Origin of the sequence: Mycolicibacterium austroafricanum (assembly GCF_902705885.1) — a bacterium.
Lineage (GTDB): Bacteria > Actinomycetota > Actinomycetes > Mycobacteriales > Mycobacteriaceae > Mycobacterium > Mycobacterium vanbaalenii_A.
On record NZ_CACSIP010000046.1, the window covers coordinates 1 to 47,787 of the forward strand.

Consider the following 47,787-nt stretch of genomic DNA (forward strand, 5'->3'; position numbering starts at 1 on the left):
ACCGTCAGGTAGGTCATGGTGTCCGGGGCCGGGCGGATCCACACCCCACGATCAGCGGCGGCTTTGGCGGAGCGGGCCACCACCGCCGCCGCATCCAGGCGGGCAGCGATCTTCTTGGCTTCGGCTTCGACCTGGTGATTCCCCCAGCCGGACAGTTTCGCGGCATCGGCGCACAGCTCGGCGTCCAACTCCCGGCGATGCTCCACGCTCAAACACGCCGATTGTTTGACGATCAGGGTGGCCCGCCATTCCGAGAGCACCCCGGATTCCAGCGCGGCCAGGGTGTGGGGCATCTCGTGCACCAACGCCTGAGCGAACCCGAGATGCCGGTTCCCGCACGACGGGGCCTCCCGGCGGGCCAGCGCCACCTCCGAGGCCAACCCGTTGCCGCGGCGCCGCGCCGGCACCCCAGCAGCCTGCTCGGCAGCGCGGCGTTTGGCCGCCCACAACGCCGTCGCCCGCGCTTGGGCCGCCGCCGCCACCGACTTCAACCGCTCGAAGCGCTGCACCGCAGCCCGCAACTCAGCCTCACCGGCCCCGGGGTCGATATCGAACACACTATCGAACATGAACCCAAACTAAACCACCCCACCGACAGGTCGCGAAGCTACAGGTCCAGCGCCTCGTAGGTCCGTCGGACGAACTTCGGTTGCGCGCTCTGAAGTTTCGCCAGCGAGGTGTTGCCGGCGATCGCCGCGGCGGCATCAACGGTCAGGTTGGGCAGATTCTGGATGAGATACACCAGGATGACGTCCGCTGACGGATCGGCCTGCCACCAGGTTCCATAGGCCCCCGGCCAGGAGAAGCTGCCGAGACCGCCCGGCCCGAACAGCTGCCGGGACCTCGCGGTATCGGTCACCACCGACAGGTTCAGACCGAAGCCGCGGCCGATCCAGAACGGCGCGCCCAGGAAGTCCTGGCGCTTCTGCTCGTCGGTGAGCCGGTCGGTCCGCATCAGCCGCACCGATTCCTCCGACAGCACCCGGACGCCGTCGAAGGTGCCACCGGCAAGCAACATCCGGGCGAAGCGCAGATAGTCGTCGGCGGTGGACCAGAGGCCCGCACCACCGAGGCAGAACGGCGGATCGACGATGGGTGCAGGTCCCATCACGTCGTGACGCAACGTGTTGTCACTGTCGAGGCTGTACATGGTGGCGGCCCTGCGGCGTCCGGTGGGCCCGACACTGAAACCGGTGTCCGACATCCCCAACGGCCCCAGGATCCGCTCGGTGAGCACGTCGCTCAACGGTTTCCCCTCGATCCGCGACAGTGCGATACCCAGGACATCGGTGGCGTGGCTGTAGGTGAGCCGCTCGCCCGGCTGATGGGCCAGGGGCAGCACCGCGAGCTCCGTCAGCCACCGATCCTGATCCTGGCGGGTCGGCAGCCTGCGGTAGGCGTCCGCGAGCGGTCCGAGGACCGAGAACATGTACGCCAGCCCGCTGCGATGCGTCATCAGGTCCTCGACCGTGATGTGCCGCTGGGCCGGCACGGTGTGGTCCAGCGGTCCGCGGGGTTCCGCCAGCACGCGCATGTCCGCGAGCTCGGGCAGCCACGTCGCCACCCGATCGGTCAGCGCGAGCTTTCCCTGCTCGATCAGCGACATCGCCGCAGCCACCGTCACCGGCTTGGTCATCGAGGCGATCCGGAAGATGGTGTCGCGCTGCATCGGCAGTCGTGCGTCGACGTCCCGGTAGCCCAGCTCGTTGACCTGCACCACCTCGCCGGCGTGCCAGACCAGCGTGACAGCGCCTGCCAGCAGGCCCGCGTCGATCGCTTCGACGATGGAGGCGCTGTTGCGCTCGAGGTTCATCGCGTCAGATTAAGTCAGGCGCGCAGCTCCGGAGGTATGTGGCCTTGTCGCCCACCCGGTCGGCGGGTGCTAGGCTGCCCGCAGTTTTCGACATCCTTTAACGATCCGTCCCGTGAGGCGGAGAAGGAGGTCCGGCTCCCTGTGGGCTCGCCAGATCAGACCGGCTCTTCTGACCGGGAGTTGATGTCCGCAGCGGACGTCAGCCGAACCGTCGCCCGCATCGCTCACCAGATCATCGAGAAGACCGCACTCGACGGGTCTGACGGCCCCCGCGTCATCCTGCTCGGTATCCCCACCCGCGGCGTCACCCTGGCCACCCGGCTCGCACGCAACATCGCTGAGTTCAGCGGAGTCGACGTCGCCCACGGAGCTCTGGACACCACGCTGTACCGCGACGACCTGATGAGCAAGCCTCCCCGGGCGCTGGCGACCACCTCGATTCCCGAAGGCGGCATCGACGGTGCGCTGGTGGTCCTCGTTGACGACGTGCTGTACACGGGTCGGTCGGTGCGATCGGCGCTCGACGCGCTGCGCGACCTGGGCCGCCCCCGGGCGGTGCAGTTGGCGGTGCTGGTGGACCGCGGTCACCGCGAACTTCCGATCCGGGCCGACTACGTCGGGAAGAACGTGCCCACATCTCGCGCCGAGAACGTCAAAGTCCGTCTCACCGAGAACGACGGCCACGACGGCGTCCGGATCGCACCCTATGGAGGTCCAGAGCGGTGAAACACCTTCTGGCGGCGGCCGACCTCAGCCGCGACGACGCAACCGCGATTCTCGACAACGCCGACCGGTTCCGCGAGGCGCTGCTCGGACGCGAGGTCAAGAAGCTGCCCACCTTGCGGGGACGCACCATCATCACGATGTTCTACGAGAACTCCACCCGCACCCGGGTGTCGTTCGAGGTGGCCGGAAAGTGGATGAGCGCCGACGTCATCAACGTCAGCGCCTCGGGATCGTCTGCGGCCAAAGGGGAGTCGCTGCGGGACACCGCGCTGACGCTGCGGGCCGCGGGGGCCGATGCACTGATCCTGCGGCATCCCGCCTCCGGCGCCGCGCAGCAGTTGGCCGCGTGGACACTCGACGAGGACGGCGGCCCATCTGTCATCAACGCAGGCGACGGCACCCACGAACACCCCACCCAGGCGTTGCTCGACGCGTTGACCATCCGGCAACGGCTGGGCACCGTAGACGGCAAGCGGGTGGTGATCGTCGGCGACGTTCTGCACAGCCGGGTGGCCCGATCCAACGTCGCTCTGCTGCACACCCTCGGCGCGGAGGTGGTGCTCGTCGCACCACCGACGTTGCTGCCGCTCGGTGTCGAGGACTGGCCGGTGACGGTATCGCACGAGCTGGATGCCGAACTCCCGCTGGCTGATGCGATGCTGATGCTGCGGGTGCAGGCCGAGCGGATGAACGGCGGCTTCTTCCCGTCGTCGCGGGAGTACTCGGTGCGCTACGGGCTGTCCGAGAAGCGGCAGGCCCAGCTGGCCGAACACGCCGTGGTCCTGCATCCGGGTCCGATGCTGCGCGGTATGGAGATCGCGCACTCGGTGGCCGACTCGTCCCAATCGGCGGTGTTGCAACAGGTTTCGAACGGTGTACACATCCGGATGGCGGTGCTGTTCCACCTGCTCGTCGGCGCGGAAGAGGAAGCGATCAGCGCATGACAGTCCTGCTCAGAGGCGTGCGCCCGTACGGTGAGGGCGACGGTGTCGACGTGCTCGTCGACAACGGACAGATCGAGGCCATCGGCACCGGGTTGGCCGCCCCCGACGGCGCCGAGGTCATCGAGCTCGACGGCCAGATCCTGCTGCCGGGCTTCGTCGACCTTCACACCCATCTACGCGAACCCGGCCGCGAATACGCCGAGGACATCGAAACCGGCTCTGCCGCCGCCGCTCTCGGCGGGTATACGGCCGTCTTCGCGATGGCCAACACCGATCCGGTCGCCGATTCCGCGGTGGTGACCGACCATGTGTGGCACCGCGGCCAGCAGGTCGGCCTGGTCGACGTACACCCGGTCGGTGCGGTGACCGTCGGCCTGGAGGGCAAGCAGCTGACCGAGATGGGTCTGATGTCCGCCGGCGTCGGGCGGGTCAGGATGTTCTCCGACGACGGACTGTGTGTGGACGATCCGTTGGTGATGCGCCGCGCGCTGGAGTATGCGACCGGGCTCGGAGTGCTGATCGCCCAGCATGCCGAGGAACCCCGCCTCACCCGCGGATCGGTCGCCCACGAGGGCCCGAACGCCGCCCGGCTCGGCCTGGCGGGCTGGCCGCGGGCCGCCGAGGAGTCGATCGTCGTCCGCGACGCGCTGCTGGCCCGGGACGCCGGGGCGCGGGTGCACATCTGCCATGCGTCGACTGCCGGCACCGTCGAGCTCGTGAGATGGGCCAAAGAACAAGGCATCTCGATCACCGCCGAGGTCACCCCGCACCATCTGCTCCTCGACGACACCCGGCTCTACACCTACGACGGCCGCAACCGGGTGAACCCGCCGCTGCGTGAGGCCAGCGACGCCGTCGCGCTGCGACAAGCGCTGGCTGACGGCGTGATCGACTGTGTGGCAACCGATCACGCACCGCACGCTGCACACGAGAAATGCTGTGAGTTCGCCAATGCCCGCCCCGGCATGTTGGGGCTGCAGACGGCGTTGTCGGTGGTGGTCGAGACGATGGTGGCGCCGGGTCTGCTGACGTGGCGCGACGTCGCCCGCGTGATGAGTGAGGGCCCGGCGCGCATCGTCGGGCTGCCCGATCAGGGAAGACCGTTGGAGGTGGGGGAGCCGGCGAACCTCACGGTGGTCGACCCCGGGGCGAAGTGGACGGTCCGGGGCCCGGCGCTGGCCAGCCGCTCCGACAACACGCCGTACGAGGACATGGAGTTGCCCGGGGTGGTGACGGTGACGATGCTGCGTGGCAAGCTCACAGCGCGCGACGGAAAGAGCCCGGCGTGAACACCCAGACACTGGTGGCGTCGCTGGTGATGGCCGGAGTGGTGGCACTCGTGATCGCGGTGCTGATCCAGGCGATGATCCGCGGGTGGCGCCGCCGGGTCGAGCGCCAGGCGCTGATCGTGGGCACGCTCCCGGCGCTGCCCGACACCGTCGGGCCGGCGCTCATCGCGGGCACCAAGGGCCTCTACGTCGGAAGCACGCTGACTCCGCACTGGAACGACAGGGTCGCCGCCGGGGATCTCGGGTTCCGGGCGAAGTCCGTCCTCAGCCGCTACCCGGAAGGAATCATGTTGCAGCGCACCGGCGCCGGCCCCATCTGGATACCCGACGAGTCGATCGTCGAGATCCGCACCGCGAAGTATCTGGCGGGTAAGGCGCTCACCCACAACGGCATCCTGGCGATCCGCTGGCGGCTGCCGTCGGGTGTCGAGATCGACACCGGTTTCCGCGCCGACGACCGGCGCGACTACACGAAATGGCTTCCGGAGGAGGTCGCATGACCGCACGCAGAGCATTCCTCGTGCTCGAGGACGGCCGGATCTTCACCGGCACCGAGTTCGGCGCTACCGGCCAGACGCTGGGTGAGGCCGTGTTCTCCACCGGAATGTCGGGCTACCAGGAGACGCTGACCGACCCCAGCTACCACCGCCAGATCGTGGTGGCGACCGCGCCGCAGATCGGCAACACCGGTTGGAACCTCGAAGACGGCGAAAGCCGCGGCGACAAGATCTGGGTGGCCGGTTACGCGGTGCGTGATCCCTCACCGCGGGCCTCGAACTGGCGCGCGACCGGAACGCTCGAGGACGAACTGGTGCGCCAAGGCATCGTCGGTATCGCGGGCATCGACACCCGCGCAGTGGTGCGTCACCTGCGCAGTCGCGGGTCGATGAAGGCGGGGGTGTTCAGCGGCGCCGCGCTCGCCGATGCCGACGAGTTGCTGGCCCGGGTGCGAGGTCAGGCCGCGATGCTCGGCGCCGACCTGGCCGGCGAGGTCAGCACCGACGGCAGCTACGTCGTCGAACCCGAAGGGCCGCACCGGTTCACCGTTGCCGCTCTCGATCTCGGCATCAAGACCAACACCCCCCGAAATCTCACCAAGCGCGGTGTCCGCACCCACGTGCTGCCGTCGTCGGCGAGCTTCAGTGAGATCGCCGCGCTGCGCCCGGACGGGGTGTTCCTGTCCAACGGCCCAGGCGACCCGGCCACCGCAGACCACGTGGTGGCGGTGACGGAGGAAGTTCTCGGCGCGGGTATCCCGTTGTTCGGCATCTGCTTCGGTAACCAGATCCTGGGCCGCGCGCTGGGTCGTTCCACCTACAAGATGACCTTCGGCCACCGGGGGATCAACATCCCGGTGATGGACCACGCGACCGGTCGGGTGGCGATCACCGCCCAGAACCACGGCTTCGCTCTCGAGGGCGAGGCCGGCGAGGAGTTCGACACGCAGTTCGGACGCGCGATGGTCAGCCACACCTGCGCCAACGACGGTGTGGTGGAGGGAATCAAACTGGTCAGCGGGCGGGCGTTCTCGGTGCAGTACCACCCCGAGGCGGCCGCCGGCCCGCGAGACGCGGAGTACCTGTTCGATCAGTTCGTCGACCTGATGGCCGGGGAGAAATGACGGCCGAGCCTCGCCGGAACGGTATTCCAGCAGGCGCCGTTTCGCAGGTTCGCTGCTGGAATACCGTTCCGGCGATCAGTAGGAGTAGCTAGATGCCGCGTCGCACAGATCTCAACCACGTCCTGGTGATCGGGTCCGGCCCGATCATCATCGGACAGGCCTGTGAGTTCGACTACTCGGGCACCCAGGCCTGTCGGGTGCTGCGGGCCGAAGGGCTGCAGGTCAGCCTCGTCAACTCCAACCCCGCGACGATCATGACGGATCCGGAGTTCGCCGATCACACCTATGTCGAGCCCATCACCGCCGATTTCGTCGAGCGGGTGATCGCCCAGCAGGCCGAGCGCGGCAACAAGATCGACGCGCTGCTGGCCACGCTCGGCGGGCAGACCGCGCTCAACACCGCTGTCAAGCTCTACGAGAACGGCGCCCTCGACAAATATGGCGTCGAGCTGATCGGCGCCGACTTCGAGGCCATCCAGCGTGGTGAGGACCGGCAGAAGTTCAAGGACATCGTCAGCAAGGTCGGGGGCGAATCTGCCCGCAGCCGCGTCTGTTTCACGATGGACGAGGTTCGTGAGACCGTCAAGGACCTCGGGTTGCCGGTGGTGGTCCGGCCGAGCTTCACGATGGGTGGCCTCGGGTCGGGTATGGCGTACTCGGCGGAAGACGTCGACCGGATGGCGGGGGAGGGTCTGACCGCGTCCCCGTCGGCGAACGTCTTGATCGAGGAGTCGATCTACGGGTGGAAGGAGTACGAACTCGAGCTGATGCGCGACGGCCGCGACAACGTCGTGGTGGTGTGCTCGATCGAGAACGTCGACCCGATGGGTGTGCACACCGGCGACTCGGTGACCGTCGCCCCGGCGATGACGCTGACCGACCGTGAGTACCAGACGATGCGCACGCTGGGCATCGACATCCTGCGTGAGGTCGGGGTGGACACCGGCGGCTGCAACATCCAGTTCGCGGTCAACCCCGCCGACGGCCGGCTGATCGTCATCGAGATGAACCCCCGGGTATCGCGCTCGAGTGCACTGGCGTCCAAGGCCACCGGGTTCCCGATCGCCAAGATCGCCGCCAAGTTGGCGATCGGCTACACGCTCGACGAGATCGTCAACGACATCACCAAGGAGACCCCGGCCTGCTTCGAGCCGACGCTCGACTACGTCGTGGTCAAGGCGCCGCGGTTCGCCTTCGAGAAGTTCCCCGGAGCCGACACCACGCTGACCACCACGATGAAATCGGTCGGCGAGGCGATGTCGTTGGGCCGCAACTTCATCGAGGCACTCGGCAAGGTGATGCGCTCGCTGGAGACGAAGCGGACCGGCTTCTGGACAGGCCCCGACCCCGAGGGCAGCCTCGCCGAGGTGCTCAAGCGATTGCAGACTCCCACCGACGGCCGGCTCTACGACATCGAGTACGCGCTGCGGCTCGGCGGCACCGTCGAGGAAGTGGCGAAGGCTTCCGGGGTCGACCCGTGGTTCGTCGAGCAGATCGCCGGCCTGATCGAGCTGCGCGCCGAGGTGATCGACGCGCCGGTCCTGGAAGCGGAGCTGCTGCGCCGCTGCAAGCACCACGGGCTGTCTGATCGCCAGATCGCCGCGCTGCGACCGGAACTGGCCGGGGAGATGGGTGTGCGGTCGCTGCGGCAGCGGCTGGGGATCCACCCGGTGTTCAAGACCGTGGACACCTGTGCGGCGGAGTTCGAGGCCAAGACGCCCTACCACTACAGCAGCTACGAACTGGACCCCGCCGCCGAGACCGAGGTCGCATCTCAGGTCGAGCGGCCGAAGGTGCTCATCCTCGGGTCCGGCCCCAACCGCATCGGGCAGGGCATCGAGTTCGACTACAGCTGCGTGCATGCCGCGACCACGCTCAGCCGTGCCGGCTTCGAAACGGTGATGATCAACTGCAACCCCGAGACGGTGTCCACCGACTACGACACCGCCGACCGGCTCTACTTCGAACCGTTGACGTTCGAGGATGTCCTGGAGATCTACCACGCCGAGCAGAGATCCGGGATCGGTGACGACGGACGGGGCCCCGGCGTGGTCGGCGTCATCGTGCAGCTCGGCGGGCAGACGCCGCTGGGGCTGGCAGAACGGCTGGAGAAGGCGGGGGTGCCGATCGTGGGCACCCGGCCGGAAGCCATCGATCTGGCCGAAGACCGTGGTCGTTTCGGCGAGGTGCTCACCAATGCCGGCCTGCCCGCGCCGAAGTTCGGCATGGCGACCAGCTTCGACCAGGCCCGAAAGATCGCCGCCGACATCGGCTACCCGGTGCTGGTCCGCCCGTCCTACGTTCTCGGCGGTCGCGGCATGGAGATCGTCTACGACGAGGAGACCCTCGAGGGTTACATCACCCGGGCCACCGAACTGTCTCCCGAGCACCCGGTGCTGGTCGACCGCTTCCTGGAGGACGCGATCGAAATCGACGTGGACGCCCTGTGCGACGGCAGCGAGGTCTACATCGGTGGTGTCATGGAGCACATCGAGGAGGCCGGCATCCACTCCGGTGACTCGGCGTGTGCGCTGCCGCCGGTGACGCTGGGCCGCAGTGACATCGAGGCGGTGCGGCGCGCGACCGAGGCCATCGCGTTCGGTGTCGGGGTGGTGGGCCTGCTCAACGTGCAGTACGCGCTCAAGGACGACGTGCTCTACGTGCTGGAAGCCAACCCCCGGGCCAGTCGTACCGTGCCGTTCGTATCCAAAGCTACGGCAGTGCCACTCGCAAAAGCCTGTGCCCGGGTGATGCTCGGCGCCACCATCGCCCAGTTGCGCGAGGAAGGCGTGCTGGCCCGCACCGGCGACGGCGGCACCACCCCGCGTAACGCCCCGGTCGCGGTCAAGGAAGCCGTTTTGCCGTTCCACCGGTTCCGCAAGGCCGACGGCAGCCAGATCGACTCGCTGCTGGGTCCGGAGATGAAGTCCACCGGTGAGGTGATGGGCATCGACCGCGACTTCGGCAGCGCCTTCGCCAAGAGCCAGACCGCGGCGTACGGGTCGCTGCCGACCAGTGGCACGGTGTTCGTCTCGGTGGCCAACCGCGACAAGCGTTCGCTGGTGTTCCCCGTCAAGCGTCTCGCCGATCTCGGCTTCCGGGTGCTGGCCACCGCTGGTACTGCGGAAATGTTGCGGCGCAACGGTATTCCGTGCGATGAGGTGCGCAAGCACTTCGAAGAACCCAACGCGGACCGGCCCGCTCTCTCGGCGGTCGACGCGATCCGCGCCGGCGAGGTCGACATGGTGATCAACACCCCGTACGGCAACTCCGGGCCCCGCATCGACGGCTACGAGATCCGCTCGGCCGCGGTGTCGATGAACATCCCGTGCGTGACCACCGTGCAGGGTGCGTCGGCCGCGGTGCAGGGCATCGAGGCCGGCATCCGGGGCGACATCGGTGTGATGTCGCTGCAGGAACTGCACAGCACGTTGGGGTCCTGACGATGGGCGGGTTCGGTGACCGCCTGTCTGCTGCGATGGCGCGCCGAGGTCCGTTGTGCCTGGGGATCGACCCGCACCCGGAATTGCTGAGTGCGTGGGGGCTCGGAGCCGACGCCGAGAGCCTGGCGCGGTTCAGCGACATCTGTGTCGCCGCGTTCGAGGGCTTTGCCATCGTCAAACCGCAGGTGGCGTTCTTCGAGGCCTACGGATCGGCCGGCTACAGCGTTCTCGAGCACACCATCGCCGCTCTGCGGCAGCGCGGCGTGCTGGTGCTCGCCGACGCCAAACGCGGCGACATCGGCACCACCATGGCCGCCTACGCGCAGGCCTGGGCCGGCGACTCGCCGCTGGCGGCCGACGCGGTCACCGTCTCGCCCTATCTGGGCTTCGGTTCGCTGCAGCCGCTGCTGGACAAGGCGCTCGAGCGGGACCGCGGGGTGTTCGTGCTGGCCGCGACGTCGAACCCGGAGGGCGCGTCGGTGCAGCGCGCCCGGGAGCTCGGGGCGGCGGGTCGCACGGTGGCCCAGTCCGTCGTCGACGCCGCGGCGGCTGTCAACGGTGCTGGGCGACTCGGCTCGGTCGGTGTGGTCGTCGGAGCGACGGTGACCGAGCCGCCTGAGGTCGGGGAGCTCCACGGACCGGTGCTGGTGCCCGGGGTGGGCGCCCAGGGGGGCCGGCCGGACGCGCTCGCGGGTTTCGCGGGGGCGCTGCCGGGACAGCTGCTGCCCGCGGTGTCCCGGCAGGTGTTGCGGGCCGGGCCGGATGTCTCCGCACTGCGGGCGGCTGCGGAGCGGATGCGCGACGCCGTCGCCTACCTGGGCCCCTGAGTGGCGGGCACCCCGCGACACGCCCGAGACGTGGTGACCAGCGAAAATTTCTCTACCCGACGGCCGCCGGCGGGTGCTGAGCCGGCCCGCAACGGTCCTGGCGAACCACACTTGGTGTCCAAATGCCGCCGATACCCACGATATGCAGGGATTTCAGCCGAATTCGCGGGTGTCCGGTGGCTCCAGCGATGCCCGGACCCGAGGTGGCCGACTTCGCGCGAGCGCCCTACACGCTGGGCTTTTGGTCTGGCTACCGGGGGGTGGGGTTAGCTTTCGTCAGCCCGCGTGGGTACGGTCGTGCACGCTGGCTGGTTCTCGGACCAGCCGAGACAAAACAGATGATGGTGAGAGACGGAGGAACCCGTGGCCCTTCCCCAGTTGACCGACGAACAGCGCGCGGCAGCGTTGGAGAAGGCTGCTGCCGCTCGTCGAGCGCGTGCCGAACTCAAGGACCGGCTCAAGCGCGGCGGCACCAACCTCAAGCAGGTTCTCAAGGACGCCGAGACCGATGAGGTCTTGGGCAAGATGAAGGTCTCCGCACTGCTGGAGGCCCTGCCCAAGGTCGGCAAGGTCAAGGCTCAGGAGATCATGACCGAGCTTGAGATCGCACCGACCCGCCGGTTGCGCGGCCTGGGCGATCGCCAGCGCAAGGCCCTGCTGGAAAAGTTCGACTTCACGTCCTAGGCGAACAGTGAACGCCGGCCGAGGGGCCGGACGGTGCCGATGAGTGCTCGCACGAAGAACTTCGCGCGATGACACGCGTTGTCGTGCTGTCCGGTCCCTCCGCCGTCGGGAAGTCCACCGTGGTGCGCTGCCTTCGCGAGCGGCTTCCCGACCTGTACTTCAGCGTCTCGGTCACCACCAGGGCGCCGCGTCCCGGCGAGGTGGACGGGGTGGACTACTCGTTTGTGACCGACGAGGAGTTCCAGCATCTCGTCGACCAGGACGCCCTGCTGGAATGGGCGGAGATCCACGGCGGGCTGCACCGCTCCGGAACGCCGGCGGCCCCGGTCCGGGCTGCCGCGGCGGCCGGCCGGCCGGNCCTGATCGAGGTGGATCTGGCCGGGGCCCGCGCCGTCAAACGGGCGATGCCGGAGGCCACCACGGTGTTCCTGGCGCCGCCCAGTTGGGAGGCGTTGGAGAACCGGTTGTCCAAGCGCGGAACGGAAACGCCGGAAGTGCGGGCCCGCAGATTGCAGACCGCCAGGACAGAGCTGGCCGCCCAGGGTGACTTCGACGAGGTCGTCGTCAACAGTCAATTGGAATCTGCCTGCTCGGAATTGGTATCCTTGCTGGTGGCCCACACGCCGGTGCCGCGCGACCACACCTGATCGCCGCCGGCACACGTCAGATCTGCATCAACTCAGAACCGCCAGGAGACCTTCTTCGTGAGCACCCCGCACGCCGACACGCGGCTGGCAGCCGTGGACATCGATCCGTCCGCCGCCAGCGCCTACGACACGCCGCTGGGCATTACCAACCCGCCCATCGACGAGTTGCTGGACCGCGCGTCGAGCAAGTACGCGCTGGTGATCTACGCCGCCAAACGCGCACGTCAGATCAACGATTACTACAACCAGCTCGGTGACGGGATCCTCGAGTACGTCGGCCCGCTGGTCGAGCCCGGCCTGCAGGAGAAGCCGCTGTCGATCGCGATGCGCGAGATTCACGGTGACCTGCTGGAGCACACCGAGGGCGGCGAGTAGGCGGGACACCGCCGGTGCAGCGCAAGCGGATCATCGTCGGCGTCGCCGGCGGGATCGCCGCTTACAAAGCGGCCACGGTCGTCCGTCAGCTCACCGAGGCCGGACACTCGGTCCGAGTCGTTCCGACCGATTCCGCGTTGCGTTTCATCGGCGCGGCCACGTTCGAGGCGCTGTCGGGTAACCCCGTGCACACCGGCGTCTTCGAAGACGTCCATGAGGTTCCCCATGTCCGCATCGGACAGTCGGCCGACCTGGTCGTCGTCGCGCCGGCCACTGCGGACCTGCTGGCCCGGGCCAGCGCGGGACGCGCCGACGATCTGTTGACCGCCACGCTGCTGACGGTCCGGTGCCCGGTGCTGTTCGCACCTGCGATGCACACCGAGATGTGGTTCCACCCGGCGACTTGCGAAAATGTGGCGACGCTGCGGAGGCGCGGGGCGATGGTCATGGAGCCGGCTTCGGGCCGGCTGACGGGAGCCGACACCGGTGCGGGCCGACTGCCCGAGGCCGAGGAGATCAGCACGCTCGCGCATCTGCTCCTCGACCGGGGGGACGCGCTGCCCTATGACCTGGCCGGCGTCAAGGTTCTGGTGACCGCCGGTGGCACCCGGGAACCGATCGATCCGGTCCGCTTCATCGGTAACCGCAGTTCGGGCAAGCAGGGTTACGCGATGGCCCGGGTGATGGCCCAGCGCGGCGCCGACGTGACGCTGATCGCCGGTAACACGGCCGGTCTCATCGATCCGGCCGGCGTGGACGTGGTCCATGTCGGTTCGGCGGCCCAGCTGCGCGACGCCGTCTCCAAGCGAGCCCCTGAGGTGAACGTCCTGGTGATGGCCGCCGCCGTCGCGGACTTCCGGCCGGCCCATCTGGCGACCAGCAAGATCAAGAAGGGCCCGGATGCCGCGGGCGACCCGACGATCGAGCTGGTCCGCAACGACGACGTCCTGGCCGGCGCGGTGCGCGCCCGCACCGACGGCCAGTTGCCCCACATGCGAGCCATCGTCGGGTTCGCCGCGGAGACGGGCGACGAGAACGGTGACGTGCTGTTCCACGCCCGTGCGAAACTCAAGCGCAAGGACTGCGACCTGCTCGTGGTCAACGCAGTCGGCGACAACCGCGCCTTCGAGGTCGACCACAACGACGGCTGGTTGCTCTCGGCGGACGGCACCGAGTCGGCGTTGGAGCACGGTTCGAAGACATTGATCGCCAGCCGTATTGTGGACGCGATCGCGGCGTTCCTGCGCACCGGCAGGGGGTAGGCCGGGCACGAGGTTGCACCACGTGCTTGGGTGCAGGAGGCAACGCGATGGAGCGATGGAGCTGCAAGGGCGGACCGTCGCCACGACATACAGACATACAAGAAGGGATCGACCGTGAGTGAAGCTCGGCTGTTTACCAGTGAGTCGGTGACCGAGGGGCACCCCGACAAGATCTGCGACGCCATCAGCGACTCGGTGCTGGACGCATTGCTCGCCGACGACCCCAGATCGCGCGTCGCGGTCGAGACGTTGGTGACGACCGGACAGGTGCACGTTGTCGGTGAGGTGACGACGACCGCCAAGAACGCCTTCGCCGACATCACCAACACGGTGCGTGAGCGGGTCCTCGAGATCGGTTACGACAACTCCGACAAGGGCTTCGACGGACTGACCTGCGGGGTGAACATCGGTATCGGCGCACAGTCGCCCGACATCGCCCAGGGTGTCGACACTGCGCACGAGACGCGCGTCGGAGGCGCCGCCGATCCGTTGGACGCGCAGGGCGCCGGCGATCAGGGCCTGATGTTCGGCTACGCGATCGCCGACACCCCCGAGCTGATGCCGCTGCCGATCGCGCTGGCTCACCGCTTGTCCCGCAAGCTGACCGAGGTCCGCAAGAACGGCACGCTCGACTACCTGCGGCCCGACGGCAAGACGCAGGTCACCGTGCAATACGACGGCACGAGGCCGGTGCGCCTGGACACCGTGGTGCTGTCCACCCAGCACGCCGACGGCGTCGACCTGGACGGCCAGCTCACCCCGGACATCCAGCAGCACGTCATCGACACCGTGCTCACCGAATTGGGGCACGACACGCTGGACACGTCGGCACCGCGCATCCTGGTCAACCCGACCGGCAAGTTCGTCCTCGGCGGACCCATGGGCGACGCAGGGCTGACCGGCCGCAAGATCATCGTCGACACCTATGGCGGCTGGGCCCGGCACGGCGGCGGCGCCTTCTCCGGCAAGGATCCGTCCAAGGTCGACCGTTCGGCCGCGTATGCGATGCGCTGGGTGGCCAAGAACGTGGTCGCAGCGGGTCTGGCCCAGCGCGTCGAGGTCCAGATCGCCTATGCGATCGGTAAGGCGGCGCCGGTGGGTCTGTTCGTGGAGACCTTCGGGTCGGAGACCGTCGATCCGGTGAAGATCGAGAAGGCCATCGGTGAGGTCTTCGACCTGCGGCCCGGCGCGATCATCCGCGACCTGGACCTGCTGCGTCCGATCTACGCGCCGACGGCGGCGTACGGCCACTTCGGCCGCACCGACATCGAGCTGCCGTGGGAGCAGTTGGACAAGGTCGACGACCTCAAGAGCGCGGTCTAGGCCGAGGACAACACAAACCCGACAAGGCGCCCTCCCGGGCGTCAGTATCCTGCTGGGAAATGGCGCAAGATCAACCGGTCGGCACGACACGCATCAGCCGTGGCCTGAAGATGGCTCTCCGCGGGAGGCGCGACCCTGCGCCGCTCGCGGGTCAGCGCAGCCGTAACCAGAACACGATGGGTGACCTGCACACCCGCAAGGTCCTCGACCTCACCATCCGGCTGGCCGAGGTGATGTTGTCGTCCGGCTCGGGTACCGCGGACGTGGTGGCCACCGCACAGGATGTCGCACGGGCCTATCGGCTCACCGACTGCGTCGTCGACATCTTCGTCACCACCGTCTTCGTGTCGGCGTTGCCGACCGCTGACAGTCCGCCGATCACCATCGTGCGGTCTGTGAACGCCCGCTCGACCGACTACACCCGGGTGGCCGAACTCGACCGGCTGGTCGGGCGGATCACCTCGGGCGGCGTGACGGTCGACGAGGCCCACGAGGCGATGGACGAGCTGTCCGAGCGGCCACACCCCTATCCGCGTTGGGTGGCGACCGCCGGGTGGGCCGGTTTTGCTCTCGGCATCGCGATGTTGTTCGGGGGCAGCTGGCTCACCTGCCTGCTGGCCGCGCTCACGGCGGCGGCAATCGACCGTGCGGGTCGGTTGTTGAACAGGATCGGGACCCCGTTCTTCTTCCAGCACGTGGTCGGCGCGATGATCGCGACCCTGGTCGCGGTGGCGGCCTACTACTTCGCCGGACAAGGGCCGACCGCGCTGGTCGCCACCGGGATCGTGATGTTGCTGGCCGGAATGACGCTGGTCGGCGCGATGCAGGACGCGGTGACCGGCTACATGCTCACCGCGGTCACCCGGCTCACCGAGGCGATGTTCCTGACCGCGGGAATCGTCGTGGGCATCCTGGCCGGCCTGCAGGTCGCGGAGCTACTCGGCGTGGTCATCGAACTGCACGTCGACGCCACCGAGACGTTCATCATGCCGAACCGGCCGCTGCCCATCGCCCTCGCGGTGATCGGTGCGGGGCTCGCGGGGGCGTGTCTGACCGTGGCGAGCTACGCCCCGTGGCGGTCGGTGGTCACCGCCGGGTTGACGGCCGCCCTCGCCGAACTGGTGCTGATCGGTCTGGGCACCGCCGGGTTCGGTCAGGTGGTCGCCAGCGGCATCGCCGCGGTGGGTGTCGGCATCATCGCCACGCTGATCTCGATCCGCCGGCAGTCGCCGGCGCTGGTGACCGCGACCGCAGGCATCATGCCGATGCTCCCCGGCCTCGCCGTCTTCCGGGCGGTGTTCTACCTCGCTGTCGACGAGGAGTTCACCGACGGGATGAGACAGCTGATCGCGGCGGCCGCGGTGGCGCTGGCCCTGGGTTCAGGGGTGGTGCTCGGTGAGTTCATCGGCTCACCGCTGCGGTACCGGGCGGGCCGGATCGGCGAGTTCCTGCGTGTCGAAGGCCCGCCCGGGTTGCGCCGGGCCGTCGGCGCCGTGGTCGCGCTCCAGCCGGCCGATTCGGCCGCGCCGACACGATCGGGCAGCCAGCATGCGTCCAGCGTTGCGCTGGAGCCGGCGCTTGGCGACGACACCGACACCGGGACCGCTGACGGCGGCGAGTCGGACAGCCGGCAACTCTAGGACACGAACCGGTAGTCGTCGATCGGGACGAAAGCCAGGATCAGCTGGTGATGGTGCGTGCAATGACGTTGCCCGCGAACTCGATATCGTCATCTCCGACATCCAAGTGGGTCACCGCGCGCAACATCCCTGGCCGTGGTACGGCTGAGACCAGGACACCCTCGGCTGCGAGTTGGCTGCGAAGCGCTTCTGAAGTCCGACCGATGGCGTGGGTGTCCAGCAGAACCACATTGGTTTCGACACGACCACTCACCATGCCGGTGCCCTGCAGGATATCGGCGAGCCGCTGCGCCCGGTGGTGATCATCCGCCAGGCGCCGCACGTGATGATCCAGTGCGTACAGACCCGCCGCCGCTAGCACTCCTGATTGGCGCATCGCGCCACCGAGGCGCTGTTTGACGCGCCGTGCATCGCTAACGGCGGCGGCGGGGAGTGCCAGTAGTGCCCCCAGCGGGCATCCCAGCCCCTTCGACAGGCAGAGGGTCACGGAATCCGAGCCTGCTGCGATTCGAGCAGGAGGCACATCGCGGTACAACGCCGCGTTGAGCAGTCGGGCACCGTCCAGGTGGACGCGTATTCCACGGTGGGCTGCAGTCGCGAGCATCTGGTCCAACCGCTCGAGTGGCCATACCCGGCCGCCGGCATTGCTATGACTGTTCTCCACTGAAACGACTGCGGTGCGAGGTGTCTCGACTCCACCCTCGGCAATAGCGGCCGTCAGTTGAATGTCGTCGAATGTACCGTCAACAGTGCTGATCGGCTGGAGCATGAGGCCGGCGAGCGCGGCGGGGCCTCCGGCCTCACTTTTGATCAGGTGCGCATCGGCCGAAGCGACGACGGAGTCACCTGGTCGCGCCCACAATTGTAGGGCGATCTGGTTTGCCATAGTCGCCGACGGTACGAACACCGCGGCCTGCTTGCCCAGCAGGTCGGCGACGCGGCCTTCCAGCTCGGCCGTCGTCGGGTCCTCGCCTTTCTGCTCGTCCCCGACCACTGCGCTCGCAATTGCGGCACGCATGCCGTCGGTAGGTTGAGTCACCGTGTCGGTGCGTAGGTCGATCACCGGGAAGTCGCCACCGTGTCGGAAAGGCCGTGTACCCGCCGGTACGGTCTGATGACCTCTACGGCGAAGAGTTCGAGTTGCTCGAACCACTCCTCGACAGTATCGACACAGAATGTTGTACAGGCCAGATGGTCGGCGCCCATCTTCGCGAGCCGTTCGACACGCTCGTAGACAGCGTCATAGCCGCCGATGAGGTTGTTGTGCAAAGATTTCGCCGGATCGCGGCCGTCGAATGCCAGCGATCGACGATGCTGCACCATGCCTGTTGACACGTAACGGCGTTCAGTCGCCTCGTGGTTGCGGCCGATCAGGCACGACAGCTGCGGCGCCACAGTCAGCGAAGTGGGATCACGGCCGGCGGCCTCAGCGCGTTCGCGAAGCGTTCGAATCCACTCGGCCAACTCGTCGAACGGTCGCCAACCCGGGATCCATCCGGTCCCATATCGGATGGCGCGATCGATACCGCGAAGCTGATGGCCACCCACCAGAACCTGAACCTCGCCGTCATACCCCTTGGGCGCTAGCTCGAGTGACTCCACCGCGTAGTGCTGGCCGTGATGACTGACCGTCGGTTCGCGCATCAAACGGCGCAGGAGGGTTAGGCCCTCCTCGAGCATCTCCCCACGGTGCGCGCCCACGAGGTCGGGCCGCGCGGCCGCATACTCCTCGGGGTAAGCACCGATTCCCACGCCGAGTAACAGTCGGCCTCTACTGAGCTGGTCGAGGGTCGCCGCCTGGCGGGCCAGTGTGACGATATCGCGCATCGGCAACACCAGCACCGCGGTGCCGACTTGCACCCGCTGTGTGACCGCTGCCGCGGCGGTGAGAACGGTAAGCACTTCGTAGAAGTTCGGCGTTGACCCGTGCTTTTGACGGACATAGTTCTGTGGGGCGTAGTGGTCGTTTCCCCATACTGAGTCGTAGCCGAGCTCTTCTGCCCGGCGCGCGGCCTCGATGAAGTGCCGTGGCTCGAAGAACGGGATCGGGTTGATCAGGCCCTCCATCCCGGTTGGCATTCCAACTCCGAATTTCATCTTCGTGACACCTCCGATTGTTGTTGCGCCATCGCCGCGAGTCCGGCGACATCGTCGACCTGGTGCGCGGTGATGCCTTCGTTGATCTTGCTTCCCAGTGATTTCAGCCCAGTCGACGACGCCACGAGGACGACCTCATCGGGTCGCCGCCGAGTGCCGTCACGAATATCGCGTCTCAGCGCCGCCAGTCCGGCGGCTGCAGCGGTCTCGAGCAGCACGCCCTCGGTCAATACAGCGAGGCGGGCCGCATCGGCAAGTTCATCTTCGCTGACAGTGTGGACCGCGCCGCCGCTGTCCCGGATCGCCTGCAACGCCTGAAAGGTGCTCTGCGCAGCAGAGATCGAAGTCGCTGACGTCGGGTGTTCGATCTCGGCGAGTGGCACGGTGTCGGTCCCCGATGCGAGGGCCGCAGTGACGCTGCCGTATATCTCACCCCCGCAATGTTCGGGGACCCTTGTCGTTAGGCTCATCTCGGCCAGCTCGGCGAACGCTCGCCGGCATGCCGCCACTGCGTCGCCGTAGCAGATCGGAAAGTAAATCGCGTCGGGCACACTGCGGCCCAGCTGTTCCCATATCTCGTAGGCAATCGGCTTGTATCCGTCGATTGCGTAGGGATTGTTGCCGACGGGTGGGTCGGAGTAGTTCGACATCGGGTACCACCCGTACCGCTCGACCGCATCACCAACCAGGCGCCATCGGTCGCGCTTGGTGTCGGCTATCGCGATGTGCGCTCCGTAGCCGGCCACGAAACCGGCCATCAATGGGTCCACCCCCCGCGCAAACACGACCACGGCAGTCAGTCCGGCTCGTCGCGCATGTGCCGCGGTCGCCGCGGCCGCATTCCCCGTTGAGGCTGTCACCAGCACGCCGATGCCGAGTGACCGTGCGTGGTGTGCCGCGATCGCCGCCGCCCGGTCCTTGAATGACCAGGTCAATCCGCGGGACTCATCCTTGATCCAGAGCCGATCCAGCCCAATCGCCGCCGCCAGGCGTGGCGCGGGCAGCAACGGAGCCGGAGCGGTGGCCGCGGCGGCCGAGTCGTCGGGTTCGATTGGCAACAGTGCGCGATAGCGCGCGGTTCCGCGCAGCGGTCCGGTCAGATCAGCGATGAAGCGTTCCCTCGCGGCCGTCAGGTCGTAGTCAGTTCTCAGGTTGGCTGCGACGCCGACTGCCCGGCATCGTTCACAGCCGCGGCCGTGTGGCGCCGGGTCGCCCTCGGCTCCACAGCGGATGCAGACGAGTGGCAAGCCCCCGGAGATCACAGTGTCTCGAAGGTTCTGGGCAGCCGGCTGAGCGCCCGCCAGCCCCCGTCGGTCACCACCACCATGTCCTCGATCTGGACTCCGCCGAAACCGAACTCGTAATAGGGGGTTTCGACGCAGAGCACCATTCCCTCCTGGATGACGTGCGGGTCTCCGGGCGCCAGTAGCGGCGCATCGTAGCCGCCGACGAGTCCGATGCCGTGCCCGACGTGAGTGCGGTCATAGTGCGGGATGCCGGCGCGTCGCGTTTCGGCCACAGCCGCCGCGAACACGTCGGCGGTGCGGACCCCGGGGCGCAGCAGCTCCAGCGCCGCCGATTGACCGGCGATCACGGCGTTGGCGTAGCGCCGCGACTTATCCGACGGTTCGCCGAGGGTAAAACATCGCGACAGATCGGATTGATACCCGGCGTAGATGGCCCCGACGTCGAAGCGAAGGATATCCCCGGGTGTCAACACTGAGTCGGGCAGGTTCGCGTTCCCGAAAACCGTCGCAGTGCCCACGGACACCGAATCGACTCGAAGTAGCCCGCCTTCTCTCGCGACCGCCACCCGGTACTCGGTGGCCAACTCGGCCTGGGTGACACCGGGTGTGGCGATCGCCACAGTGGCCAGGATCGCTGACTCAGCGATCCTGGCGGCTTCCTGCAGCCTGGCCACCTCCAGTTCGGTCTTGCGCATTCGCAGTCGGGGCAGCACCGCCGACGCCTCGCACACTTCGTGGTCCCTCAGCGCTTCGGTCAGGGTGGGCTCGTTCGCCGGTGCCACGTCCAGACCGATCTTGGCGCCCTGCAGGCCGAGGTCGGTCGCAGCTGTGGCGATCATCGCGGTTCTGTCGAGTTCGGGTCTGCGATTGCGGTGGGCGGAGGCGACAAGAAGCTGGACCTCATCGAGGTGCGCGCCGGTTTCTTCTTCCCGGAAGAAGTCCCCCCAGGCGTGGTGTGCGAGCCCGGGCGCCAGGTCTTCGATGAGGTAGTCGAGCTCGGCCGCCGGCGCCAGCAGGATCGGCCGCGCCGGGTCGTCGCGGCGCACCACCGCGACGCTACGACCGGGCTTGCCGAACCTGGTCAGATAGCGCACATTCGCCGCAGTTGTCGCCACCAGGGCGTCCAGTCCGGCCTCGGAGAGGGCGGCGGCAAGGCGGTTGGGGTCGTAGAGAAGCCCGGTCACTGCGTCGTCTCCGGGCCACCGAACCGGCCCCGCAGGTCGGTGAGGGTCTCAGCCAACAGCGCGAGTGCCTCGCGCAATGACTGGCCGGGTGCTCGCAACAACCAAAATCCGATATCGGTAACTTCCACCGCGTCGAGCACGGCGGCCACCCTGTCCACCAATTGGTCCGGGGTTCCTGCCCAGCAGAAAGTGTCGATCATGCTGTCGGGCACAAGATCTGCCACAGTCTCCAGTGCGTCATAGTTGCGTGTCGCGATGATCTCCTCGAGTTCTTCGGGAACCGAAAGTCCGGCGTCGGCGACGAACCGGCGGTCAGGGAAACTCATCCACAGCAGCTTGGCCACCATCAGCCGGCATCCTTCGCGGGCGCGTTCGGCGTCGGTGTGGACACAGGTGTCCACGCGTGCCATGGTGCGCAGCACGGCCTTGTCCCGGCCGTGTGCCGCAGCACCGCGCGTGACGTGGGAGAGCGACCGAGCCAGCCCAGCCGGACGTGCCTGGCTGGCGATCATCACGCCGTCCGCAGCGCCTCCGGCCATTTCCAGCATGCGCCGACCCCGACTCGCGATCCATAACGGGACATGTTGGGCAGGAAAAATTTTCAAGTTCGCCGCACGTAGTGTGAAGGCTGAGGTCTGTCGGGTCACCGTTTCTCCGGCGAGCAGGCCCGCGATCGACTCGTAGGCGGCGCGGGTGGTGTCGGTCACTGCGGAACGGGTCAAGCCCATCATCGGCAGCCCCGATCCGCCGGCGCCGATCGCCAATGTGACGCGCCCGTCGGCAAGCTCGTTGACGGTGGCGAGCGTTTGGGCGGTGAGGGCGGGATTGGCCGCGTAACCGTCGGCGACCGCGCCGCCGAGAGTGATCGAAGTAGTCCGCGTCGCCGACACCGTCATCCGCACGAACATGTCGCGAAAGAACCGCTCGTTGGAATGCCAGAACGCGTCAAAACCCATCCGTTCGGCTTCGGCGGCCAGGTCGCCCCAGTCGCTCATGTGGACGTCGGCAACCGAATGTGAGGGAAACCCGAGATGGAAGCCGGTCATCGGGCACTCGCAGCCTTTGTCCGCCAACGGAAGACCCGGCGGGACACGGTGCGGAACACCAATAGTTCAACCAGGACCATGACCACGGTGAAGCCCAGCGTCCAGGCGATCACCGCTGCGGGACGGTTGTAGGAGAAGTAGTACTCGATGCGCTCGCCGATACCGGATCCGGCGGACAGCGCCTCGACCAGCACCACCAGCTTCCAGCCCATCGCGAAACCGAATCGAGCCGCTGACAATAGTGCCGGCGCCAGCTGGGGCAGTATCACGTGCCGAAATCGCGCGGCGGATCCGAGCCGGTAGACCGCCGCCATCTGGAACAACCCCGGGTCCAAGGCCTTGCTGCCGTCGTAGACGAACGTAACCATGAACGGGGTGACGGCCAGAGTGAGCGCGACCAGAGTGGCCAGCTCACCCAGTCCCAGCCATAGCGTCGAGAACAGAATTGTCACCGGGCCCGGTAGGGCCAGCCCGATGAACACGACGGGGTGGGCCAATGCTTCGACATAGCGGTTGCGGGCCATCGTCACTCCGATGGAAAGCGCGATTGCGAACCCGGTGGCCCAGGCGATCAGGATGCGACGCAGGGTGATCAGCATCGATTCGTAGAAGTCCGGTGATTCCACCGCCGCTGCGAACTCCCCGACGACCGAGGCTGGGGAGGGCAGATGGGGCAGCAGACGTCCCGCGCACAGCCACCAGATCAGTAGTCCGATGCCGACGGCCACCAACTCTGGCGGCGGTCGCCGGAACCCGGCGGGTGGCGCCGTGCGGTCGGAGGTCTCGGTGCGATGCAGCACGCTGGTCACGCCGCACTCCCGGCGTTGTCGTCTGTGGTCCAGTACTGCAGCACAGAGTCGATCATGTGGCCCTCCACCTGGGCGATGGCCGCAGACTCGTAGCGGCGCGGGCGGGGGATGTCGATCGTGACCCGTTCGAGCACCCGTCCCGGGCCCGGCGCCATGACGTAGACGTGGTCGGCCAGGAACACCGCCTCGCGGATGGAGTGCGTGATGAAGATGAACGTCTGGCCGGCCTTCGCCCACAGTTCGAGCAGTTTGCCCCGCAGCGAGCGGCCGGTGACTTCGTCCAGCGCCGAGAACGGCTCGTCCAGCAGCACGCATGCGGGTTCGATGGCAAGTGCGCGGGCGATCGCGACACGTTGTCGTTGGCCGCCGGAGAGGCTCCCGGGCCAGCTCTCGGCGAACTGCCCGATCTCACACAGGTCGAGGTATCGGTCGGCGCGTTCTCGCCACTCTATGCGGGGGACATCGGCTGCTTTCAGCGCCAACTCAATGTTCTTTCGGACGCTCCGCCAGGGCAGCAGTCGGGGATCCTGGAAGAGATAACCCAATCGCGGCCTTGGGACCCGCTGGTCAACGCCGTCGACCACCAGCGGTATGCCGTCGACGGTCACGGTGCCCACGGTGGGCGTGGCGAGGCCCGAAAGAATGTTCAGCAGTGTCGATTTCCCGCAACCGCTGGGCCCGACGATGCAGGCGAACTCGCCGTGCGCGACGCGCAGGCTGACGTCAGACAGGGCGGGTACGGCATTGCCGGGGTAGGCGTACGACAGGTCGGTGATGGTGAGGAAATCAGTCATGGAACTGAAAGACTCTCCTTTTCAGGGCTTGTGATAGTGCCGGCCCTCATATCGAGGTGGCGGCCGGTTGGGCGCGCAGGAATCGCCCAGAAGGCGCACGCCAACGGAAGACCCGTCGTTCGACCGGGCGCAAGATCAGATATTCGACCGTGGTGATCATCACGATGAAAAACAGCGTCCAGACGATGAGCCGGTCGAGCTCGAAGTACCCGTAGGCGCGCTTGTACTCTGCGCCGACGCCGATCTGTTGCGAGAACAATTCGGCGATGACGACGATCTTCCAGCCCAGGGCGTGGACATTTCGGAATGCGCTGAAAAGATACGGCGCCATCTCAGGCAGGGCGAGGTGGCGGATCCGGTCGAGCGGCCCGAAGCCGTAGATCTGCGACATTTCGGTCAGCCTGGGGTCCAACGCTTTCACGCCTTCGTTGAGGCTGACCACCACGAAGGGGAACACCACGATCGCCACCGACATGCAGACACCGAACTCGGCGAGACCGAACACCATCAGGCTCAGCAATGCCACCACCATGCTGGGAGCGGTGATGGTGACGTAGACGGCGGGACCGAAGAACCTGTTCCACCAGGAGCTGATCTGCATCAGCAGCGCAACCACCACGGCAGCGGTGTAGCCCATCGTCAACCCCAGTATGAGTCGGCGCAGCGTCGCCCACAGGTCCTCGTAGGTGGTCGCCTCGCCTAGCAACAGGCCGGCGGTCTGCACTGTCTGAGTTGGTGATGGGAGGAAATCGGTTGCTTCCCAGAACAACTGCCAGGCCGTGACCAGCAGCGCGGCCGCTGACAGCATCAGCAATACCCGCGGCGCTGGCCGCAGCTGTCGATCGGCAGAAGTCATCGGCAGTTACTCTTCGGAACCGGGCAGTCGGGTGACGGCACCCTGCGGCGCCGAGGTGAGTCCGCCCAGGCCCGCCGCCGCGGCCTTCTCGATGAACATCTCCGCCGCGGCGACATCCTCCTCGGTCCAGCGTTTGGTGAAGTACTCGCTGGTCTCGATGAGTTCCTCGAACCCTGCTGCGACGTCTTCGCTTTCGATGCCGATGAGATCGCCGAGCTCACCGGTGGTGACTCGGGTGGGGTCTGAGGCGATCCAGTCGTAGGCGTCGTTCCAAGCGTTCTGGACTCCCGCGGCGAGCTCGGGATTCTCGTCAATCCAGCTGTCGCGGGCCATTGCGGTGAGGTTCCACGACCGGCCGCCCGCCGCTGTCTCCCATTCCTGCCAGCCTGGGCCCCACACCGAACGCATGCCGTATTCCTTGGCCGCGATAATGGTGTTCGGCTCGGCGGTGAAGACAGCTTCGAGGTCGCCGCGATCGAGCAGTCGCAGGAGGGCGGCCTCCTGTGTGAGCTGCAGGTCGTACTGCTCTTCGATGTCGAGGTCGGAGAACTCTTCGAGCATCACCAGCGCCGCGGTCATGCCGCCTGAGTCGAGGCCGTCGTGCCCGACGCGCATGCCGATCAGATCCTGCTCGGTTTGGTACGGGGAGTCACCGCGCACGACAAGGGCGACGTCCTGCACCGCCATCGGGAAGTACGTGGTGACGTCATTGCCCTGGCTGCGCAACAGCGCAGCGGTGAGTGGGTCCCCGTCGAACGAGACATCGGCGTCGCCCTGGAGGAAGAACTGCGCCGAGGCGTCGCTGGACACTTCGAAGTTCTCCGCCGTGAAGCCGTTGGCCTCGTCGAACCCCTGGTCCTTGATGATCTTGAGTGCCATCGAGCTCAAGCCGCCCTCGAGGCCTTGCAGCCGGACGACGGGAGCGCCCTGGTCGGGCTGCGCCGGTTCGCTCGAACTGCAGGAGGAGAGGGCGAGCCCAGCCGCAACGCCGGTGGCGAGGGCGATCGTGAGACGGCGACTGAGTTGGCGAGATGTCATGGTGTGTGCCTCCGAGAGGTAGGACATGAGGTCTCATATATGAAACCTCATACTTGAGGTATGAGGTGTTTCTGTGCGGTAAATTGTTTTCACGCCCATGCACACGCTTCGAGAGGGAGTCCGCGGTGTCATCGTCCTCACTGCCGAAATCCGTCGTGAACAAGACGCTGGGCGTTCCGGCGCTCGGCCCGAGTCCAATTCGCACCGCTTACACCACGGTGACCGACCGTCTACGTAAGGCGATCATCTCGGGCGAGCTGCCCGGCGGGACACGGCTGGTTCAGACCGAACTCGCGCAGAGCCTGTCGGTCAGCGTGACCCCGGTTCGAGAGGCATTGCGCAATTTGATGTCTGAGGGCTTGGTCGACTACAGCCCCTTTCACGGCGCCACCGTGCACGGCACGTCACGCGCTGAGTTGGAGGACATCTACGAGTTGAGATCAGTGCTCATCCCGCTGGCGGTACGAGAAGGCATCAACAACATCACAGCTGAAGAGCTGGACATTGCCGAGGAATTGGCCCGCCGAATGGAATCCGAGGCCGACCCGATTGCGTGGGTCGAGCTAAATAGGGAGTTCCACAAGGTGTTCTATGTTGCCAGCCAACGGCCCAAGGTCTACGAGTTGTTGGTTACGCTCGCCGATTTATCGTCGCTTTACGTCGGGCTGTCGATCAGTGGCGACGCTGAGCGCAGAGCTCGCGGGGACGACGATCACGCCGAGATCATCAGGACCTACCGCGCGGGGGATGTGAAAGCCGCGACCGAGATCACTCTGGTGCACAATCTGGACACCCTCGAGGTGGCCCGGGCGATGCTGGACGAAGCGTCTGGTGGACGACCCGAAAGAGCTGCGGGAACCTAGGACACGAACCGGTAGTCGTCGATCGGGAAGCGGCGGCTGCGCCAGTAGGCCTCCAGCGTGCTCGTGGGCCGCAGCGGAACATCGCCATGCTGGTCGAAGTAGTAGCTGTTGGCCAGCCGGCAGCTGTCCTGCCAGAAGATCTGCCGGTGCCGTTTGCGCATCATCTCGGCGAAGTAGCGGTCGTTGGCCTCCCGGCGCACCTCGACCCGGGTGGCCCGGCGGGCGCGGGCCGCGTCGAGGCACCTGACGATGTGATGGGTCTGTGCCTCGATCAGCGCGAAGTACGACGACCCGACGTAGCCGTACGGGCCGAAGACGGTGAAGAAGTTCGGGAAACCCGGGACGCTCACCCCTTCGTAGGCCTGCAGGCGGTGTTCGTCCCAGAACCGGGCCAGCGAGCGTCCCTCCGCGCCGGTCACCGGGAAGGTGGGCGCCGAAGGTTTGTCGTCGAGCGCCGAGAACACCTTGAATCCAGTCGCCAGGATGAGCACATCGGCCTCGTGCAGGTTCCCGTCGGCGGTGGCGATACCCGACCCGGTGATCTTGTCGATGGGCTCGGTCACGAGGTCGACGTTGTCGCGGTTGAACGTCGACAGGTAGGTGTTGTGGAAACCCGGACGCTTGCAGCCCACCGCGTAGCGGGGCGTCAGCTTGTCCCGGACGACCGGGTCGGCGACCTGCTTGCGAAGGTAGGCCTTGCCCACGGTCTCCATCCGCTGCGCCAGTGGGTTCACGGTGAAGTACTGCGCGGCCAGCGGGAACGTCAACTCCACGTACGCCTGGCTGAGCAACCGCTGCACGGTTCTGCCCAGCGGCAACCGCATCATCCGTCGCGCCGTCGCGGACAACGGGACGTCGAACTTCGGGAAACACCAGATCGGCGTGCGTTGAAAGACCGTGAGGCGGTCGACGATCGGCGCGATCTCGGGGATCACCTGTACCGCGGAAGCGCCCGTGCCGATGACGGCCACGCGTTTGCCGGCCAGCTCCTGATCGTGATCCCAGCGCGCGGTGTGCACGGTCGCCCCGGCGAACGAGTCGACGCCGGGGATGTCAGGCGAGTTGGGGACCGTCAACACCCCGCCGGCATTGACGAGAAATCGGGCGGTGACGGTTTCGGGCGCGCCGTCCCCGGTCAGTCGCATCCGCCAGAAACCTTGTGAGTCATCGTATTCCGCGCTCACGACCTTGGTGCCGAATCGGATCCTGGGCCGCAGTCCGTACTTGTCCACACAGTGTGCCGCGTAGGACTGCAGCTCGTCGCCGGGGGCGTAGGTGCGCGACCACGACGTGCTCTGCTCGAAGGAGAACTGGTAGGAAAACGACGGAATGTCCACGGCGATACCGGGATAGGTGTTCCAGTACCAGGTGCCGCCGGGTTCGTCTCCGGCTTCGACGATGAGGTAGTCGCGCATCCCCGAACGGTCGAGCCTGATCGCCGTCCCGATGCCGGAGAACCCGGCACCGACGATCAGGATCTCGTGGTCGGGGGTCATGGTGTCACATTAGCGCGGCCCGCAGGGCACCGAGTCCCCGTTCGGCCGACGCCGTCGCGGCCGGCACGACGCCGGCATAGGCGATGTAACCGTGCACCAGTGACTCCGCGTTGTGCACCTCGACGGCAACCCCGGCCGCGGAGAGCAGTTCGGCGTACCGGATCCCGTCGTCGCGCAGTGGATCGTGGCCCGCGACCGCGATGTAGGCCGCTGCCAGTCCCGACAGGTCGCCACGGGCCGGCACCAGGGTGGCCGGCGGTTCGGCCAGGTCGGCGTCGCCGACGTACCAGCGGGTGAAGCCCTTGCACGCGGCCAGGGACAGGATGGGCGCATCGGCGTTCTCGGTGAACGACGGCAGCGCGGTGTCGAAAGTCGTGGACGGATACCAGAGCAGTTGAAACCGCAACGGGTCACCCGTATCTCGGGCCAGTTGTGCGACCACGGCGGCGAGGTTCCCCCCAGCCGAGTCACCGGCCACGGCCACCCGGGCCGGGTCGGCGCCGATCTGTCCGGCGTGCGAGAACACCCACTGGGTGACCGCCCACACGTCCTCGACGGCGGCGGGGTACGGGTGTTCGGGTGCCAGCCGGTAGTCGACCGACACCACCACCGCCTCGGCGGCGGCCGCGTGCAGCCGCGCAGTTCCGTCGTAGGTGTCCAGATCACCCACCGACCAGCCCCCGCCGTGGATGAAGACCACCGCAGGTAGCACCGTCTTGTCCGACGGTGGGCGGTAGACGCGTACCGCGATCGGGCCGGCGGGGCCGTCGACGCTGCGGTCCTCGGCCGTCACCTCCGGATGCAGCGGGGTGCGGGGGAGCTCACCGAAGCGCCGTCGGGCCTCCTGCGGCCCGCCGTCGGTCGTCAGCTGGAACGGAACAGCCTCGAGCACCTTCTGCAGGACGTCGTCGACGGACATGGGGACACCGTACGCAGACGGCCGCCGCCGGGTGAGGTAGGACCCCACGACGGTGCCCGCTGCCGGACAATGGAGCAGCGGGAACAGAATTTTCAGAGGAGAGGGACTGCGGTGAGGATGCTGCGACGCCATCGTGGGTCGGCCGATGGACGGGCTGCGGGGCGACCGATCTCGCTTGCACCGCTGACGGTTCTGGAGCTCAGTCCTCCGGAACTGGTCACCTGCGCCGCCGAAGCGGGTTATGACGGCGTCGGGTTGCGGCTCATCCGCGCGACCGCGGAGGAGCCGGAGCGACCGACCATCGGGCAGACACCGATGATCCGGGAAACGCGCCGGCGCCTCGACGACTCGGGGCTGTTCGTGCTCGACATCGAAGTCCTGCGGCTGCGCCCCGACACCAGGGTGCGCGACGACTTCGGCGCCTTCCTGGAAACCGGGGCATACCTCGGCGCCACGCAGGCCTTGGTGACGGGCAACGATCCCGACCATTCGCGGCTGGCCGACAATCTCGCCGAGCTGGCCGATCTCGCCCGTGACTTCGGTGTGGTCCCGAACCTGGAGCCCATGCCGTGGACCCAGGTTCGCGACCTCGACGAGGCGACGACGATCCTGCACCGCTGTTCCGGCAACGGGGTGGGGGTGCTCGTCGACGCCATTCACTACGACCGCGCGCTGGCCACCACCGCCGATCTCGGGGCGCTGCCCCCGCAATGGGTGCACTACGTCCAGATCTGCGACGGGGCCCTCCCGCGGCCGACATCGGTGGACGAGTTGCGCTACCAGGGCCGCAATGCCCGCCTGCTCCCGGGAGAAGGCGCCATCGACATCGTGTCCATGCTGCAGGCGCTGCCGTGTGTCCCGGTCAGCGTCGAGGCGCCGGTCCGGTGGCGGGCGCCCGCGGGAGTGCGGGCCCGCGCGGCACTTCGGGCGGCCCGTGATGTCGTCTCGCGGGCGGACGCCGGTCGATTACGTTTGTCGGCGTGACCTCGCGCCTGGTCGATTGCCCGGTGCAGCAGCGCCGTGGGCCGGTGCGCACCGCTGTCGGCGTCGTCGGGCTGGTTGCTGCGGTGTGTGCCGGCATCGGGGTGGCGGCGCACTTCTTCGGTCCGGTCTCCACACTGGTGACACTGCTGGCCTCGTTCAGCCCGCTGTTCGCGATGCTCGCGGTGGTGTCCGCGCTGTTGCTGGCCGTTGCCCGGCATCGGGTTGCGGCCATCGCGGCGCTGCTCATGGCGGCCGTCGGGGTGGCCGCCCAACTACCGCTCTACGTCGGCTCGCAGCCACCGGAGACGACTCAGGGACCGCAGTTGCGGTTGCTGCAGGCCAACATCCGGCTCGGTGAAGCCGATCCGCACGCGCTGGCCGGACGGGTGCGTCTCGGCGGTGTCGACGTCCTGACCGTCGCGGAACTGACCGAAGCCGCCGTCGACAGGTTGGCGGCGGCAGGCCTGGAGCGCACGTTGCCGTTCACCTATCTGCGGCCACGCGAAGGCGGTGGGGGAGAGGGCATCTACTCACGACATCCACTGTCGGAATCCCGCGTGCTGCCCGGTCTGCGGCACACCAACCTGCGCGCCACCGTCGACCTCCCCGGTGCCGAACCCGTCGCCGTTTACGCCCTGCATCCGTTGCCGCCCTATCCCGAGCCCGCCTGGCGCTGGGCGGTGGAACTCGACCGGATCGGTGCGATTCTCGCCGCCGAACGGCTACCGTTGCTCGTCGGTGCCGATTTCAACTCGACCTACGACCACGAGCGGTTCCGCAATCTTCTCCGCGCAGCTGGGCGGGACGGCGCACCGCTGCTCGACGCGGCCGAGTATCTGGGATCTGGCATCGTCGCCACCTATCCGGCGGACCGGGGTTTCCCGGCGGTGCTGGCGATCGACCGGATCCTGACCCGCGGCGGTACACCGCTGTCTTTCGAGCGTGTCGACCTTCCGGGGTCCGACCACCACGGTGTGCTGGCGGATGTGTTGCTGGCCGCTGCGGATCAGAGCTGAACCCGCGCCTCGGTGATCAGATCGACGACGCGGCCGACGTGGGGTTCGCGGACCACCGAGTCGTGGTCGCAGTCGATCCGCCGCACCGTGAGGTCCCCGGTGAGCACCAGCGGCCACACCCGTGCGTCGTCGAGATTGAAACTGCTGAGCACCAACAGGGTTCGGCCGTCATAGGGGCGCGGTCGGTGCAGCCGGCCCACCCGCACACCGACTTCGCGCAGCGCTTCGGTCTTCTGTTCGGGGGTCTTCTCCACCATGCCCGCCGCCGGCAGCAGGAGCCGTCGCCGCCACAGTTTTGTCCGATCGACCGCCGATTCCTCCAGCAGCGTGGAGCCGACCGCGCCCGGCAGGACCTTGCGCGCGTGACGCACCGTTCTCGTCGGGAGGAACGGATCGAGCATCGCGACCAGAGCGGCGTCGTGGCCCATCGCCTCCAGCCGCCGGGCCACATCGATGGCGATGTAGGCGCCGAGTGAGTGACCGATAAGGGTGTACGGACCCTGCGGTTGCAGCTCCAGCAGATCGCGGAGGTGCCGTCGCGCGGCTCGGGCGACGGTCCAGTCGGGGAGACCGCGGTTCTCCAGACCGTGGGCCTGGAATGCGACGACGCCGGCGCCTGTGCGGACGCGATGGGCGAACGGGGCGAACGACAGCGCGGACGCGCCCGCACCCGCAAAGCAGAACAGGGTCTCGGAGGTGGCCGTCTGAGGTCGCAACAGCACGGTCGTCGAGGCGACCCGATTCGTGGGGTCTGCCGGCAGGCCGGTGCGGCGGGCCGCGACGATCCGGGTGAACTGGGCCACCGTCGGAGCGCCGGCGAGATCCGCCGTGGCGAGGTGCACGCGGTGGCGCCGTGCGAGGTGTCCGATCATCTGCTGGACGTTGAGCGAGTCCCCACCGAGGGCGTAGAAGTTCTCGTTGCGCCCGACTTCGTCGAGCCGCAACACGTCAGCCCACACGGAGGCGATCTGAGTCTCCAGCCCCGGCGTGGGAGGTTCGATCGTTCCGCGGCTCGGGACAGGCAGGGCGAGGCGGTCGACCTTGCCGCGCTCGTTTCGCGGAAGCGCTTCGAGCATCACGATGTTGGCGGGCACCATCCATGCGGGCAGGCGGGTGTGCAGTTGCACGCGGACGTCTGCGACGGCGGGGCTGCGTTCCCCCGGCACAGGGGTGACATACGCGGTCAGAGACCGGGTTTCGGCCACCACATCCGCGACCACCAGCGCTTCGCGTATTCCCGGGCATTCCAGCAACGCCGCCTCCACCTCGGCCGGTTCGACCAGATAGCCGCGGATCTTCACCGCGGCATCCATCCTCCCGAGAATCATCAGGACGCCATCGGCGGTGATCCTGGCGCGGTCATTGGTGACGAACGTGCGACTGCCGTCCGGGTTCTCGACGAACTCCGTGGTGGCGTTGCCCGGCTCGAGGTAGCCGGCGGCCAGGAACGGCGAGGTGACGGTCAGCCGTCCGTGCTCGTCGACGTCGAGGTGTTTGTGCGGCGCCGCCACGCCGGCGGGGATGACACCCACCGGAATGTCGTCGGTGGGCCAGATGTCGTGATGCGCGATCCCGAGCGTTTCCGACGAGCCGGCCCAGTTCGTCAGCACCGCATTCGGCGCCAGAGCGCGGGCACGCCGGATGACGTTGCTGTACAACGGCTCTCCGGTGGTGACGATTCGCCGGACCCCATCCAGCACCCGGGCGCCTGCAGTCTCGGTCAGTGACTGCAGGAACGACGGCGTGCACATCACGATATCGGCGTCGGCAAGTTTGGCCAGCGCGGCGTCGGGAGCGCAGTTGCGCGGTTCGATGACGATGACCTCGGCACCGGAGAGCAGTGATCCGATGAGCACGTTGAGGCCGGCGGCGAAGCTCACCGGCATGCAGAGCGCCACCTTGCGGCCCTCGGTGATCCCGAATCGGTCGCGGTGCAACACCCAGTCGCACAGCCAGGTTCCGTTGACGTGCAGCACCGCTTTGGGTTCGCCCGACGAACCGGAGGTGAACTGGATGCTGGTGACCGTTTGGACGTCCGGCAGCGGTGCCGGCTGCCGGCTTTCGGCCCGGCTTTCCGGCGGATCCTGCAGGTCGTCGGCGACGACGGTGTCGAGGTGGTAGCCGTGCTCGGCGAGTGCGCCGATGATGTGTGCGACGCGGTCCCGGGGCAGGCCGGTGTCTAGGGGTACCAACGGCGCGCCGGCAGCGAAGCTCCCGAGGATCACCGCCGCGGTATCCGGGTCGAGGTCGCGGATCAGCGCCACCGGTGCACCCGGGCTCGGGCGGTTGAGCAGTGCAGCAGTCCACTTCGCGGCCGCATGGCCGAGGTCTCCATAACTGGCGGAGCCATTTTCGGTGCGTAGGGCGACGTGTCCGGCGCGTTGTTCGGCGACCTCGGCGAACCGTTCGCTGACCGAGCGGTGTTCGATCGGACCGTCGGCGCCGGGGGCAGGTCGCGCAGGCGGTGTCGTTCCGGCGCTCCCGAGTGCCCGACCGGGTGTGCTGACGGCGCCGCGGAGGAGCACGAGCGTCGGGACGACGAGGATGAGCGTGCACATCATCTCAGCCGCCAGGTAGGTGTAGCCGACGGCGTTGATGCCCCAGTGGGGAAGGGTCACGATGACGCCGGCCACCACGACGATTCCCAGCAGTACCTGTGCGGTCACCGCGAGGCGGAGCCTGCGTCGCAACCTGGCCAGCGCCGTGTAGATCGTCATCAGCGCCACCGAGGGCAGCGTGAAGGCCATGATGCGGATGAGCGCCGTGCCGTGCTCGGCGTAGTCCGGACCCAGGATGCTGAGGATGAGGGGCGCGGCGACGAGCAGTGCCACGCACCCGGCCACCGCGGCGCCGCCACAGAGCAGGACGAATCGTATTGTGCACGAACGCAGATCCGCTCCCGGTGTGGAGGCAGTCGCGACGAACGGCGCGGCGGTGGCACCGATCAGGATCCCGAGCGTGTTGACCACCAGCCAGCACATCGAGAAGTAGGCGTTCATCTCGGTGCCCAGCTGCGCTACGACGATCAGCGGCACCAGCAGCGGCACCGTGACGTGGACGGCGTTGATGGCATAGGAACTCGCGAAGAACTGGAACAGATCCCGCCGCGGGGGCAGATCGGGGGCGCCTTCGCGGCGCGCTGTCTCACGTCTGATGACGACGACCGCGATGATCGCGGTGATGACCGCGGCGGGCGCCACCCAGGACCAGACGATGGCGGTGCCGGTGGCCAGCGGGATCGACGCGGCCACCGCGACCAGCTTTGCCGTGGACTGCCCGATGTTCTTGGTCGCGATGGTGCGCGGCCGCCCCAGGCCGATCAGAATCTGGTCTTGCAGGGCGTAGAACGCCAGCACCGCGACGAACAGCGGGAACAGAAGCGCTTCAACCCAATTCGAGAACAGCTGGGAGCGGGGTCCGACAGCGACGAACACCGTGCCGAACAGCAGTGCGGTACATGCGGCGAACCCGATTCCTCGGCGCACCAGATGCTGGGTATCGGCGCCCGCCAGGGGCAGGAAGCGCTCGTAGAGGCTGCCGAGGCTGAAGTTGGCGAGGATCGCGATGAGTGAGGCCGACGAGATGATCGCCGAGGCCCGGCCGACCTCGGCCGTGTCGTAGCCGCGCGCGGCCACGGTCCAGAAGACGAACCCGAGGATCCCGGTGGCGGCACTCGAGGTCATGACGGCGGCGATGTCGATTCCGAGTGCGCCGCCCTGTAATCGCCGCAGGGGTGGATCCACCGCGGCGTCCGTGTCGGTGCCGCCGAGGGCGGTGGCACGGCCTGTGGTCGGCATGTCGCTGAGTTCCTAGGAGAGGGTCGGGCCCGCCGAGAGCGCGGTGGAATGGGGTCGTCGGTGACCGCTCGGATGACGATACTCATCAGACCCAGATTTGGTTAGGCTACCCATAGTTGTGATGCTGGTCATAACCTGCGATGTAGGCAACATAGCCTGCCCTAACTTCGCTAGGGTCTCCTCTGATCACCCCCAGGGCGCATTTGTAGCAAAGTGCAGCCACTACGCCTCATGACGTCGCACGCGCGTCTGAAACCTCTAGACAAGGAGTTTGTGACTTGACGGAGATTGTGCCCGACTCCGGTGTGCGCAATAGAAGCGATATCAGCAAATTCTTTCACGACATCGACGGCGATGCGGTGGGCACCTCGTTCAGGCAGGATTCGGCCGCGGACCGGGCCGAGCGGCCGACGGTGAGCGTGGTGCTGCCCACCCGCAACGAGGCCCTCAACCTGCCCTACGTCGCCGATCGGATGCCGCCCGTCGACGAGATCGTGGTGATCGACGGCGGGTCGGTGGACGGCACCGCCGAGGTCGCGCGCAGGCTGTGGCCCAACGCCACGGTGATCGAGCAGACCCGGGCCGGCAAAGGCAACGCGTTGGCCTGTGGGTTCCGTGCCGCCGCCGGCGACATCGTGGTCATGATCGACGGGGACGGCTCGACCGACCCGGCGGAGATCCCGTTGTTCGTGGAGGCGCTCATCGCCGGTGCCGACCTCGCCAAAGGCAGCCGGTTCTCCCAGGGTGGGGGAAGCGACGACATCACACAGTTTCGCCGGGCCGGTAACAAGGGGCTGAACTGGCTGGTGAATCGGCTGTTCCACACCGAGTTCAGCGATCTGTGTTACGGCTACAACGCCTTCTGGCGACGGAACCTGGACTGCCTGGACCTGCCCGCGATCGAACTCGCGGACCCACAGTGGGGCGACGGGTTCGAGATCGAGACCGTGATCAACGTTCGCGCGGCACGCAGCGGCTGGCTGATCCGCGAGGTGAGCAGCTTCGAGGGCAAGCGGCTTTACGGGCGTAGCAATCTCAACGCCGTCACCGACGGAATCCGGGTGCTGCGCACCATCAATCGTGAGCGACGCCAGCGCCACGCGGTGCGTGCGGGTGCCGTCGCCGGAAGGTCACGGTGACCGTCCAACACGCCACGCTCGATGATTCGGTCAGCACCGCGGTCTCGGTCAGTGTGGTGATCTGCTGCTACACCGTGGAGCGCCGGCAGAATCTGGACGCCGCCGCCGACGCGGCGCTGACCCAACTCCGCCCCGGTGACGAGATCATCGTCGTCGTCGACGGCAACGATCTCCTGTACCACGATCTGCTGTCGGCCCGCGGTCGAGAGATGACGGTCCTGGAGAACGTGTTTCGCCGCGGTTTGTCCGGTGCGCGAAACACCGGTCTGCAGCGAGCCTCTGGAGATGTGGTGGTGTTCCTCGATGACGACGCCGTGCTGCATCCCGCGGCGCTGGACGGGGTCAGGTCGGCCTTCGCCGACGCCGCCGTCACCGCGTTGGGCGGGGCGGTCCACCCGAACTGGCACTCAGGTGGTGAACCCCGCTGGTTCCCGCCGGAATTCGGATGGGTAGTCGGATGTGACTACCGCGGCCTGCCGTCCGACGGCGCGGCGATCCGCAACCCGATCGGAGCGGCGATGGCGGTTCGGCGTGCCGAACTGACCGGCATCGGCGGCTTCTCCGACCGTCTCGGACGGGTCGGGGCCGTGCCCACGGGATGCGAGGAAACCATGATGGGCATCGAGTTGAGCAGGCGTAACCCGCGGGGCCGGATCATCCGGCACACTGCATTCGCGGTGTCCCATGAAGTCCCCAGTGACCGAACGACGTTGTCGTACTTCGTCAGTCGGTGCTTCAATGAAGGCCGGAGCAAAGCGATGCTCACCCGGCTCTGTGGCCGGCAGACGTCACTGGAAAGCGAACGTGCCTACACGACCAGGACGCTTCCCATCGGAGTCTGGCGGGCCCGTCGGCAGCCGTCCCGCGTGCTGGCGCTCGGCGCGGGGCTGCTCGTCACCGCAGCGGGGTATCTCGTTGGGCTGGTTCAGACGACAAAACAGGGGGATGTTCGATGGTCAGAGTCCTCGGCTACCTGAGGGACGCCCGGGTCACCGGGTGGGTGTCTTTGACTACCCTGGTCTTCTTCGCTGCCGAATGGGTGGTCTCGGCGACCTGGCGTGGCTACTACGGATATCGCGAAGACCTCGTGGGCCCGCTCGGGGTGGCGTTCTGCGGCCCGGAGGGCAATTGGCCGTGCAGTGAGTTGTACCGGGTGATGAACGTCGCGCTGGTCCTGACCGGTCTGGCGATCGTCTTCGTGGCGGCGAGCCTGCTCGCACAGCGGGTGACCGAACGCGGCCACGCGACCCTGCTGATGGTCGCCGGGTTCGGTCTGGCGTCCTCGGGTGTGATCACCCATCAGGTGAGTTATACGTGGAGTCTCACCGCGACTACGGTTTTCACCACCCTGGGGTCGGTGAGCGTGCTGTTCATCGCGATGGGATCGAAGACCGAGATGTCGGCGGAGCGCCGGGGTATCGCCGTGATCGCCGGGGTCGTCAGCCTCGTCGGTTATTTCACCTATATCGACGGCCACGAGTTCTTCGGGCCGGGTGGGGCTCAGCGAATGGCCGTCTACGGCATCCTGGTGGCCGTCATCACCCTGGGGACTGCCGGGCTGCGATCGGCGCCCGCGCAGAATGCCGAAGTCCCAGAACTCGTGGAGGAGATGCGATGACGTGCGAACCGTCCCGGCGCCGCTGGAGTCGCGCGGTGGGTTCGGTCGGTGTTCTGGTGCTGTGCGGTTGTTCGCTGCCGTTGACACTGGGGCACGCCGAGCCGACCGGACCGCGAGTCGTCTTCGCCGACGAGTTCGACGGGCCGGCGGGCTCACCGCCGTCATCGTCGTGGCGGATCGAGACCGGCGGCGGTGGCTGGGGCAACAACGAACTCCAGGTCTACACCGACAATACGGACAACGTCAGCCTCGACGGCGCAGGCAACCTGGTGATCACCGCGCGCGGTGCGGCAATGGATCAGATCACGTCCGCGCGGATCACCACGCAGGGGAGTGTGGAGTTCACTTCGGGGCGCGCCGAGGCGCGCATCGCGCTGCCCGCAGGGGCCGGTCTGCATCCGGCATTCTGGTTGCTCGGCAGCGACGTCGACCGGGTCGGTTGGCCCGCTGCCGGCGAGATCGACGTCATCGAGACACTCAACGATGCCGCGGAGTATCACACCGGGGTGCACGCACCGAGGCAGGGAACCGCACGGGGACAGGAGGTTTCCGCTTCCGGTCCCGCGCCCTTCCCGTTGCCGGGTCAGTTCCACACCTACTGGGTCGAACGGTCGCCCGGGCGCATCGTCACCGGAATCGACGACCTGACGTTGTTCACGGTCACACCCGCGGATCTCGCGGCCGACAGCACCTGGGTGTTCGACGCCCCGTTCTTCCTCCTGTTGAACCTCGCGGTGGGCGGTTCGTGGCCGGGTCCACCGGATGAATCCACCCCGAACCCGTCGACGATGCTGGTGGACTGGGTGAGGGTGACGGCCACATGACACCACCCGCCGTGCTCGATCCGGCGATGCCGCCGCACTCGCGGCCCACCTGGCCGCATGCCCGCTGGATCGGCATGCTCGACCTCGACGACCGCGTCCACAACGCCGGCGGTGAGCTGGAGTTCGTCGCCCGGCACGCAGAGGCGTATCGCGACGCGCGAGTACTGCTGCGCCGCAACCGGCAGCCGATCGCGTTCGTCGACGCCCCCGTCGTCGACGGTCGGGTGTCGGTGCGGGTGCCCCCGCTCGGGGAACCCGACGGCCCCGGACACCCTTCGGTGCTGCCGCCGATGTCGGTAGTGGTGTGCACCAGGGACCGTCCGGAGCAGCTCGCGGACGCACTGCAATCCATTCTGTCGCTCGACTATCCGGATTTCGAAGTGGTGATCGTCGACAACGCTGCCCGTACCGACGACACGGTGAAGCTGATCGAGCGCATCGACGACCCACGGGTGCGCCTGGTGACCGAACCCGTTCCCGGGTTGTCGACCGCCCGCAACACCGGTCTCCGCATCGCCCGCCACAACCTGGTCGCGTTCACCGACGACGACGTCGTCGTCGACCAGCACTGGCTCTGCGGAATCGTCAGCGGGTTCGCACGTTCACCTCGGGTGTCGTGCGTGTCGGGCCTGGTGCCCAGCGGCGAATTACGCACAGCCGCACAGGCTTACTTCGACAAGCGGGTTTCCTGGGCGGTGTCGCTGCGACCGCGCCTCTACGACGTGGCGCAGCCGCCACCCGACCAGCCGCTGTTCCCGTTCCAGATCGGCCGGTTCGGCACCGGGGCCAATTTCGCGGTCAGAAGGGACCGCATTCTCGAGCTCGGCGGCTTCGACGAGGCGCTCGGAGCGGGCACCCCGGCGCAGGGGGGCGAGGACCTCGACCTGTTCTTCCGCGTGCTCACCACAGGTGACCTGTTGGCAACCGAACCCTCGGCGATCGTCTGGCACCGGCATCGAAGCGACAACGAGGCACTGCTGTCGCAGGCGCGTGGCTACGGCCTGGGACTGGGCGCCTGGTTGACGAAGGTGGCCCTGGATCCGGCGCACCGTCGGCTGGCGGTAACGGTGATCGGCAGACTGGTGGCAGGGCTGATCAGGCGGTCGTTTCGAGCGTCGTTGCGCACGGAGGTGGGTTATGGCGCGATCGTCACGTCCCTGACCCTTTTTCGCCCGGATGTTCCGACGTCGGTGGGCCGCACCGAAGTCCTGGCCGTGCTCGGTGGCCCCAGGGCACTGTGGCGTGGCCGGAGGCGAAGTGCGAAACCTCTGCCGATGGCAGAGCGCCGATGACTGCGACGCTGGAGGCGGTGGTCGGCGGCGTTCCCCCCGAGACCGCCTCGGCACCATCCGTGCACCGCCGGCTACCGGTGGGGTCGCTGCGGATGCCCGACCTCGCCGCCGCGGGTGCGGCGGTGGGTGCGATCGCGTTGCTGGAGCTCCCGTCCGGACTTCGGGCGGTCAGCCTGGCTCTGTTCGTCGCCGTCGGGCCGGGCGCGGCGGTCCTGACGTGGGTCCGTATCCCGCGGCGGGCACTGTTGGCCACCGTGCCGGTACTGGGTACAGCGATCGTCACACTCATCACCATCACCGCGATGTGGTCCTACCGGTGGACCCCGCCGGACATGCTCTGGGTGCAGGTGGTCGCGGTCGCCGCCAGCAGTGCACTCTGGTACTACCGCAGCGGTAGCACCCCGCTACAGGCCCCACGCCAGTGGCGCCGGCGCACAGTTGTCGTTCCACCAGGCCGGCCCCGCAAAAACGTTGTCCGGCGGCACCTGTCGCTGTTGCTGAGCGGCTCGGCGGTGGCGCTGTGGGCGGCGGCGGTCCCCGGTCTGCCCGGGGTCGACGCCAGTTACTACGGACTGTTGTTCTCCGGTACCGGGCCCCTGCTGGCCGGCTGCATCGTGCTGTGCACCTGGGCGCTGCTTGTCGCAGTCCGCGACCGACTGCTGCTTCCGGCGGCCGTGGCGATCGCGGCGGCGATCGTCGTCGCTCGGGTCACGACTTTCGTCGCCACCGAGGTGCCGCTCTACGACTGGACCTACAAGCATCTGGCAGTGGTGGACTACGTCTTGGTGCACGGCCGGATCGCACCCGACGGCACCGACATCTACACGCAGTGGTCGGCGTTCTTCGTGTTCTGGGCGTGGTTCTGCGAGGTGACCGGTGTGGCGCCGATGGCTGTCGCGCATGTGTTCGCGCCGGTGACGCACATACTGATCGCACTGATGGTCTACACCGCCGCCCGGGTCCTCGGACGATCCCGACGCACGGCGTTGACCGCGGCGTTCGTCGCCGAGATCACCAACTGGGTCGGGCAGGACTACTTCTCACCGCAGGCATGGTCGCTGGTCCTGGCCTTCGGCATGCTGGTCCTGCTGCTGGCCTCACCCCGCAGTCGGGCCTGCGGAGTGCTGAGCATCCTGGTCTTCGCGGCGATGGTGCCCACCCACCAGCTGACGCCGTTCTGGGCGGTGGCGGCGGCATCTGTGTTGTGCCTGTTCAAGCGGGCCCGGCCGCGGTGGGCCGCGGTGGCGATGGCGGCGATCGCTGTCACCTACCTGCTGCTGAACCTCGAAGCGGTGTTGCCCTACGGACTGCTCTCCGGAGGCAGCCCGATCAGCAATGCCGCGAGCAATGTCCTTACGTCCGGGCTGCCCGCCAAGGATTTCACCTCCGCGGTGGTGCGCGTGCTGTCGATCGTGGTCCTGCTGACCGCCTTTGGGTGTGCGGTGTGGTTGTGGCGCTGCGAACGGCCGGCGTTCGTGCTGTCGGTGCTGGCGTTCAGTTCGTTCGGCCTGTTGCTGGGGCAGAGTTACGGCGGTGAGGCCATCTTCCGCGTCTATCTTTACTCGCTGCTCGGTTGTGCACTGCTCATCGCTCCGGCGGTGGTCGGCGCTGTCGATCGGCTCGGATACTCTGGTCGGCGGATGCTCTGGCCGGGCGCAGCCGTCCTCGGGTTGACAGGTGCGTCGGTGGCCGGCCTGCACGGCTACGTTGCGTTGTGGCCCATGGTCTTCGAGACCCGCGCCCAGGTCGAGCTGATGGATCGCATTACCGATGGCGCTGACGTGCGCACCCGTCTGGTGATGTTGCGGCTGGGCGGCATGCCGACGCGCCTGAACGCCAGCTACGCCGAGGTGACCCGCTACAACCACTATTTCGACCAGACGATCGGGTTCGACCTGTGGGATTACCGGGACCCGAAGCTGCCGGAACTGAAAGCGGCTTTCCCCACGCCCCAGGACATGAAAACCCTTGACGACTATGCGCAGTACGACGCCTTCCGGGCCTACGTGCTGTTCAGCGAACAGTCCAATAAGGCGGTGAGGTATTACGGCGATTTCCGACCCGAGGCCGTCGATATCATGCAGGAGGCGCTCCGAAAGTCGCCGAACTGGACCGTGTTCCACGAGGATGGTGAGACGGTCGTCTTCCGGACCGCCCATGACTGGGATGTGCCGGCACAGACGACGGCCGACGGCGCCCGCTGACGTGCGCTACCCGACCTACCGGGAGCAGATCAGCGAATGTACTTGCTCTGCAACAGAATCGAGTGCGGCACCGACCCGCCGGCTGTCGAACAGCGAATCGTGATACGCCGCTGTCAGCCACAGCGCACCTGCGGTGCTGGACGTGGTGACGGTCATCCCCGACGGGTCGGCCGGATCGCTGGCGACCAGGATCCTGGCCGCGGCGAGCTCGCTGAACGACCATCCGGTTCGGGGGACGTCGCCGATGTTGGAATGCAGCAACCGCAACCGCGGCCGCGCGGGCACCTGCGACCGATGGTGACCGGCGCGAATCGCGGCACGGGCCTTCAGGGTGCTCACCACGAGGTTGGCCACCGGCCGCGCCATCCGTTGGGCTGCCGTCATTTCGGCGTGCAACGCGCGCGGGCCCTCCCGGCGATCGAGGGTGAACTCCAGCCCAGCCGAGAAGGTGGCCAGTGTGCTGTGCCCGCTGGGCAGGTAGGGGCGGACATCGAAGGGAACGGTCACGGTCGGATCGACGTCGAATCCGGCGTCGTCGAACGCCTGGTACAACGCGAAGGTGTAGAGGGCGAACATGCTGACGCCGGGCAACGCTGAATCGCGTAGCCGGCGCAACTCGGCGACGGTGTCCGCGGGTATCCGCCCGACGTGCGTCGCGGGACGCGGTGGGGACGTGTCGGATCCCGCCGTTGCGGACCCGGCCGGTATCGCTGCGGCGCCACGGCGATATTGCCGCCACAGTGGCCAGAGACGTTGCGGTCCAAGTCCGATGGCCCGCAGGGCGGCTTCCGGTAGCGGAGCGATCCGGTGCCGATAGTCGGCCCATACGTCCGGATCGGCAGGATCCACGCTGCCCAGGAGCACCGCGATGAGCATGTCCAGCAGGGGGACCTCGCCGAGTCCGTGGCTGAAGTCGATGGCCAGGTGGTCACCGGCGGCCAGCACCCGGATGCCGTCACCCGGCTGTTGTCTGAGGGCTGTCAGCAGCGTGACGGGGTCCGACGCCGGTTCGCGAACAGCGGTGCCGACGGCGTCGCCCACGGTGTCGGGGGAGTAGCGCCAACGGGTGCTGGTGGTCGAGGGCTGCAGCCCGACCCGTGTCACCGGACCCACCGTGGCCATCGCCGTGAACCGCGCGATGAGCTCATCGGTGGGCGGTAGCCGGACGGGACCGACGATCACCGCGGAACGCCGGTGACTGTGCGCCACGTCGAGTGTCGCGACCCGAACGGTGTCCGGCTGCCGGCGGCGCGGGGCGTGGACCATTTGCCTGCAGAACCTATCAGAGCGATATCTGCAGGTGCCGGCGATTCTGTCGCAGGGGGACAAGGACAATCGCGGGACGTCGCGACCCGGTTTAGTAGGTTCTGAGCATGGCCACCACCGACCGCGGCACCGTCGCGGGCCGATTGCGAGTCCGGACGCTGTGGTCGACCGCAGCGGCTGTGGCTGCCGGCTACGGGCTGTTCCTGATCGTCACCGCGGTCCGGCTGCCTGCCGGTGCCGAGCTGACCGGTCAGTTCGGCCTGCAACCAGCGGTGAAGGCTCTGGCCGCGGTGCTGCTGGCCGTCGCCGCGCTGGGCCACCCCGTCCCGCGGGAACGTCGTTGGCTGGTCGGTGCGCTGATCTTCTCGGCCGCAGGCGACTACCTGCTCGCCATGCCTTGGTGGGAACCGTCGTTCGTATTGGGTCTGGCGGCGTTCCTGGTGGCCCACCTGTGTTTTCTGGCGGCGTTGCTGCCACTGGCCGTTCCCACCCCCGGCCGCCTCGTGTCGGCGGGGCTGCTGATCGCGGCCTGCGTCGCGTTGCTGGTGTGGTTCTGGCCGCGGTTGCTCGTCGACGGTATGGCGGTGCCGGTAACCGTCTACATCGCGGTGCTGGGCGCCATGGTGTGCGCGGCGCTGCTCGCCGACCTCCCGACACCGTGGACTGCACTCGGTGCGGTCTGCTTCGCGGTCTCGGACGCGATGATCGGCATCAGCAAGTTCGTGCTGGCACCCGAGAACACCGAGGCACTGGCGGTGCCGATCTGGTGGGCGTACGCCACCTCGCTGCTGCTGATCACTGCGGGATTGCTGTTCGGTCGTTCGTCAGGACCGTCTGCTAGACCTGCGGTGTGACGACTACCCGGCACGCGGCCGAGCACGAACCGGTCGCTCGCGTGTTGCCGATGCTCTCGGTGCCCCACCTGGACCGCGAGTTCGACTACCTGGTGTCGGCCGACCAGTCTGACGATGCCCAGCCGGGAGTGCGCGTCCGGGTCCGGTTCCACGGTCGGTTGGTGGACGGGTTCGTGCTCGAGAGACGTTCGGACACCGACCATGTCGGAAAGCTCGGCTGGCTGGACAAGGTCGTCTCGGCCGAACGGGTGCTCACCCACGAGGTCCGCCGGCTGGTCGACGCAGTCGCCGCCCGGTATGCGGGCACCCGGGCCGATGTGCTGCGGTTGGCCGTACCGCCGCGGCACGCCAACGTGGAGAAGAAGCCGCCGAACCAACTCGAGCCGTTTGTTGCCCGACAGCCCGACACCTCCGACTGGTCCTCCTACAGCGGGGGTTCGCAGTTCATCGCGGCTCTGCAGGACAGCCGCGCGGCGCGGGCCGTCTGGCAGGCCTTGCCCGGCGAGTCGTGGTCCCATCGGCTGGCCGAGGCCGCGGCGGTGACCGTGGGCACCGGTCGCGGCGTGCTCGCGGTGGTGCCCGACCAGCGGGACGTGGACCTGCTCCACACCGCTGCGGTCGCCGGGGTCGAGGAGTCCCGGGTGGTGGCACTGTCGGCGGGGCTGGGGCCGGCGGAACGCTACCGGCGCTGGTTGTCGGTGCTACGCGGTGACGCCCGGCTGGTCATCGGCACGCGCAGCGCGGTCTTCGCCCCGGTGGCAGATCTCGGGCTGGTGATGATGTGGGACGACGGTGACGATTCGCTCGCCGAGCCGCGGGCGCCGTATCCGCACAGCCGCGAGGTGGCGATGCTGCGCGCCCACCAGGTCCGCTGCGCCGCGCTGCTCGGTGGGTATGCGCGGACCGCCGAAGCGCAGGCGCTGGTGCGCAGCGGCTGGGCACACGACCTCGCGGCGACTCGGCAGACGCTGCGGGTGCGGGCGCCGCGGGTGGTCGCACTGGAGGACAGCGCCTACGCACAGGAACGTGATCCGGCCGCGCGGACCGCGCGGCTCCCGTCGATGGCGCTGGACGCGGCGCGCACGTCCCTCACAGCCGGCTCACCGGTGCTGGTGCAGGTTCCCCGGCGCGGTTATGTGCCTGCGCTGGCATGTGCACGGTGCCGGGCGATCGCCAGATGCCGGCACTGCACCGGCCCAATGTCGCTGCCGGGTCGCGACGCCCCGGGAGCGGTCTGCCGATGGTGCGGCCGCGAAGAAGTGGCGCTGCGCTGTGCTCGATGCGGCTCCGAGGCGGTACGGGCCGTCGTCGTCGGCGCCCGCCGAACCGCCGAGGAATTGGGGCGGGCGTTCCCGGGGACTTCGGTCGTCACCTCCGGCGGTGACTCCGTGGTCGAGTCGGTGGCGGCGGGCCCTGCCCTGGTGGTCGCGACACCGGGCGTCGAGCCGGCTGTGGACGGCGGGTACGGCGCGGCGTTGCTGCTCGACGGGTGGGCCCTGCTGGGACGGCAGGATCTGCGCGCCGCCGAGGACACGTTGCGGCGGTGGATGGCCGCTGCCGCGCTGGTCCGCAGCCGCGCCGAGGGCGGTGTCGTCGTGGTCGTCGCGGAGTCGGCGCTGCCGACCGTGCAGGCCCTGATCCGGTGGGACCCGATCGGCCACGCCCAGACCGAGCTGGACTCCCGCGCCGAGGTCGGCCTGCCCCCGGCGGTACACATCGCTGCGGTGGACGGGGCCCCCGCCGCGGTGACGTCGCTGTTGGACGCGGCCGAGCTGGCGGAACCCGGCGAGCGGATCGGGCCGGTGGAGCTGCCGATCGGAGCGCGCCGACCACCGGGTGTGCCTGCCGATCTGCCGGTCAGCAGGATGCTGGTGCGGGTGCCGCGCGACGGCGGGTTGGCTCTGGCCGCGGCGCTGCGGCGGGCCAGTGCGATCCAGAGCGCGCGCCACGATCAGCAGCCGGTTCGTGTGCAGATCGACCCGCTGCACATAGGGTGATCTTGACTACACCCGACCGGAGGTGCCATGGGACGACTGCTCAGGTGGCTGATCCCGTTGCTCCTGATCGGGTTTGGCCTGTTCTGGCCCGTGATCGTGCCTGCCGGAAGCGACTCTGGCGCAGCGGTCTACGACCCGGTGGTGATCACCGACTACGACGTCGACATCGTGGTGGACACCGCTGGTGACATGTCCGCGGTGGAGACCATCACCACCGAGTTCCCCGGCGGACGCCACGGCATCTTCCGCTATTGGGACGTCACCAACCAGAACGACCCGCGGGTGCGGCAGAGGCCGATGGTCAACTCCGTGCTGCTCGACGGCGGACGGGTGCCCTACCAGATGCTGTGGGAGGACGGCCAGCGGTTCCGGGTGGCGAAGATCGGCGATCCGGACCGGACCTTGAGCGCCGGCACCCACGTCTTCGAGATCCGCTACACCATCCCCGGCGTCCTCGACCCCGGTGACACCGGCGCCGACAAGCAGTTCGCGCAGACCGTCGGTGGCCCGGGTGAGGCTCCGCCGTCGGGGGCTGAATTGACGGCTCCGCCGTCGGTGGCTGAATTGACGGCTCCGCCGTCGGTCTTCTTCTGGAACGTCATCGCCCCGTCCTGGAACAACCGCATCGAACGCGCCGACATCACCGTCACCCTCCCCACAGCGGTCGGCATGGCGCAATGTTCGGTCGGACTCGGTGTCGGTCGCGCCTGCGATGACCTCGCCATCAGCGGGGACACGGTGACCATGTCGGCCACCGCGCTTCCGCCCCGCACCCCGGTGACGCTGCGCGCCGGTGTGGACCTCCCCGCCCCGGCCCGGACCGACCTACCGTGGCCGCACGCCTGGGACGAGGTTCTCGGTCAGTCCGTCGGCGGGGTGATCTCGGTGGGCGTGCTGTCTCTGCTGTTCGGGCTCGCCGGGCTGGGCTGGTTCCGGATGACCCTCGAGCGGTCACCGGGCTTCCCGCTGCAGTACGCGCCGCCACCAGGGCTGGGGCCGGTGCAGACCGAGTACATCCGCACCGAGGCGATTCCCAAGAACGGGCTCACCGCGACGTTGTTCTATCTGGCCGAGCGCAGGCTGATCAGCCTGGAACAGGTCAACGACAAGCAGTGGAACATCCGCGGCATCGGTCAACCCGGCCAGTGGGCGGGCGTCGACCCGGTCAGCATGGCGGTCGCCAAGCGGCTCAAGGTGACCACACCGGGATCGGTGTTCCAGGCGAAGAAGACCGTCAAGTCGGGGGAGAGACTCAGCAAGGCCAAGGTCGACATGAACAAGGCCGCGGGTAAGTGGGCCACCACCAATCGACTGATGGTCAAGCGCAACAAGGAACTCTGGGTGCGCGTCGCCAACGCGGTGGCCTTTGTCCTGATGATCTGCGCGTGCTTCCTGTGGGGCTTCCCGGCGACCATGTGGGCGCTGCCCTTCGCAGCGTTCTTCGTGCTCTCGGCGGGATCGTGGAATCCCGGCGTCGGGACCAGACGCACCGCTGCGGGTCGCGAGCTGTGGTCTCGCGCCGGCGGCTTCCACCGCATGCTGGCCACCGACTCCGCCGAGGCCAGGTTCGACTTCGGCGCGAGGAAAGACCTGTACACGGCCTACGTGCCGTTCGCCGTCGCCGCGGGGGCCGCCGCCCTGTGGGCCAAGAAGTACGAGGCGTTCACCGGTAGCGCTGCGCCGCAACCGGACTGGTACAGCTCGTCGTCATCGTCGACGGGCTGGGGATTCGCCGCAGGGTCCGGCGGTCCCGATTTCGACAGTTTCGAATCGGCGCTGTCCTCCTCGATCGGTGCTTACACCGCCTCCCAGTCGTCGTCTTCGTCGGGCGGGGGCGGCTCCAGCGGCGGCGG

Annotated in this window: 40 protein-coding genes; 25 read left to right on the forward strand and 15 right to left on the reverse strand. The window is 67.8% G+C overall.

From position 1 onward, the window contains the following. Window positions 1-569: 13E12 repeat family protein (locus BEMPMBAN_RS26355; protein WP_159234501.1), on the reverse strand; the 569-nt coding region annotated here is incomplete at its 3' end. 38 nt (window positions 570-607) lie between these two features. After that, window positions 608-1,813 carry a serine hydrolase domain-containing protein gene (locus BEMPMBAN_RS26360; RefSeq protein WP_159234502.1) on the reverse strand — a complete coding sequence of 402 codons (1,206 nt, stop codon included), beginning with the start codon at window positions 1,811-1,813 and terminating at the stop codon, window positions 608-610. A gap of 141 nt (window positions 1,814-1,954) precedes the next feature. On the opposite strand from BEMPMBAN_RS26360, the gene pyrR reads away from it, so the two are divergent. The 13 genes from pyrR to BEMPMBAN_RS26425 all read left to right on the forward strand — a co-directional run bounded on the left by pyrR (window position 1,955) and on the right by BEMPMBAN_RS26425 (window position 16,594). Next, window positions 1,955-2,539, forward strand: a complete 585-nt coding sequence (gene pyrR, locus BEMPMBAN_RS26365) for a bifunctional pyr operon transcriptional regulator/uracil phosphoribosyltransferase PyrR (protein WP_159234503.1) — start codon at window positions 1,955-1,957, stop codon at window positions 2,537-2,539. Further along, entirely contained in the window at window positions 2,536-3,483 is a 948-nt protein-coding gene (locus BEMPMBAN_RS26370; protein WP_159234504.1) for an aspartate carbamoyltransferase catalytic subunit, read from the forward strand. The genes pyrR and BEMPMBAN_RS26370 overlap by 4 nt, the downstream gene beginning before the upstream one ends. Then, the gene (locus tag BEMPMBAN_RS26375; protein ID WP_159234505.1) at window positions 3,480-4,772 is read left to right on the forward strand and encodes a dihydroorotase; all 1,293 of its coding nucleotides are present in this window, start codon (window positions 3,480-3,482) and stop codon (window positions 4,770-4,772) included. The genes BEMPMBAN_RS26370 and BEMPMBAN_RS26375 overlap by 4 nt, the downstream gene beginning before the upstream one ends. Continuing rightward, window positions 4,769-5,272 (forward strand): PH-like domain-containing protein, encoded by a 504-nt coding sequence (locus BEMPMBAN_RS26380; RefSeq protein WP_159234506.1) that lies wholly within the window; start codon window positions 4,769-4,771, stop codon window positions 5,270-5,272. The genes BEMPMBAN_RS26375 and BEMPMBAN_RS26380 overlap by 4 nt, the downstream gene beginning before the upstream one ends. Beyond that, window positions 5,269-6,393, forward strand: a complete 1,125-nt coding sequence (gene carA, locus BEMPMBAN_RS26385; protein ID WP_159234507.1) for a glutamine-hydrolyzing carbamoyl-phosphate synthase small subunit — start codon at window positions 5,269-5,271, stop codon at window positions 6,391-6,393. Before BEMPMBAN_RS26380 ends, carA begins: the two co-directional genes overlap by 4 nt. A gap of 92 nt (window positions 6,394-6,485) precedes the next feature. Beyond that, a complete protein-coding gene (gene carB, locus BEMPMBAN_RS26390; RefSeq protein ID WP_159234508.1) occupies window positions 6,486-9,836 on the forward strand; it encodes a carbamoyl-phosphate synthase large subunit in 3,351 nt (1,116 codons plus the stop codon). A 2-nt stretch (window positions 9,837-9,838) separates the two neighbouring features. After that, window positions 9,839-10,663: an orotidine-5'-phosphate decarboxylase gene (gene pyrF / locus BEMPMBAN_RS26395; protein ID WP_159234509.1), complete on the forward strand. Its 825-nt coding sequence runs from the start codon at window positions 9,839-9,841 to the stop codon at window positions 10,661-10,663. A 363-nt stretch (window positions 10,664-11,026) separates the two neighbouring features. Beyond that, entirely contained in the window at window positions 11,027-11,347 is a 321-nt protein-coding gene (mihF, locus tag BEMPMBAN_RS26400) for an integration host factor, actinobacterial type (RefSeq protein ID WP_048631544.1), read from the forward strand. Window positions 11,348-11,415: 68 nt separating this feature from the next. Further along, window positions 11,416-11,994 (forward strand): guanylate kinase, encoded by a 579-nt coding sequence (gene gmk, locus BEMPMBAN_RS26405; protein WP_159234510.1) that lies wholly within the window; start codon window positions 11,416-11,418, stop codon window positions 11,992-11,994. 57 nt (window positions 11,995-12,051) lie between these two features. After that, on the forward strand, window positions 12,052-12,369 hold the full coding sequence (rpoZ, locus tag BEMPMBAN_RS26410; RefSeq protein WP_159234511.1) for a DNA-directed RNA polymerase subunit omega: 318 nt from the start codon (window positions 12,052-12,054) through the stop codon (window positions 12,367-12,369). A 14-nt stretch (window positions 12,370-12,383) separates the two neighbouring features. Next, window positions 12,384-13,631, forward strand: coding sequence for a bifunctional phosphopantothenoylcysteine decarboxylase/phosphopantothenate--cysteine ligase CoaBC (coaBC, locus tag BEMPMBAN_RS26415; protein ID WP_159234512.1), 1,248 nt, complete (start codon window positions 12,384-12,386; stop codon window positions 13,629-13,631). 114 nt (window positions 13,632-13,745) lie between these two features. Continuing rightward, entirely contained in the window at window positions 13,746-14,954 is a 1,209-nt protein-coding gene (metK, locus tag BEMPMBAN_RS26420) for a methionine adenosyltransferase (protein WP_159234513.1), read from the forward strand. Between the two features lie 59 nt (window positions 14,955-15,013). Further along, window positions 15,014-16,594 (forward strand): threonine/serine exporter family protein, encoded by a 1,581-nt coding sequence (locus BEMPMBAN_RS26425; protein WP_159234514.1) that lies wholly within the window; start codon window positions 15,014-15,016, stop codon window positions 16,592-16,594. 40 nt (window positions 16,595-16,634) lie between these two features. On the opposite strand, the gene BEMPMBAN_RS26430 is transcribed toward BEMPMBAN_RS26425, so the two are convergent. From BEMPMBAN_RS26430 to BEMPMBAN_RS26470, 9 genes are all read right to left on the reverse strand, one after another. Beyond that, entirely contained in the window at window positions 16,635-17,657 is a 1,023-nt protein-coding gene (locus BEMPMBAN_RS26430; protein ID WP_200846131.1) for a threonine aldolase family protein, read from the reverse strand. Then, window positions 17,654-18,691: an LLM class flavin-dependent oxidoreductase gene (locus tag BEMPMBAN_RS26435; RefSeq protein ID WP_159234515.1), complete on the reverse strand. Its 1,038-nt coding sequence runs from the start codon at window positions 18,689-18,691 to the stop codon at window positions 17,654-17,656. The genes BEMPMBAN_RS26430 and BEMPMBAN_RS26435 overlap by 4 nt, the downstream gene beginning before the upstream one ends. Then, window positions 18,688-19,749 (reverse strand): pyridoxal-phosphate dependent enzyme, encoded by a 1,062-nt coding sequence (locus BEMPMBAN_RS26440; RefSeq protein ID WP_159234516.1) that lies wholly within the window; start codon window positions 19,747-19,749, stop codon window positions 18,688-18,690. Before BEMPMBAN_RS26440 ends, BEMPMBAN_RS26435 begins: the two co-directional genes overlap by 4 nt. Window positions 19,750-19,949: 200 nt before the next feature. Then, entirely contained in the window at window positions 19,950-21,122 is a 1,173-nt protein-coding gene (locus BEMPMBAN_RS26445) for a M24 family metallopeptidase (RefSeq protein WP_159234517.1), read from the reverse strand. Next, on the reverse strand, window positions 21,119-22,168 hold the full coding sequence (locus BEMPMBAN_RS26450; RefSeq protein ID WP_159234518.1) for an LLM class flavin-dependent oxidoreductase: 1,050 nt from the start codon (window positions 22,166-22,168) through the stop codon (window positions 21,119-21,121). Before BEMPMBAN_RS26450 ends, BEMPMBAN_RS26445 begins: the two co-directional genes overlap by 4 nt. Then, window positions 22,165-22,977: an ABC transporter permease gene (locus tag BEMPMBAN_RS26455; RefSeq protein ID WP_159234519.1), complete on the reverse strand. Its 813-nt coding sequence runs from the start codon at window positions 22,975-22,977 to the stop codon at window positions 22,165-22,167. The genes BEMPMBAN_RS26450 and BEMPMBAN_RS26455 overlap by 4 nt, the downstream gene beginning before the upstream one ends. Continuing rightward, window positions 22,974-23,771, reverse strand: coding sequence for an ABC transporter ATP-binding protein (locus BEMPMBAN_RS26460; RefSeq protein ID WP_159234520.1), 798 nt, complete (start codon window positions 23,769-23,771; stop codon window positions 22,974-22,976). Before BEMPMBAN_RS26460 ends, BEMPMBAN_RS26455 begins: the two co-directional genes overlap by 4 nt. Window positions 23,772-23,817: 46 nt before the next feature. Further along, window positions 23,818-24,627: an ABC transporter permease gene (locus BEMPMBAN_RS26465; protein ID WP_159234521.1), complete on the reverse strand. Its 810-nt coding sequence runs from the start codon at window positions 24,625-24,627 to the stop codon at window positions 23,818-23,820. A 6-nt stretch (window positions 24,628-24,633) separates the two neighbouring features. Continuing rightward, window positions 24,634-25,665 carry an ABC transporter substrate-binding protein gene (locus BEMPMBAN_RS26470; protein ID WP_234897712.1) on the reverse strand — a complete coding sequence of 344 codons (1,032 nt, stop codon included), beginning with the start codon at window positions 25,663-25,665 and terminating at the stop codon, window positions 24,634-24,636. Between the two features lie 125 nt (window positions 25,666-25,790). On the opposite strand from BEMPMBAN_RS26470, the gene BEMPMBAN_RS26475 reads away from it, so the two are divergent. Further along, entirely contained in the window at window positions 25,791-26,528 is a 738-nt protein-coding gene (locus BEMPMBAN_RS26475) for a GntR family transcriptional regulator (protein ID WP_159234523.1), read from the forward strand. Here BEMPMBAN_RS26475 and BEMPMBAN_RS26480 read toward each other — a convergent pair. Both BEMPMBAN_RS26480 and BEMPMBAN_RS26485 read right to left on the reverse strand, forming a co-directional pair. Continuing rightward, complete coding sequence (locus BEMPMBAN_RS26480; protein ID WP_159234524.1) at window positions 26,525-28,024, reverse strand: flavin-containing monooxygenase; 1,500 nt, start codon at window positions 28,022-28,024, stop codon at window positions 26,525-26,527. The two genes, BEMPMBAN_RS26475 and BEMPMBAN_RS26480, sit on opposite strands and share 4 nt — an antisense overlap. A gap of 4 nt (window positions 28,025-28,028) precedes the next feature. Further along, window positions 28,029-28,943, reverse strand: a complete 915-nt coding sequence (locus tag BEMPMBAN_RS26485; RefSeq protein WP_159234525.1) for an alpha/beta hydrolase — start codon at window positions 28,941-28,943, stop codon at window positions 28,029-28,031. A gap of 117 nt (window positions 28,944-29,060) precedes the next feature. Here BEMPMBAN_RS26485 and BEMPMBAN_RS26490 point away from each other — a divergent pair, with 117 nt between their 5' ends. Together BEMPMBAN_RS26490 and BEMPMBAN_RS26495 are read left to right on the forward strand one after the other, a co-directional pair. Further along, window positions 29,061-29,927 carry a sugar phosphate isomerase/epimerase family protein gene (locus BEMPMBAN_RS26490; RefSeq protein WP_159234534.1) on the forward strand — a complete coding sequence of 289 codons (867 nt, stop codon included), beginning with the start codon at window positions 29,061-29,063 and terminating at the stop codon, window positions 29,925-29,927. Further along, window positions 29,924-30,943 carry an endonuclease/exonuclease/phosphatase family protein gene (locus BEMPMBAN_RS26495; protein WP_234897713.1) on the forward strand — a complete coding sequence of 340 codons (1,020 nt, stop codon included), beginning with the start codon at window positions 29,924-29,926 and terminating at the stop codon, window positions 30,941-30,943. The genes BEMPMBAN_RS26490 and BEMPMBAN_RS26495 overlap by 4 nt, the downstream gene beginning before the upstream one ends. On the opposite strand, the gene BEMPMBAN_RS26500 is transcribed toward BEMPMBAN_RS26495, so the two are convergent. Continuing rightward, window positions 30,934-34,740 carry a lipopolysaccharide biosynthesis protein gene (locus BEMPMBAN_RS26500; protein WP_234897714.1) on the reverse strand — a complete coding sequence of 1,269 codons (3,807 nt, stop codon included), beginning with the start codon at window positions 34,738-34,740 and terminating at the stop codon, window positions 30,934-30,936. The two genes, BEMPMBAN_RS26495 and BEMPMBAN_RS26500, sit on opposite strands and share 10 nt — an antisense overlap. 278 nt (window positions 34,741-35,018) lie before the next feature. Here BEMPMBAN_RS26500 and BEMPMBAN_RS26505 point away from each other — a divergent pair, with 278 nt between their 5' ends. Genes BEMPMBAN_RS26505 through BEMPMBAN_RS26530 form a run of 6 tightly spaced genes read left to right on the forward strand, consistent with a single transcriptional unit; the run spans window position 35,019 to window position 41,817 of the window. Continuing rightward, a complete protein-coding gene (locus BEMPMBAN_RS26505) occupies window positions 35,019-35,879 on the forward strand; it encodes a glycosyltransferase family 2 protein (RefSeq protein ID WP_159234526.1) in 861 nt (286 codons plus the stop codon). Beyond that, window positions 35,876-36,856, forward strand: a complete 981-nt coding sequence (locus BEMPMBAN_RS26510; protein ID WP_159234527.1) for a glycosyltransferase family 2 protein — start codon at window positions 35,876-35,878, stop codon at window positions 36,854-36,856. The genes BEMPMBAN_RS26505 and BEMPMBAN_RS26510 overlap by 4 nt, the downstream gene beginning before the upstream one ends. Further along, the gene (locus tag BEMPMBAN_RS26515; protein WP_159234528.1) at window positions 36,832-37,497 is read left to right on the forward strand and encodes a hypothetical protein; all 666 of its coding nucleotides are present in this window, start codon (window positions 36,832-36,834) and stop codon (window positions 37,495-37,497) included. Before BEMPMBAN_RS26510 ends, BEMPMBAN_RS26515 begins: the two co-directional genes overlap by 25 nt. Further along, on the forward strand, window positions 37,494-38,321 hold the full coding sequence (locus BEMPMBAN_RS26520; RefSeq protein WP_159234529.1) for a glycoside hydrolase family 16 protein: 828 nt from the start codon (window positions 37,494-37,496) through the stop codon (window positions 38,319-38,321). Before BEMPMBAN_RS26515 ends, BEMPMBAN_RS26520 begins: the two co-directional genes overlap by 4 nt. Further along, window positions 38,318-39,613: a glycosyltransferase family 2 protein gene (locus BEMPMBAN_RS26525; protein ID WP_234897715.1), complete on the forward strand. Its 1,296-nt coding sequence runs from the start codon at window positions 38,318-38,320 to the stop codon at window positions 39,611-39,613. Before BEMPMBAN_RS26520 ends, BEMPMBAN_RS26525 begins: the two co-directional genes overlap by 4 nt. After that, window positions 39,610-41,817 carry a hypothetical protein gene (locus tag BEMPMBAN_RS26530; RefSeq protein WP_234897716.1) on the forward strand — a complete coding sequence of 736 codons (2,208 nt, stop codon included), beginning with the start codon at window positions 39,610-39,612 and terminating at the stop codon, window positions 41,815-41,817. Before BEMPMBAN_RS26525 ends, BEMPMBAN_RS26530 begins: the two co-directional genes overlap by 4 nt. A 15-nt stretch (window positions 41,818-41,832) precedes the next feature. Here BEMPMBAN_RS26530 and BEMPMBAN_RS26535 read toward each other — a convergent pair whose 3' ends face one another. Next, the gene (locus BEMPMBAN_RS26535) at window positions 41,833-43,083 is read right to left on the reverse strand and encodes a hypothetical protein (protein WP_159234530.1); all 1,251 of its coding nucleotides are present in this window, start codon (window positions 43,081-43,083) and stop codon (window positions 41,833-41,835) included. A 107-nt stretch (window positions 43,084-43,190) separates the two neighbouring features. Between BEMPMBAN_RS26535 and BEMPMBAN_RS26540 the strand changes: the two genes are divergently transcribed. From BEMPMBAN_RS26540 to BEMPMBAN_RS26550, 3 genes are all read left to right on the forward strand, one after another. Next, window positions 43,191-43,937 (forward strand): lysoplasmalogenase, encoded by a 747-nt coding sequence (locus tag BEMPMBAN_RS26540; RefSeq protein WP_159234531.1) that lies wholly within the window; start codon window positions 43,191-43,193, stop codon window positions 43,935-43,937. Window positions 43,938-43,987: 50 nt separating this feature from the next. Then, window positions 43,988-45,934 (forward strand): primosomal protein N', encoded by a 1,947-nt coding sequence (locus BEMPMBAN_RS26545; protein WP_159234539.1) that lies wholly within the window; start codon window positions 43,988-43,990, stop codon window positions 45,932-45,934. A 27-nt stretch (window positions 45,935-45,961) separates the two neighbouring features. Further along, the coding region (locus BEMPMBAN_RS26550) for a DUF2207 domain-containing protein (RefSeq protein ID WP_159234532.1) at window positions 45,962-47,787 on the forward strand (1,826 nt) is incomplete at its 3' end.

Coding starts and splice junctions, on each gene's coding strand:
- BEMPMBAN_RS26535 (WP_159234530.1), bottom strand. CDS start 43,083: ATGGTCCACGCCCCGCGCCGCCGGCAGCCGGACACCGTTCGGGTCGCG.
- BEMPMBAN_RS26515 (WP_159234528.1), top strand. CDS start 36,832: ATGGTCAGAGTCCTCGGCTACCTGAGGGACGCCCGGGTCACCGGGTGG.
- BEMPMBAN_RS26435 (WP_159234515.1), bottom strand. CDS start 18,691: ATGAAATTCGGAGTTGGAATGCCAACCGGGATGGAGGGCCTGATCAAC.
- BEMPMBAN_RS26545 (WP_159234539.1), top strand. CDS start 43,988: ATGCTCTCGGTGCCCCACCTGGACCGCGAGTTCGACTACCTGGTGTCG.
- BEMPMBAN_RS26530 (WP_234897716.1), top strand. CDS start 39,610: ATGACTGCGACGCTGGAGGCGGTGGTCGGCGGCGTTCCCCCCGAGACC.
- carA (WP_159234507.1), top strand. CDS start 5,269: ATGACCGCACGCAGAGCATTCCTCGTGCTCGAGGACGGCCGGATCTTC.
- BEMPMBAN_RS26520 (WP_159234529.1), top strand. CDS start 37,494: ATGACGTGCGAACCGTCCCGGCGCCGCTGGAGTCGCGCGGTGGGTTCG.
- BEMPMBAN_RS26465 (WP_159234521.1), bottom strand. CDS start 24,627: ATGACTTCTGCCGATCGACAGCTGCGGCCAGCGCCGCGGGTATTGCTG.
- BEMPMBAN_RS26375 (WP_159234505.1), top strand. CDS start 3,480: ATGACAGTCCTGCTCAGAGGCGTGCGCCCGTACGGTGAGGGCGACGGT.
- BEMPMBAN_RS26480 (WP_159234524.1), bottom strand. CDS start 28,024: ATGACCCCCGACCACGAGATCCTGATCGTCGGTGCCGGGTTCTCCGGC.
- carB (WP_159234508.1), top strand. CDS start 6,486: ATGCCGCGTCGCACAGATCTCAACCACGTCCTGGTGATCGGGTCCGGC.
- BEMPMBAN_RS26470 (WP_234897712.1), bottom strand. CDS start 25,665: ATGACATCTCGCCAACTCAGTCGCCGTCTCACGATCGCCCTCGCCACC.
- pyrF (WP_159234509.1), top strand. CDS start 9,839: ATGGGCGGGTTCGGTGACCGCCTGTCTGCTGCGATGGCGCGCCGAGGT.
- BEMPMBAN_RS26425 (WP_159234514.1), top strand. CDS start 15,014: ATGGCGCAAGATCAACCGGTCGGCACGACACGCATCAGCCGTGGCCTG.
- BEMPMBAN_RS26485 (WP_159234525.1), bottom strand. CDS start 28,943: ATGTCCGTCGACGACGTCCTGCAGAAGGTGCTCGAGGCTGTTCCGTTC.
- BEMPMBAN_RS26460 (WP_159234520.1), bottom strand. CDS start 23,771: ATGACTGATTTCCTCACCATCACCGACCTGTCGTACGCCTACCCCGGC.
- BEMPMBAN_RS26540 (WP_159234531.1), top strand. CDS start 43,191: ATGGCCACCACCGACCGCGGCACCGTCGCGGGCCGATTGCGAGTCCGG.
- BEMPMBAN_RS26450 (WP_159234518.1), bottom strand. CDS start 22,168: ATGACCGGCTTCCATCTCGGGTTTCCCTCACATTCGGTTGCCGACGTC.
- BEMPMBAN_RS26525 (WP_234897715.1), top strand. CDS start 38,318: ATGACACCACCCGCCGTGCTCGATCCGGCGATGCCGCCGCACTCGCGG.
- BEMPMBAN_RS26500 (WP_234897714.1), bottom strand. CDS start 34,740: ATGCCGACCACAGGCCGTGCCACCGCCCTCGGCGGCACCGACACGGAC.
- BEMPMBAN_RS26360 (WP_159234502.1), bottom strand. CDS start 1,813: ATGAACCTCGAGCGCAACAGCGCCTCCATCGTCGAAGCGATCGACGCG.
- BEMPMBAN_RS26490 (WP_159234534.1), top strand. CDS start 29,061: ATGCTGCGACGCCATCGTGGGTCGGCCGATGGACGGGCTGCGGGGCGA.